This is a genomic window from Roseateles sp. DAIF2 (assembly GCF_015624425.1).
Lineage (GTDB): Bacteria > Pseudomonadota > Gammaproteobacteria > Burkholderiales > Burkholderiaceae_C > Kinneretia.
In genome coordinates this window covers 3,137,473-3,193,276 of sequence record NZ_CP049919.1, presented here as the reverse complement: position 1 = coordinate 3,193,276, position 55,804 = coordinate 3,137,473, and the positions used below count along the sequence as shown (strand labels likewise).

General features: G+C 66.5%; 53 protein-coding genes and 2 pseudogenes (2 of these 55 running past the window's edge). 24 read left to right on the top strand and 31 right to left on the bottom strand.

Annotated features, from left to right (window positions below):
* Positions 1-37, top strand: partial view of a hypothetical protein gene (locus G8A07_RS14640; protein ID WP_195792779.1) — the final stretch only. 410 nt of this gene lie to the left of the window's left edge; 37 of the gene's 447 nt are visible here — the last part of the coding sequence; the start codon falls outside the window, past its left edge; its stop codon occupies positions 35-37.
* 33 nt (positions 38-70) lie between these two features.
* Complete coding sequence (locus G8A07_RS14635) at positions 71-355, top strand: hypothetical protein (RefSeq protein WP_195792778.1); 285 nt, start codon at positions 71-73, stop codon at positions 353-355.
* A gap of 101 nt (positions 356-456) precedes the next feature.
* Here G8A07_RS14635 and G8A07_RS14630 read toward each other — a convergent pair whose 3' ends face one another.
* Positions 457-897, bottom strand: coding sequence for a hypothetical protein (locus G8A07_RS14630; protein WP_195792777.1), 441 nt, complete (start codon positions 895-897; stop codon positions 457-459).
* 433 nt (positions 898-1,330) lie between these two features.
* Here G8A07_RS14630 and G8A07_RS14625 point away from each other — a divergent pair, with 433 nt between their 5' ends.
* From G8A07_RS14625 to G8A07_RS14580, 10 genes are all read left to right on the top strand, one after another.
* Positions 1,331-3,223, top strand: a complete 1,893-nt coding sequence (locus G8A07_RS14625) for a type IV pili methyl-accepting chemotaxis transducer N-terminal domain-containing protein (protein ID WP_195792776.1) — start codon at positions 1,331-1,333, stop codon at positions 3,221-3,223.
* Positions 3,220-3,912 (top strand): response regulator, encoded by a 693-nt coding sequence (locus tag G8A07_RS14620; protein WP_195792775.1) that lies wholly within the window; start codon positions 3,220-3,222, stop codon positions 3,910-3,912. Before G8A07_RS14625 ends, G8A07_RS14620 begins: the two co-directional genes overlap by 4 nt.
* A gap of 175 nt (positions 3,913-4,087) precedes the next feature.
* Entirely contained in the window at positions 4,088-5,377 is a 1,290-nt protein-coding gene (locus G8A07_RS14615; RefSeq protein WP_249936998.1) for a nitrate/nitrite transporter, read from the top strand.
* A 21-nt stretch (positions 5,378-5,398) separates the two neighbouring features.
* Positions 5,399-7,054: an MFS transporter gene (locus tag G8A07_RS14610; RefSeq protein ID WP_195792773.1), complete on the top strand. Its 1,656-nt coding sequence runs from the start codon at positions 5,399-5,401 to the stop codon at positions 7,052-7,054.
* A gap of 23 nt (positions 7,055-7,077) precedes the next feature.
* Positions 7,078-10,860, top strand: coding sequence for a nitrate reductase subunit alpha (locus G8A07_RS14605; protein ID WP_195792772.1), 3,783 nt, complete (start codon positions 7,078-7,080; stop codon positions 10,858-10,860).
* Positions 10,857-12,383, top strand: a complete 1,527-nt coding sequence (narH, locus tag G8A07_RS14600) for a nitrate reductase subunit beta (RefSeq protein ID WP_195792771.1) — start codon at positions 10,857-10,859, stop codon at positions 12,381-12,383. The genes G8A07_RS14605 and narH overlap by 4 nt, the downstream gene beginning before the upstream one ends.
* Before the next feature lie 7 nt (positions 12,384-12,390).
* Positions 12,391-13,095 carry a nitrate reductase molybdenum cofactor assembly chaperone gene (gene narJ, locus G8A07_RS14595; protein WP_249936997.1) on the top strand — a complete coding sequence of 235 codons (705 nt, stop codon included), beginning with the start codon at positions 12,391-12,393 and terminating at the stop codon, positions 13,093-13,095.
* On the top strand, positions 13,092-13,811 hold the full coding sequence (narI, locus tag G8A07_RS14590) for a respiratory nitrate reductase subunit gamma (protein WP_195792770.1): 720 nt from the start codon (positions 13,092-13,094) through the stop codon (positions 13,809-13,811). Before narJ ends, narI begins: the two co-directional genes overlap by 4 nt.
* 17 nt (positions 13,812-13,828) lie before the next feature.
* Positions 13,829-14,659: a peptidylprolyl isomerase gene (locus G8A07_RS14585; RefSeq protein WP_195792769.1), complete on the top strand. Its 831-nt coding sequence runs from the start codon at positions 13,829-13,831 to the stop codon at positions 14,657-14,659.
* A 15-nt stretch (positions 14,660-14,674) separates the two neighbouring features.
* Positions 14,675-15,379: a carbonic anhydrase gene (locus G8A07_RS14580; RefSeq protein ID WP_195792768.1), complete on the top strand. Its 705-nt coding sequence runs from the start codon at positions 14,675-14,677 to the stop codon at positions 15,377-15,379.
* A gap of 30 nt (positions 15,380-15,409) precedes the next feature.
* Here G8A07_RS14580 and G8A07_RS14575 read toward each other — a convergent pair whose 3' ends face one another.
* The 6 genes from G8A07_RS14575 to G8A07_RS14550 form a co-directional block, all read right to left on the bottom strand.
* The gene (locus G8A07_RS14575; protein WP_195792767.1) at positions 15,410-15,694 is read right to left on the bottom strand and encodes a hypothetical protein; all 285 of its coding nucleotides are present in this window, start codon (positions 15,692-15,694) and stop codon (positions 15,410-15,412) included.
* A gap of 72 nt (positions 15,695-15,766) precedes the next feature.
* On the bottom strand, positions 15,767-16,435 hold the full coding sequence (locus G8A07_RS14570; RefSeq protein ID WP_195792766.1) for an anaerobic ribonucleoside-triphosphate reductase activating protein: 669 nt from the start codon (positions 16,433-16,435) through the stop codon (positions 15,767-15,769).
* An 11-nt stretch (positions 16,436-16,446) separates the two neighbouring features.
* Entirely contained in the window at positions 16,447-16,644 is a 198-nt protein-coding gene (nrdD, locus tag G8A07_RS28100; protein ID WP_195792765.1) for an anaerobic ribonucleoside-triphosphate reductase, read from the bottom strand.
* Entirely contained in the window at positions 16,641-18,683 is a 2,043-nt protein-coding gene (locus tag G8A07_RS14560; protein WP_195792764.1) for a ribonucleoside triphosphate reductase, read from the bottom strand. Before G8A07_RS14560 ends, nrdD begins: the two co-directional genes overlap by 4 nt.
* Before the next feature lie 48 nt (positions 18,684-18,731).
* Positions 18,732-19,655, bottom strand: a complete 924-nt coding sequence (locus G8A07_RS14555) for an acyltransferase (protein WP_195792763.1) — start codon at positions 19,653-19,655, stop codon at positions 18,732-18,734.
* 17 nt (positions 19,656-19,672) lie between these two features.
* Positions 19,673-20,080: a ribonucleotide reductase subunit alpha gene (locus tag G8A07_RS14550; protein ID WP_195792762.1), complete on the bottom strand. Its 408-nt coding sequence runs from the start codon at positions 20,078-20,080 to the stop codon at positions 19,673-19,675.
* Positions 20,081-20,190: 110 nt separating this feature from the next.
* Here G8A07_RS14550 and G8A07_RS14545 point away from each other — a divergent pair, with 110 nt between their 5' ends.
* Positions 20,191-20,595: a putative zinc-binding protein gene (locus G8A07_RS14545; RefSeq protein ID WP_195792761.1), complete on the top strand. Its 405-nt coding sequence runs from the start codon at positions 20,191-20,193 to the stop codon at positions 20,593-20,595.
* Here the strand turns inward: G8A07_RS14545 and G8A07_RS14540 are convergent.
* Positions 20,574-21,527, bottom strand: a complete 954-nt coding sequence (locus tag G8A07_RS14540) for a GlxA family transcriptional regulator (RefSeq protein WP_195792760.1) — start codon at positions 21,525-21,527, stop codon at positions 20,574-20,576. The genes G8A07_RS14545 and G8A07_RS14540 overlap by 22 nt on opposite strands.
* 131 nt (positions 21,528-21,658) lie before the next feature.
* Between G8A07_RS14540 and G8A07_RS14535 the strand changes: the two genes are divergently transcribed.
* Positions 21,659-22,657 (top strand): SLAC1 anion channel family protein, encoded by a 999-nt coding sequence (locus tag G8A07_RS14535; protein WP_195792759.1) that lies wholly within the window; start codon positions 21,659-21,661, stop codon positions 22,655-22,657.
* A gap of 19 nt (positions 22,658-22,676) precedes the next feature.
* Here the strand turns inward: G8A07_RS14535 and G8A07_RS14530 are convergent, their stop codons facing one another.
* The 13 genes from G8A07_RS14530 to G8A07_RS14470 form a co-directional block, all read right to left on the bottom strand.
* A complete protein-coding gene (locus G8A07_RS14530; protein WP_195792758.1) occupies positions 22,677-23,876 on the bottom strand; it encodes an NnrS family protein in 1,200 nt (399 codons plus the stop codon).
* A complete protein-coding gene (locus G8A07_RS14525; protein WP_249936996.1) occupies positions 23,876-24,958 on the bottom strand; it encodes a hypothetical protein in 1,083 nt (360 codons plus the stop codon). The genes G8A07_RS14530 and G8A07_RS14525 overlap by 1 nt, the downstream gene beginning before the upstream one ends.
* A 10-nt stretch (positions 24,959-24,968) precedes the next feature.
* The gene (locus tag G8A07_RS14520) at positions 24,969-25,310 is read right to left on the bottom strand and encodes a metal-sulfur cluster assembly factor (RefSeq protein WP_195792757.1); all 342 of its coding nucleotides are present in this window, start codon (positions 25,308-25,310) and stop codon (positions 24,969-24,971) included.
* Complete coding sequence (locus G8A07_RS14515; RefSeq protein WP_195792756.1) at positions 25,307-25,750, bottom strand: Rrf2 family transcriptional regulator; 444 nt, start codon at positions 25,748-25,750, stop codon at positions 25,307-25,309. The genes G8A07_RS14520 and G8A07_RS14515 overlap by 4 nt, the downstream gene beginning before the upstream one ends.
* Positions 25,751-25,762: 12 nt before the next feature.
* Positions 25,763-28,024, bottom strand: coding sequence for a nitric-oxide reductase large subunit (locus tag G8A07_RS14510; RefSeq protein WP_195792755.1), 2,262 nt, complete (start codon positions 28,022-28,024; stop codon positions 25,763-25,765).
* Positions 28,025-28,063: 39 nt separating this feature from the next.
* Positions 28,064-28,345, bottom strand: a complete 282-nt coding sequence (locus G8A07_RS14505) for a DUF2249 domain-containing protein (RefSeq protein ID WP_195792754.1) — start codon at positions 28,343-28,345, stop codon at positions 28,064-28,066.
* 103 nt (positions 28,346-28,448) lie between these two features.
* Positions 28,449-28,892, bottom strand: coding sequence for an SCP2 sterol-binding domain-containing protein (locus G8A07_RS14500; RefSeq protein WP_195792753.1), 444 nt, complete (start codon positions 28,890-28,892; stop codon positions 28,449-28,451).
* Positions 28,886-29,818 (bottom strand): U32 family peptidase, encoded by a 933-nt coding sequence (locus G8A07_RS14495; RefSeq protein ID WP_195792752.1) that lies wholly within the window; start codon positions 29,816-29,818, stop codon positions 28,886-28,888. The genes G8A07_RS14500 and G8A07_RS14495 overlap by 7 nt, the downstream gene beginning before the upstream one ends.
* A gap of 20 nt (positions 29,819-29,838) precedes the next feature.
* Positions 29,839-30,858 (bottom strand): peptidase U32 family protein, encoded by a 1,020-nt coding sequence (locus G8A07_RS14490; RefSeq protein ID WP_195792751.1) that lies wholly within the window; start codon positions 30,856-30,858, stop codon positions 29,839-29,841.
* Positions 30,855-32,108 (bottom strand): NnrS family protein, encoded by a 1,254-nt coding sequence (locus G8A07_RS14485; protein WP_195792750.1) that lies wholly within the window; start codon positions 32,106-32,108, stop codon positions 30,855-30,857. Before G8A07_RS14485 ends, G8A07_RS14490 begins: the two co-directional genes overlap by 4 nt.
* Positions 32,105-32,836: a Crp/Fnr family transcriptional regulator gene (locus G8A07_RS14480; RefSeq protein WP_195792749.1), complete on the bottom strand. Its 732-nt coding sequence runs from the start codon at positions 32,834-32,836 to the stop codon at positions 32,105-32,107. Before G8A07_RS14480 ends, G8A07_RS14485 begins: the two co-directional genes overlap by 4 nt.
* 44 nt (positions 32,837-32,880) lie before the next feature.
* Entirely contained in the window at positions 32,881-33,900 is a 1,020-nt protein-coding gene (locus tag G8A07_RS14475) for an FAD:protein FMN transferase (protein ID WP_195792748.1), read from the bottom strand.
* A gap of 9 nt (positions 33,901-33,909) precedes the next feature.
* A complete protein-coding gene (locus G8A07_RS14470; RefSeq protein WP_195792747.1) occupies positions 33,910-34,326 on the bottom strand; it encodes a cytochrome c5 family protein in 417 nt (138 codons plus the stop codon).
* 153 nt (positions 34,327-34,479) lie between these two features.
* Between G8A07_RS14470 and nosZ the strand changes: the two genes are divergently transcribed.
* The 6 genes from nosZ (at position 34,480) to G8A07_RS14440 (ending at position 42,853) form a co-directional block, all read left to right on the top strand.
* The gene (nosZ, locus tag G8A07_RS14465; RefSeq protein ID WP_195792746.1) at positions 34,480-36,414 is read left to right on the top strand and encodes a TAT-dependent nitrous-oxide reductase; all 1,935 of its coding nucleotides are present in this window, start codon (positions 34,480-34,482) and stop codon (positions 36,412-36,414) included.
* Positions 36,415-36,597: 183 nt separating this feature from the next.
* Complete coding sequence (locus G8A07_RS14460) at positions 36,598-39,237, top strand: 4Fe-4S binding protein (protein WP_195792745.1); 2,640 nt, start codon at positions 36,598-36,600, stop codon at positions 39,235-39,237.
* Positions 39,234-40,514 carry a nitrous oxide reductase family maturation protein NosD gene (locus G8A07_RS14455; RefSeq protein ID WP_195792744.1) on the top strand — a complete coding sequence of 427 codons (1,281 nt, stop codon included), beginning with the start codon at positions 39,234-39,236 and terminating at the stop codon, positions 40,512-40,514. Before G8A07_RS14460 ends, G8A07_RS14455 begins: the two co-directional genes overlap by 4 nt.
* Positions 40,507-41,454: an ABC transporter ATP-binding protein gene (locus G8A07_RS14450; protein ID WP_195792743.1), complete on the top strand. Its 948-nt coding sequence runs from the start codon at positions 40,507-40,509 to the stop codon at positions 41,452-41,454. The genes G8A07_RS14455 and G8A07_RS14450 overlap by 8 nt, the downstream gene beginning before the upstream one ends.
* Complete coding sequence (locus G8A07_RS14445) at positions 41,451-42,290, top strand: ABC transporter permease (protein WP_195792742.1); 840 nt, start codon at positions 41,451-41,453, stop codon at positions 42,288-42,290. Before G8A07_RS14450 ends, G8A07_RS14445 begins: the two co-directional genes overlap by 4 nt.
* 32 nt (positions 42,291-42,322) lie before the next feature.
* Positions 42,323-42,853, top strand: coding sequence for a nitrous oxide reductase accessory protein NosL (locus tag G8A07_RS14440; RefSeq protein ID WP_195797780.1), 531 nt, complete (start codon positions 42,323-42,325; stop codon positions 42,851-42,853).
* Between the two features lie 439 nt (positions 42,854-43,292).
* Here the strand turns inward: G8A07_RS14440 and G8A07_RS14435 are convergent, their stop codons facing one another.
* Both G8A07_RS14435 and G8A07_RS14430 read right to left on the bottom strand, forming a co-directional pair.
* Entirely contained in the window at positions 43,293-43,865 is a 573-nt protein-coding gene (locus G8A07_RS14435) for a flavodoxin family protein (protein ID WP_195797779.1), read from the bottom strand.
* Between the two features lie 14 nt (positions 43,866-43,879).
* Positions 43,880-44,764 (bottom strand): NmrA family NAD(P)-binding protein, encoded by an 885-nt coding sequence (locus tag G8A07_RS14430; protein ID WP_195792741.1) that lies wholly within the window; start codon positions 44,762-44,764, stop codon positions 43,880-43,882.
* Between the two features lie 159 nt (positions 44,765-44,923).
* Between G8A07_RS14430 and G8A07_RS14425 the strand changes: the two genes are divergently transcribed.
* The gene (locus G8A07_RS14425; RefSeq protein ID WP_195792740.1) at positions 44,924-45,835 is read left to right on the top strand and encodes a LysR family transcriptional regulator; all 912 of its coding nucleotides are present in this window, start codon (positions 44,924-44,926) and stop codon (positions 45,833-45,835) included.
* A 473-nt stretch (positions 45,836-46,308) separates the two neighbouring features.
* On the opposite strand, the pseudogene G8A07_RS14420 reads toward G8A07_RS14425, so the two are convergent.
* The 3 genes and pseudogenes from G8A07_RS14420 to G8A07_RS14410 form a co-directional block, all read right to left on the bottom strand.
* Positions 46,309-46,563, bottom strand: a pseudogene (locus G8A07_RS14420) (alpha/beta hydrolase); the annotation flags it as partial.
* A 223-nt stretch (positions 46,564-46,786) separates the two neighbouring features.
* Complete coding sequence (locus G8A07_RS14415; RefSeq protein ID WP_195792739.1) at positions 46,787-47,761, bottom strand: tyrosine-type recombinase/integrase; 975 nt, start codon at positions 47,759-47,761, stop codon at positions 46,787-46,789.
* 111 nt (positions 47,762-47,872) lie between these two features.
* Complete coding sequence (locus G8A07_RS14410) at positions 47,873-48,448, bottom strand: hypothetical protein (protein ID WP_195792738.1); 576 nt, start codon at positions 48,446-48,448, stop codon at positions 47,873-47,875.
* Here G8A07_RS14410 and G8A07_RS14405 point away from each other — a divergent pair.
* Entirely contained in the window at positions 48,423-48,794 is a 372-nt protein-coding gene (locus G8A07_RS14405; protein WP_195792737.1) for a hypothetical protein, read from the top strand. The two genes, G8A07_RS14410 and G8A07_RS14405, sit on opposite strands and share 26 nt — an antisense overlap.
* Here G8A07_RS14405 and G8A07_RS14400 read toward each other — a convergent pair.
* On the bottom strand, positions 48,784-49,107 hold the full coding sequence (locus G8A07_RS14400) for a hypothetical protein (RefSeq protein WP_195792736.1): 324 nt from the start codon (positions 49,105-49,107) through the stop codon (positions 48,784-48,786). The genes G8A07_RS14405 and G8A07_RS14400 overlap by 11 nt on opposite strands.
* Positions 49,100-50,443 (bottom strand): hypothetical protein, encoded by a 1,344-nt coding sequence (locus G8A07_RS14395; protein WP_195792735.1) that lies wholly within the window; start codon positions 50,441-50,443, stop codon positions 49,100-49,102. Before G8A07_RS14395 ends, G8A07_RS14400 begins: the two co-directional genes overlap by 8 nt.
* A gap of 371 nt (positions 50,444-50,814) precedes the next feature.
* On the opposite strand from G8A07_RS14395, the gene G8A07_RS14390 reads away from it, so the two are divergent.
* Positions 50,815-51,834 carry a DNA-binding protein gene (locus tag G8A07_RS14390; RefSeq protein WP_195792734.1) on the top strand — a complete coding sequence of 340 codons (1,020 nt, stop codon included), beginning with the start codon at positions 50,815-50,817 and terminating at the stop codon, positions 51,832-51,834.
* A gap of 535 nt (positions 51,835-52,369) precedes the next feature.
* On the top strand, positions 52,370-52,483 hold the full coding sequence (locus G8A07_RS28285) for an antitoxin Xre/MbcA/ParS toxin-binding domain-containing protein (RefSeq protein WP_195797778.1): 114 nt from the start codon (positions 52,370-52,372) through the stop codon (positions 52,481-52,483).
* Here the strand turns inward: G8A07_RS28285 and G8A07_RS14380 are convergent.
* The 3 genes and pseudogenes from G8A07_RS14380 to G8A07_RS14370 all read right to left on the bottom strand — a co-directional run.
* Positions 52,480-52,889: pseudogene (locus G8A07_RS14380) on the bottom strand (integrase core domain-containing protein); the annotation flags it as partial. The gene G8A07_RS28285 and the pseudogene G8A07_RS14380 overlap by 4 nt on opposite strands.
* Positions 52,890-53,226: 337 nt before the next feature.
* The gene (locus tag G8A07_RS14375; protein ID WP_195792733.1) at positions 53,227-54,237 is read right to left on the bottom strand and encodes an ABC transporter substrate-binding protein; all 1,011 of its coding nucleotides are present in this window, start codon (positions 54,235-54,237) and stop codon (positions 53,227-53,229) included.
* 26 nt (positions 54,238-54,263) lie between these two features.
* Positions 54,264-55,804: the 3' portion of a pentapeptide repeat-containing protein gene (locus tag G8A07_RS14370; RefSeq protein ID WP_195792732.1), read on the bottom strand. It continues 616 nt past the right edge of the window; 1,541 of the gene's 2,157 nt are visible here — the last part of the coding sequence; its start codon lies off the right edge, out of view — the gene reads right to left on this strand; its stop codon occupies positions 54,264-54,266.

Here is a 55,804-nt window from a genome sequence, read left to right as displayed (position 1 = left end):
CAGCCGATACTATGGAACTCTTTGTGAAGAGCTCTAATGTGCTTTGAATAAATGTGGAGCAAGAGCTTTCATGAAGCCGATTGAATCCTCCCTATTTCTAGTCAAGTTCGCATCTGTGCTCTTGTCCGTTATTCTGATCTTCGATCCGAGCTATCGAGTGATGCCGATTAAGGCTGCTTGGGCAATGCTGGCCGTTCTTTTTTGCATCCACGCTCTTCGTGAAATGTGGCGGCAGCGGCTTTTTAGGAAAACGCCGGGAGAGGTCTACAAGATGACCCTTAGGAGCGGCTATGCCTCAAACACATTTGACTTTCTTGTGGCGTTGCTGATCGCGATCGCAGTGATGACCATTTAGCTAGAGCCTAGCCAGAGTCGGCGACAAGGGCCGCTTGCACTACCGCAAGCGGCCCTTGTTTTTTTGCCATAGTTGGTACTGGGATTGGCTGATGAGGTTTCTCATGCGAAACGCTCGACGGCCGGATCGTTAGCGCTGCCGAAGTCGCCGATACTGACGACGCGTGCCAGCTCGCGTCGTAGTCGGCGGTTCTCGTGCTCAAGTGCCAGGACGCGGCCCGCATGCAACCGGGCCGCGTTGACGGCTTCAGCATCGACGCGCGACATGCCCCAGCGCGTCAGCCGGAACAGGGTAAGCATGACCGGGCGCGGTGCCCGGTCCTCGCGAAGCCATCGCCGCACGGTCGCAAGAGAAACACCAAGCGCCGAAGCCAGCGCGGCCGGCGCTGGGTTGCCGAGGTCGGCAAGGATGTAGCGGAGATCGGGGCATTCTGTCGGCGTCGGCAAGCGGTTCAACATGCTGAACTGATCGTCAGGCCAAGCAGAGCGCTTTAGGATCAGATGGCAGGAGTGCGGCGACAGGATTTCCTTTAACGACTCCAAGGCGCTTCCATAGAAGACGAAGGCGATGAACCAAGGGATTCTCGTCGTTGGAGTGCGACATAAAAGTAGTTACCAGCCTGAGGAGCGACACAAATGGCTTGATTTGCCGCAAGGCAGATTCAGATTCGCTGGGGCTACATATTCGCACGCCGTGAGCGGCTGAGTTGGGAGACTGGACAAGCGGCCCGGCACTCATTAAGAAAACTGGTCGGCGGGGGGCGAACCGGCGTCCGCAAAAAAGCTGTTGGACAAGGTCCACCAAGCCCTGTTTCACATCGACTGCCATGAATCGCAACTTGCCGAAACGGGCTGAAATTTGTGACGCAGAGCCACCTCGATGAACTGCCATGCGCTTGATGCATGTCAATTGCAGGATCGCGGCGGTCGTTAACCTCGACGCATGCCCCGCTTTCTACGCAGCCTCGCCGGCAAGTTGGCGCTGATCCAGACCACTTTCATGATCGTGGCGCTGGCGTCGATCGCCTTCACCCTGTGGGTGTCCTGGCAGCTGGAGGGGGGCGCGGGAGCGATCAACGAGGCGGGCCGCATGCGCATGGCGACCTACCGCATGGTGCTGGACCGAAGCACCAGCGCCGACCCGCAGCAACTGGCTGTGACGGTCGCACAATTTGATGCGATGGTGCAGCGGCTGCGCGAAGGCGACGTCGAGCGGCCGCTGTTTGTGCCTTCCAACGAGGCTTGCCAGACCCAACTGGCTGCAGTGGCGGCGCGCTGGCCGCGATTACGCGAGGCACTGCTCAACTCGGATGAACCACTCCCTTCGCTGCGCGCCGAAGCGGATGCAATGGTCGAGACGGTGGACCGCCTGGTCAGCGCGATCGAGCACACGATCGCGAGCCGGACCGCGATGTTGGGCGGCTTGTGCTTCGGCCTGGTCGTGCTGGTGGCAGCGGCCTCGGTGGCCTTTGTCTCGGGCACCTTCGTCTGGATCGTGCGGCCGCTGCAGCGCCTGCGAGACGGATTGGCCACGATGGCACGGCGCGACTTCTCTCAGCGCATCGACGAGCGGAACTCGGTCGAGGAGTTCGCAAGCCTGGCACGCGGCTTCAACCGCATGGCCGATACCTTGCAGCGTAGCTATCGTGGGCTGGAGGACCGGGTAGCGGAGAAGACCGCCGACCTGGCCCGCCAGAACGAACGCCTCGCCGCTCTTTACGAGGTGGCGCTGCTGGGCAGCAGCCAGACCCGGCTTGAGACGCTGGCGCAGACCTTCGCCCGCAAGATCCGCGAGGTCGCGGGTGCGGATGCGGCGGCGGTGCGCCTGGTTGACCAGGCAGGCAAACGGCTGCTGCTGCTGGCGCAGACCAGCCTGCCGGAGGCGCTGCTCGAAGCCGAACGTTGCGTGCAGGTCGGTTCATGCGCCTGTGGCGATCAGCCGCCAGGCGAGTTGCCGGGGACGCGCGTGATTCCGATCCGTTCGATCGGTCCGCAGTCCCTGCGCCACTGTGAGGCGGCCGGTTACCAGACCGTGGTCGTGATCCCGATGCGAACGGCCCAGCACGGCATCGGCGAGGTCGAGCTGTTCTTCTATGGTGAACGCACGATGTCGCCCAACGAGCGGCAGCTGCTGGACGCGATGGTGGGGCATGTCGCGACCCAGCTGGAGAACCTGCGCTTGGCCGCCCGTGATCGTGAGCTGGCGGTGAGCCAGGAGCGCAACCTGCTGGCTCAGGAACTGCATGACTCGATCGCGCAGTCGCTCGCCTTCCTGAAGATCCAGGTCGCCCTGTTGCGCGACGCGCTCCACAAGAACGAGCCGGCCAAGGTCGATCGCAGCTTGGCCGAGATCGACGCCGGCGTGCGCGAGAGCTATGCCGATGTGCGGGAGCTGCTGCTGCATTTCCGCACCCGTTCCGGTCATGAGGACATCGAGCATGCGCTGCGCAGCACGCTGGCCAAGTTCGAGCGTCAAAGCGGCATTGCGACCTCGATGACGATCAGCGGTGATGCGGTGCCGCTACCGCCCGATCAGCAGGTGCAGGTGCTTCATGTGGTGCAGGAGGCGCTGTCGAACGCCCGCAAGCACTCCGGCGCGGCCGAGGTGGCGCTGCATGTGCATCAGGCGCCGCATTGGTGCTTCGAGGTCAGGGATGATGGGCGAGGCTTCGACGTTGGCCATGGCCCGGGTGGAGAGGAGGGCAGCCATGTCGGTCTGCGCATCATGCGCGAGCGTGCCCAGCGCATAGGCGCCTTGCTGCGTATTGACAGCGCGCCGGGCCGCGGCACGCGCATCCGGCTGGAATTGCCGCCGGATGGCGGCGATGCGGTCGAAACCGATGAGAGCCAGCAGGAGCAAGCCGCATGAACCCAACCCAAGCACCGGTGAGCCTGATGGTGGTGGACGATCATCGCCTGTTCCGGCGCGGACTGGTGGCGCTGCTGTCGCTGGAGCCGGGTCTGGCGGTGGTGGCCGAGGCCGGCGACGGCGGCGAGGCATTGCGCAGCCTGCGCGAGCTGCAGCCCGACGTGGTACTGCTGGACAACCACATGCCCGGCGTCAACGGCGTGGACCTGTTGCCGGGCCTGCTGGAGCTGGCGCCGCGCACATTGTTCCTGATGCTGACCGTCAGCGAGGACGAGGAGGATCTGGCCGCCGCGCTGCGCGCCGGTGCTGCGGGCTATCTGCTGAAGACCATGGACGGTCCGGACCTGGCGACCGCGATCCGCCGGGCGGTGGCCGGTGAGTCGGTCGTCAGCCCGGAGATGACGCACAAGCTGGTGCGGGCCTTCCGCGCCAGCACCTCGGCCCGACCGGAGCCCGTATCGGCTCCGGTTGCTGCATCGATGCAGGGCGAGGATCTGGCGGGCTTGTCGCCGCGAGAGCAGCAGACCCTGCGCGAGCTGGCCCGTGGCGCCAGCAACAAGGAGATTGCGCGCGCCCTGGGCATCGCCGAAACCACGGTGAAGATCCATGTGCAGCACATCCTGCGCAAGCTGGAGCTGAGCTCGCGGGTGCAGGTGGCGGTCTGGGCCACGGAGCGCGGTCTGGCCTGAACCGGCCGCCCGGACGTTTGATCCACCGCAAACGCCTGCATCGCCTAGTTCTTCCGAACTAGTCCAGGACACGACTCCTAGTTCTTTCGCGGCGTGTCGCCTGTGCCGCTGGAGGATGGGCGGAGCGGGCACCGCTTGCGACAGTGTCGACATGGACCAGAAGAGGAGAACTTCCATGTCGGCCTCACAAGGCAATCCCCCCGGCCGCCCGCATGACCGCGTCGGCGCGCGTGCACTGTCGGTGCTGATCGTCAGCACCCTGGCCTTCACCGTCTGCTTCATGGTCTGGATGATGTTTGGCGTGATCGGCATCCCGATCAAGAAGCAGCTGGGGCTGAATGCCACCGAGTTCGGCCTGCTGACCGCCACTCCGGTGCTGACAGGCTCCCTGGTGCGCGTGCCGCTGGGCATCTGGACCGACCGCTACGGCGGCCGCCTGGTGTTCTTTGCGACCATGCTGGCCTGCGTCATTCCGATCTGGCTGCTGAGCTATGCGACCGCCTACTGGCAGTTCCTGCTGCTGGGTCTGTTTGTCGGCTTGGCCGGCGGTTCCTTCTCGGTGGGAACGCCCTATGTGGCGCGCTGGTTCCCGAAGGCGCGACAGGGCTTCGCAATGGGCGTCTTCGGCGCCGGCAACTCGGGGGCCGCGGTCAACAAGTTTGTCGCACCGGTCCTGCTGGTGAGTTTTGGCTGGGTGATGGTGCCTCAGGTCTACGCGGCAGTGCTGCTGGGCACGGCGATCCTGTTCTGGTTGTTCAGTCATCACGACGACGCGCACCTGGTGGCCAGCAGGGCCAGCTTCCGCGAGCAGCTGCAGGCCCTGAAGGATCCCAAGGTGCTGAAGTACTGCCAGTACTACAGCATCGTGTTCGGCGGCTATGTGGCGCTGTCGCTGTGGATGGTGCAGTACTACGTCGGCGAGTACGGGCTGGACATCCGCGTCGCCGCACTGCTGGCGGCCTGCTTTTCCCTGCCCGGCGGCGTGCTGCGCGCCATCGGCGGCTGGCTCAGCGACAAGTACGGGGCCCATAGCGTCACCTGGTGGGTGATGTGGGTCAGCTGGATCTGCCTGTTCCTGCTGTCCTACCCGCAGACCGAGCTGAGCATCCAGACCGTGGACGGCGTGCGCAGCTTCCACATCGGCCTGAATGTCTACACCTTCACCGCGCTGATGTTCGCATTGGGCATCGCCTGGGCCTTCGGCAAGGCCAGCGTCTTCAAGTACATCAGCGACGACTACGGCCAGAACATCGGCGCGATCAGCGGCATCGTCGGCCTGGCCGGTGGCCTGGGCGGCTTCGTATTGCCGATCCTGTTCGGTGTGCTGATGGACCTGACCGGCGTCCGTTCCAGCGCCTTCATGCTGATGTATGGCGTGGTCTGGGTCTCGCTGATCTGGATGTACTGGACCGAGGTCCGCAAGACCGAGGTGATGGGCGGCGCGGCCGTCGCGTCCGGCCGCTGAACCACCGAAGGAGCAACAAGCATGAGCACCACGCCTGCCTACACGGGCTCGCCCTCTCAAGGCGGAAACAGCGCCGACATCGCCGACTGGCGTCCCGAGGACGAGCAGTTCTGGCGCGAACGCGGCAGCCGCATCGCCTACCGCAATCTCTGGCTCTCGATCCCGGCGCTGCTGTGCGGCTTCGCGGTCTGGGGCATGTGGGGCATCATCACCGTGCAGATGCTCAACCTGGGCTTCCCCTTCAGCCAGGCCGAGCTCTTCACCCTGACCGCGATCGCCGGCATCTCCGGCGCGACGATGCGCATCCCGGCCAGCTTCCTGATCCGCCTGGCCGGCGGGCGCAACACCATCTTCCTGACTACCGCGATGCTGCTGGCGCCGGCCATCGGTACCGGCATCGCGCTGCAGCATCCCGAATGGCCGCTGTGGGTGTTCCAGCTGATGGCGCTGTGGTCCGGCGTGGGCGGCGGCAATTTCGCTTCCTCGATGTCCAACATCTCGACCTTCTTCCCGAAGCGCCTGCAGGGCACGGCGCTGGGGCTGAACGCGGGCCTGGGCAACTTCGGCGTCACGACGATGCAGATCGTGATCCCGCTGGTGATGACCTTGTCGATCTTCGGGAGCTTCGGCGGCGAGCCGATGACCCTTCTGAAGGACAGCGGCTGGATCTTCGGCAGGATCGCCGCGGGCACGCCCACCTGGATCCAGAACGCCGGCTTCGCCTGGGTGCTGTCGCTGCTGCCGCTGGCCTTGTTCTGCTGGTTCGGCATGAACAACCTGAAGACGGTGACCCCGGCCGCCGGTTCGCCGCCCGTCGCCTTCCTGAAGATCACCTATCTGTATTCGCTGGCCTTCGTTCCCTCGGTCGCGATGCTGTATCTCTACCTGCCGGCGCCGACCGGGCTGGGCCTCCTGAACATGTGGGTGGCGATCCCGCTGGACATCGTGCTCTCGCTGCTGGTGATGAAGCTGGCGGCCTTCGGCACGATGAAGGAGAACGTCGCCAAGCAGTTCGAGATCTTCCGCAACAAGCACACCTGGGCGATGACGGCGCTGTATGTCGTCACCTTCGGCAGCTTCATCGGCTTCTCGATGGCTCTGCCGCTGGCGATCACGGTGATCTTCGGCTTCATCCACGCGCCCGATGCGGCCGGCGTGATGCAGCACACGCTGAAGAACCCGAATGCGCCATCGGCCTTGACCTATGCCTGGATCGGGCCCTTTGTCGGCGCAGCGGTGCGGCCGATCGGTGGCTGGATCTCGGACAAGGTGGGCGGATCCATCGTGACCCAGATCATCTCGGCGGTGATGGTCGTGGCCTCGGCGGCGGTCGGCTACGTGATGCTGCAGGCCTACGGATCGGCAACGCCGGAGCAGCATTTCCCGCTGTTCATGGGCCTGTTCATCCTGCTGTTCGCAGCCAGCGGCATCGGCAACGGCTCGACCTTCCGCAGCGTCGGCTTCATCTTCGACCGCCAGCAGGCCGGCCCGGTATTGGGCTGGACCTCGGCGGTGGCCGCCTACGGCGCCTTCATCGCCCCGGTGTTGATCGGCCAGCAGATCAAGGCCGGCACACCGCAGTACGCCTTCTACGGTTTCGCCGTGTTCTACGCGGCCTGCCTGGTCCTGAACTGGTGGTTCTACCTGCGCGCCAAGGCGTACGTGAAGAACCCCTGAATCCCTAGGAAACGAGAACCATCATGAGTCATTTCCTCGACCGCCTGAGCTACTTCGCCCAGCCACGGACTTCCTTTGCCGGCCAGCATGGCCGCGTCACCGCGGAGGACCGCACCTGGGAGGACGCCTACCGGGCCCGCTGGCAGCACGACAAGATCGTGCGCTCCACCCATGGCACCAACTGCACCGGGTCCTGTTCCTGGAAGGTCTATGTCAAGGGCGGCATCGTCACCTGGGAGACCCAGCAGACCGACTACCCGCGCACCCGGCCCGACCTGCCCAACCATGAGCCGCGCGGCTGCGCCCGCGGCGCGAGCTACAGCTGGTACCTCTACAGCGCCAACCGGGTCAAGTACCCGATGGTGCGCGGCTCGCTGCTGAGGCACTGGCGCGCCGCGCGCGCGGTCAGCAAGAGCCCGGTCGATGCCTGGGCGCTGCTGGTCGAGAACGCCACCCAGCGCCGCGAATGGCAAAAGGACCGGGGCCTGGGGGGCTTCGTGAGATCCAGCTGGGACGAGGTCAACGAGCTGATCGCCAGCGCCAACATCTACACGGTCAAGAAGCACGGGCCGGACCGCGTCATCGGCTTCTCGCCGATCCCGGCCATGTCGATGATCTCCTACGCCGCGGGCAGCCGCTACCTGAGCCTCTTGGGCGGCGTCTGCATGAGCTTCTACGACTGGTACTGCGACCTGCCACCGGCGAGCCCCCAGATCTGGGGCGAACAGACCGACGTGCCGGAGAGCGCCGACTGGTACAACAGCAACTACATCATCGCCTGGGGCTCCAACGTGCCGCAGACGCGCACGCCGGACGCGCACTTCTTCACCGAGGTGCGCTACAAGGGCGCGAAGACGGTGGCGATCACGCCCGACTACGCCGAGATCTCCAAGCTGGCAGACATCTGGCTGCATCCCAAGCAGGGCACCGACGCCGCGGTCGCGATGGCGATGGGTCATGTGATCCTGAAGGAGTTCTATTTCGACAAGCGGTCGGCCTACTTCGACGACTACGCGCGTCGCTACACCGACCTGCCGATGCTGGTGCAGCTCAAGCGCCAGACCCTGCCGGACGGGCGCGAGCTGCTGGTACCGGATCGCTACCTGCGCGCCAGCGACTTCGGCGCCAAGCTGGGCCAGGCCAACAATCCCGAATGGAAGACCCTGGCGCTGGACGAGAACGGCAAGGTGGTGGTGCCGAACGGCTCGATCGGTTTCCGCTGGGGATCGTCCGAGCGCGATGACCTGGGCAAGTGGAACCTCGAGACTAAGGAGGCCCGCGGCAACGCCGAGGTGAAGCTGCGCCTGTCGACCCTGGAGGACGAGGCGCTGGATCATGAGCTGGTGGAGGTGGGTTTCCCGTACTTCGGTGGCGTGGAGTCGCCGCAGTTCACCGCCAACAAACAGCAGGACGTGCTGGCGCGCAGGGTGCCGGCGCTGCGCCTGAAGCTGGGCAAGCACGAGGCGGCCGCCGAGGTGCTGGTGGCCACGGTGTTCGACCTGCAGGTGGCGCAGTACGGCATCGACCGCGGCTTCGGCGACGACCTGCCGCGCGACTACCTGGACAACAAGCCCTACACCCCGGCCTGGGCCGAGCGCATCACCGGCGTGCCGGGCGCGCAGATTGCTCAGGTGGCGCGCGAGTTCGCCGACACGGCCGACAAGACCCGCGGCAAGGCCATGGTGATCATCGGCGCGGCGATGAACCATTGGTACCACTGCGACATGAACTATCGCGGCATCATCAACATGCTGATGATGTGCGGCTGCATCGGCCAGAGCGGCGGCGGCTGGGCGCACTACGTGGGCCAGGAGAAGCTGCGGCCGCAGACCGGCTGGACGGCCCTGGCCTTCGCGCTGGACTGGATCCGCCCGCCGCGCCAGATGAACGCCACCAGCTTCTTCTATGCCCATACCGACCAGTGGCGCTACGAGAAGCTGGATGTGTCCGAGGTGCTGTCGCCGCTGGCCGACAAGAGCGCCTTCGGCGGCAGCCTGATCGACTACAACGTGCGCGCCGAGCGCATGGGCTGGCTGCCCAGCGCGCCGCAGCTGCAGACCAACCCGATCGATCTGGTCAAGCAGGCCCAGGCCCTGGGCATGGACCCGCGCGACTACGCGGTGCGCGGTCTCAAGGACGGTTCGCTGCGCATGAGCTGCGAGGACCCGGACCACGAGGACAACTGGCCGCGCAATATGTTCGTCTGGCGCTCCAACATCCTGGGCAGCTCGGGCAAGGGCCATGAGTACTTCCTCAAGCACCTGCTGGGCACCACCAATGGCGTGCAGGGCAAGGACCTGGGCAAGGACGAGGCCAAGCCGCAGGAGGTGACCTGGCACGAGCAGGCGCCGGAGGGCAAGCTCGACCTCCTGGTGACCCTGGACTTCCGCATGAGCACGACCTGCCTCTACTCGGACATTGTGCTGCCGACCGCGACCTGGTACGAGAAGAACGACCTCAACACCTCGGACATGCATCCCTTCATCCACCCGCTGTCGACCGCGGTGGACCCGGCCTGGCAGGCCCGGAGCGACTGGGAGATCTACAAGGGCTTTGCGAAGAAGTTCAGCGAGCTCTGCGTCGGTCACCTGGGCGTCGAGAAGGAACTGGTGCTGAACCCGCTGATGCACGACAGCCCGGCCGAACTGGCCCAGCCTTTCGAGGTGAAGGAGTGGAAGAAGGGCGAGGTCGAACTGATCCCGGGCAAGACCGCGCCGCAGCTGGTGGTGGTCGAGCGCGACTACCCGAACCTCTACAAGCGCTTCACGGCGCTGGGCCCCTTGATGGAGAAGATCGGCAACGGCGGCAAGGGCATCGCCTGGAACACCGACGACGAGGTCGAGGCACTGGGAGAACTCAACGGGCGGGTGCGCGACGAGGGCGCGACCCTCGGCCGGCCGAAGATCGAGAGCGACATCGACGCGACCGAGGTCGTGCTGATGCTGGCGCCCGAGACCAACGGCCATGTGGCGGTGAAGGCCTGGGATGCGCTGGCGAAGCAGACCGGCCGTGAACACGCGCACCTGGCCCTGCACCGCGAGGACGAGAAGATCCGCTTCCGCGACATCCAGGCACAGCCGCGCAAGATCATCTCCAGCCCCACCTGGTCGGGCCTCGAGAGCGAGAAGGTCTCGTACAACGCCGGCTACACCAATGTGCATGAACTGATCCCATGGCGGACCCTGACCGGACGCCAGCAGTTCTACCAGGACCATCCCTGGATGCGCGCCTTCGGCGAGGGCTTCAGCAGCTATCGGCCGCCGGTGGACCTGAAGGCGCTGGCCGAGGTGCATGGCCTGAAGAGCAACGGCCACAAGGAGATCGCGCTCAACTTCATCACGCCGCACCAGAAGTGGGGCATCCACAGCACCTACAGCGACAACCTGATGATGCTGACCCTGAACCGGGGCGGCTCGGTGGTCTGGATCAGCGAGGACGACGCTCGGAGCGCGGGCATCGCCGACAACGACTGGGTCGAGCTGTTCAACGCCAACGGTGCGATCGCGGCCCGGGCCGTGGTCAGCCAGCGCGTCAAGAACGGCATGGTGATGATGTACCACTCCCAGGAGAAGATCATCAACACGCCGGGCTCCGAGATCTCCGGCACACGCGGCGGCATCCACAACTCGGTGACCCGCATCGTGCTCAAGCCCACGCACATGATCGGCGGCTACGCGCAGCTGAGCTACGGCTTCAACTACTACGGGACCATCGGCACCAACCGCGACGAGTTCGTGCTGGTGCGCAAGATGGCCCGGATCGATTGGCTGGACGAGGAGTCCGCAGAACAAGGAGCAAGGGCATGAAGATCCGCGCGCAGATCGGCATGGTGCTGAACCTGGACAAGTGCATCGGTTGCCACACCTGTTCGGTCACCTGCAAGAACGTCTGGACCAATCGGCCCGGCATGGAATACGCCTGGTTCAACAACGTCGAGTCCAAGCCCGGCATCGGTTACCCCAAGGAATGGGAAAACCAGCAGCGCTGGCATGGGGGCTGGCAACGCCTGCCCAACGGATCGATCGAACCGCGTCAGGGCGGAAAGTGGAAGCTCCTGATGCGCATCTTCGCGAACCCGAAGCTGCCGCAGATCGACGACTATTACGAACCCTTCACCTTCGACTACGACCACCTGCAGTCCGCGCCCAAGTCCAAGGCCGCGCCCACCGCGCGCCCGCGCAGCCTGATTACCGGCCAGCGCATGGAGAAGATCGAATGGGGGCCGAACTGGGAGGAGATCCTGGGCGGCGAGTTCGCCAAGCGCAGCAAGGACCCGAACTTCGAGGATGTGCAGAAGGACATCTACGGCCAGTTCGAGAACACCTTCATGATGTACCTGCCCAGGCTGTGCGAGCACTGCCTGAACCCCGCCTGCGTCGCGAGCTGCCCCTCCGGCTCGATCTACAAGCGCGAGGAGGACGGCATCGTGCTGATCGACCAGGACAAGTGCCGGGGCTGGCGCATGTGCGTGTCCGGCTGCCCCTACAAGAAGATTTACTACAACTGGCAAAGCGGCAAGGCCGAGAAGTGCATCTTCTGCTATCCGCGCATCGAGGCCGGCCAGCCGACCGTGTGCTCCGAGACCTGCGTCGGCCGCATCCGTTACCTGGGCGTGCTGCTCTACGACGCCGACCGCATCGAGGCGGCCGCCAGCGTCGAGCATGACAAGGACCTCTATCAGGCCCAGCTGGACCTGTTCCTCGATCCCCACGATCCGCAGGTGATCGAGCAGGCCCGCCGCGACGGCATTCCCGAGGCCTGGCTGGAGGCGGCGAAGAGGAGCCCGGTCTACAAGATGGCGGTCGACTGGAAGGTCGCGCTGCCGCTGCACCCGGAGTACCGCACCTTGCCGATGGTCTGGTACGTGCCGCCGCTGTCGCCGATCAGCGCCGCGGCGCATGCCGGCCATATCGCGGCCAAGGGTGCGATCCCCGATGTCAGCGAGCTGCGCATCCCGGTCCAGTACCTCGCCAACCTGTTGACCGCCGGCGATGTCGCGCCGGTCGAGCGGGCGCTGGAACGCATGCTCGCGATGCGCGCCTACCAGCGCGGCAAGCATGTGGACGGCGTCGAGGACTGGGCGGTGCTGGACCAGGTGGGCCTGCTCAAGCGCGAGGTCGAGGACATGTACCAGGTGATGGCGATTGCCAACTACGAGGACCGCTTCGTGATCCCGAGCTCGCACCGCGAGTACGCCGAGAACGCCTACGACCTGCGCGGCGGCTGCGGCTTCAGCTTTGGCAACGGCTGCTCGGAGGGGCAGAGCCACGAGACCAGCCTGTTCGGCGGCGGCGGGCGCCGCACCATCCCGATCAAGGCCACGCTGTGAGGAGCGCATGATGATCAAGATCTCCAAGAAGAAGGACCCGCAGCAGCCGATTGCCGACAGCTGTCGCGTGCTGGCACATCTGCTGAACTATCCCGGCCCGGAGCTGCGATCCGCGCTGCCCGCGCTCGCGGCAGCGCTGCGCGAAGAGGGCGCGCTGTCCGAGGCGCGCCAGGCCGAGCTGGCCATGCTGATGGCGACGCTGCAGCGCGGCGATGCCTACGAGGTCGAGGCGCGCTATGTCGAGAGCTTCGACCGCGGCCGCGCCACCAGCTTGCATATGTTCGAGCATGTGCACGGCGACTCGCGCACCCGCGGGCCTGCCCTGGTCGACCTGGTGCAGACCTACGAGGCTGGCGGCATGTTCTTTGACGCCAGCGAACTGCCGGACTTCCTGCCGGTGGTGCTGGAGTTCGCTTCAACCCAGGAACCGGCCACCGCGCGCGCCTTCCTGGCCGAACTGGCCCATATCCTGAGCTCGATCCATGCCGCGCTGATCAAGCGCGACAGCCTCTATGCGGCAGCGATCGGCGCGGTGCTGGAGCTGGCCGGAGAGAAACCGCGCACGTTGCAGATCACGCCGGACGAGCCGCTGGACGAGAGCTGGCAGGAGCCGGCCGCCTTCGACGGCTGCAGCTCGCGCGGCCAGCAGGGGCCGCAGCCCGTCCACATCGTTCGCAAGAGTCCCGTGTCACAGCAAGGAGGGCGCGCATGAGATCCCTGGATTTCGCCCTGTTCGGCATCTATCCCTACATCTGCCTGGCGGTGTTCCTGGTCGGCAGCCTGCTGCGTTTCGACCGCGACCAGTACAGCTGGAAGAGCGACTCCTCCCAGCTGCTGCGCGCCGGCAGCCTGCGCTGGGGCAGCAACCTGTTCCACGTTGGCGTGCTGTTCCTGTTCTTTGGCCATAGCGTGGGCATGCTGACGCCGCATTTCCTCTATGAGCCCTTCATCAGCGCCGGCCACAAGCAGCTGATGGCCATGGTCAGCGGCGGCATCGCCGGTCTGCTCGCCTTCATCGGCGTCAGCCTGCTGCTGCATCGCCGGCTGTCGGACATTCGCATCCGTCGCAACTCCAAGGCCAGCGACATCCTGCTGCTGGCGCTGCTGTGGCTGCAGCTGGTGCTGGGCCTGGCGACCATCCCGCTGTCGGCCCAGCATCTGGACGGCGGCATGATGATGAACCTGGCCGAGTGGGCGCAGCGCATCGTCACCCTGCGTGGCGGCGCGGTCGAGCTGCTGGCCGAGGCCTCCTGGGTGTTCAAGCTGCACATGTTCCTGGGCATGAGCCTGTTCCTGGTGTTCCCCTTCACCCGGTTGGTCCATGTCTGGAGCGGCTTCGGAACCCTGGCCTATCTGGTGCGGCCCTACCAGCTGGTGCGTAGCCGCCGCCTGTCTCTGCCGCCGGGCCATGACCGTCTGACGCGCTGAACGAGGAGTTTCCAGACATGAACGAGAACATCACATCCTGCGGTGGCGGCAACTGCGGTTGCGGCTCGCGCGACGAGACGGCGACCGTGGCGCGTGTCAATGGTGTCGCTCTGCATGGGCCCGGCGAGCGGCTGGACGAGGCCGAGCTGCGCCAGCGCGCCTACAGCGAGCTGCTGCGCCAGCAGGCGCAGCGCGAGGGCCGCCTGGCCCTCGCGGACCAGCCGGCTGTCGACGGCGTGCTCAGCGCCGCCGCCTCGGCCGCGATCGAAGCCCTGCTGGAGTCGACGCTGCAGCCGGCCGAGCCGGACGAGGCCGCCTGCCGGCGCCACCATGCCGCGCATGCGGCGCGCTATGCGGTGGGCGAGCGGGTGCTGGCCGCGCACATCCTGTTTGCGCTGACCCCGGCCACGCCGGTCGAGGCGCTGCGCCGCCGCGCCGAGGCCCTGCTGGTGGAGCTGCGCTGCGCCGACGCGATGGCTTTTGCGCGCGCCGCGGCCGACAACTCCAACTGCCCCAGCGGTGCGCAGGGGGGCTCGCTGGGCTGGCTCAGCCGCGCCGATTGCATGCCCGAGTTCGCCGCGACGCTGTTTGGCCAGGACGAGGCGCAGGCCCATGTCGGCGTGCTGCCGCGCCTGCTGCGCTCCCGCCATGGCTTCCACATCGTCAAGGTGGACGCGCGCGAAGCGGGCCAGCGCCTGCCTTTCCAGGCGGTGCACCGAACGATCGCGCAGACGCTGGAGCAGCAGGCGCGGATGACGGCCTTGTGCCAGTACCTGAACGGCCTGGCGGCGGAGGCCGTGCTGGACGGCGTGGTCCTGGAGGGGGCCAGCACGCCGCTGCTGCAGTAGGCGGGTGAACAGTCTATGCCCGACGAGCTGATTGCGCGCCTGCGCCGTTTCAACACCGACTACTTTCCCCGCTACCGGGCGCGCTTCCAGGACCTGGTGGCCCAGGGGCAGCACCCCAGCACCCTGTTCATCGGCTGTTCGGACTCGCGTCTCGTCCCCTATCTGCTGACCGGTGCCGGCCCCGGCGAGCTGTTCCTGGTGCGCAATGTCGCTGCCTTCGTGCCGCCCTATGACGGCAGCCGGGGCCACCACGGAACCGCTGCGGCGATCGAGTACGCGGTGCTGGCGCTGGACGTGCGCCATATCGTGGTCTGCGGCCACAGCCATTGCGGCGGCATCCGCGCGCTCTACGGCGACCCGCCGCCCGGTGCCAGCAACCTGGCCGCCTGGCTGGAGCTGGGGCGCGATGCGGTGCTGCCGGTGCAGCTGTCCGACGAGGCGCTGCGCCGCACCGAGGAGCGTTCGGTGGTGCTGCAACTGGAGCGGCTGATGGACTATCCGATGGTGCGCGAACAGGTGGAGCGCGGACGCCTGGCCCTGCATGGCTGGCACTATGTGATCGAGCGCGGCGAGGTCAATGTGTTCGACGTGAATCTGGGCTGCTTCGTGCCTGCCTCGCGTTCGGAGCACAGCGGCACCGGCCCCTATCCGGCCAGCGGCGATACCGGGCCCCTGTTCAACGAGATCGACGAGGCCTGGGGGCCGCGGGGCGGACCTTAGGAGGCATCAGGCATGGGCCCCGTGCAGGTATCAGGCCTGCTTGTCACGGCCGACCAGTCGCGCCCAGCGCAGTAGCTCGGCATCATCCGCCAGCCGCGCACGCGTTGCAGCCGCGCCGGGATGCCTGCGAATCCTCTGCAGCAAGGTTTCCTCGTTCAGGCTTGAGATATAGACGGCTACCTGCTGTTCAGAGGGAATGAAACCCTTGTTGGCCAGGCTATAGCCATGGATCATGATGGCCTCGATGACGCCGGCCATCTGCTTGTCGATGAATCGCTGATCGGGGGGCGGGGCGGGATACTGACTACTGCTCATGAGCGCTATTGTGGCCCGGGCCGGCAGCCACGCAGCCTGGGCTCCCGGAGGCGGTCCAGAGGCCAGACCGGATCAGCGCAGGTGGAAGCGCCGGAAGCCGGCGGCCAGCCGCTGCAGCATCGCCGCATCAAGCTCGGGCGGATGCACGCCATCGCGGCGCTGCAGCGCCCAGTCGCGCACCCCCAGCCCGGACAGCTCGGAAGCCAGGGCCTCCAACTCTTCCGCCGGGAACAGCTCCGGGTGCCAGGTCGTGCGGCATTCGTGTGCGACCCGGCTGCGCAGCAGGTGTCCCAGCGAGGCGCGCAGCTTGGCGGCGCTGCCGGGGGCACCGCTCAGCGCATCCAGGCGTGGCCAGGGCGCCTTGATGTCCAGCCCCACCCAGTCCAGCAGCGGCAAGAGACCGACGAGGCGCAGCGGGTACATGCCGGCCGTGTGCAGGCCGACCTGGAAGCCCAGCGCGCGCACCTGGGCCGCGGCGGCCGGCAGGTCCTGCTGCAGGGTCGGCTCGCCGCCGGAGAACACCACGCCGTCCAGCAGGCCGCGGCGCTGCTCGAGAAAGCGCAGCACCGCGGCCCAGTCCGGCGCTGGCGTGGCACCCGGTGGCGTCTCGGCGGGCTGCAGGCCGGGGTTATGGCAGTAGCCGCAACGCCAGGGGCAGCCCTGCAGAAACACCACCGCGGCCAGGCGCCCCGGCATGTCGATGGTGCTGAGCGGCTGCAGGCCGCCGATGCGCAAGGGCATGGCGGCTTGCGTCAGGCGGCGCGGCGCATGCCGGCCGGCTCGGCGAAGAAGCGGCGCTCGCGATGCTCGCCCTGCTTGCCGGTGTTGAAGCTGGCGACCGGGCGGTGGTAGCCCATCACCCGGGTCCAGACCTCGCAGGGCTGGCGCTCTTCGTCGCGCAGCAGGATCGCGGTGCCCTGTACTTCGGTTATCGGATGGTTCGTCGTCATGGGATCAGCTCCTTGTCGCTGGTGATGGAACAGGGGGGCTTGCGCGCCAGCAGCTCGGCGTCGCACTTGGGACAGAAGGCATGCTCGCCGGCCAGATAGCCATGCTTCGGGCAGATGGAGAAGGTCGGCGTCACGGTGATGTAGGGCAGGCGGAAGCGGCTCAGCGCGCGGCGCACCAGTTCGCGGCAGGCGGCGGCGTCGCTGACGCGCTCGCCCATGTAGAGGTGCAGCACGGTGCCGCCGGTGTATTTGGACTGCAGCGCCTCCTGGCGGTACAGGGCCTCGAAGGGGTCGTTGGTGAAGCCGACCGGCAGCTGCGATGAATTGGTGTAGTAGGGCTGCTCGGCGCTGCCGGCCTGCAGGATGGCGGGCCAGCGCTTCCTGTCCTCGCGCGCGAAGCGGTAGGTCGTGCCCTCGGCCGGCGTGGCCTCCAGGTTGTAGAGATGGCCGGTCTCCTCCTGGAAGGCGGTGATGCGTGCGCGAACATGGTCCAGCAGGCGCAGTGCCAGCGCATGACCGGCCTCGGTCGTGATGTCCTCAGCATCGCCGCTGAAATTGCGCACCATCTCGTTCAGGCCGTTGACGCCCAGGGTCGAGAAATGGTTGCGCAGGGTGCCGAGGTAGCGCTTGGTGTAGGGGAACAGGCCCTGGTCCATCAGGCGCTGGATCAGCTTGCGCTTGATCTCCAGGCTCTGCTTTCCCAGCTCCAGCAGCCGATCCAGCGCGGCCAGCAGGCCGGCCTCGTCGCCGCGATGCAGGTGGCCCAGGCGGGCGCAGTTGATGGTGACGACGCCGACGCTGCCGGTCTGCTCGGCACTGCCGAACAGACCGTTGCCGCGCTTGAGCAGCTCGCGCAGGTCCAGCTGCAGCCGGCAGCACATCGAGCGCACCATGTGCGGCTGCAGCTCCGAGTTCACGAAGTTCTGGAAGTAGGGCAGGCCGTAGCGGGCCGTCATCTCGAACAGCGCGGTCGCGTTCTCCGATTCCCAGGGGAAATCCGGCGTGATGTTGTAGGTCGGGATCGGGAAGGTGAAGACCCGGCCCTTGGCGTCCCCTGCGGTCATCACCTCGATATAGGCGCGGTTGATCAGGTCCATCTCGGCCTGCAGCTCGCCGTAGGCGAAGGGCATCTCCTCACCGGCGATCACCGGCACCTGCTCGCGCAGATCCTCGGGGCAGGTCCAGTCGAAGGTCAGGTTGGTGAAGGGCGTCTGCGTGCCCCAGCGCGAGGGCACGTTGAGGTTGTAGACCAGCTCCTGGATGCACTGCCGCACCTGGGCGTAGCTCATCGCGTCCTTGCGCACGAAGGGCGCCATATAGGTGTCGAAGGACGAGAAGGCCTGGGCACCGGCCCATTCGTTCTGCAGGGTGCCAAGGAAGTTGACGATCTGGCCCACCGCCGAGCTCATGTGCCGGGGCGGCCCGGCCTCGACCTTGCCCGGCACGCCGTTCAGACCCTCGTGCAGCAGGGTGCGCAGCGACCAACCGGCGCAGTAGCCGCTGAGCATGTCGAGGTCGTGGATGTGGAGGTCGCCCTCGCGATGCGCGCGGCCGATCTCCGGCGCGTAGACATGCGAGAGCCAGTAGTTGGCCGTCACCTTGCCGGCGACGTTCAGGATCAGGCCGCCCAGCGAATAGCCCTGGTTGGCATTGGCATTGACGCGCCAGTCGGCGCGTTCCAGGTATTCGTTGATCGAGCTTTCGACATCGACCAGGGTCTTGCGGTCCTGGCGCAGCCGCGCATGCTGCTCGCGGTAGACGATGTAGGCGCGCGCGGTCTTCAGGTGGTTGGCGGCGATCAGGGTCTGCTCGACCACATCCTGGATCTGCTCGACGCCGGGCGTCTCGCCGGTGAAGCGGTGCGCAAGCACCTTCAGCACGCCGGCGAGCAGCAGGCTCATCTCGTCGCTGCCGTATTCGCCGCTGGCGATGCCGGCGCGCTGCAGCGCCAGCGCGATCTTGCCGGGATCGAAGGGAGCGCGGCGGCCGTCGCGCTTGAGCACGGTGCCGGGCAGGGCGGCGGGAGAGGTGTTCGGCATGGGCAGGTCTTCAGCACTAGATGTGGGGTGAAGACTAGCTGCTGGACACTAGATGTGGTTTTGCGTCAGCGCAAACTCCCGGGCTTGCTGCAGCAGGCTCTCGATCTGCCGGTCCTTCTCGCGCCACAGCTGTTCCAGCCAGCGGTGGAACTCGGCGCGGAAGGCGCTGTCGCCGCCGTAATCGCCCTCGCACAGGGCCGGCGGGATCGGCAGCTCGCGCAGTCGCAGGATCACCCGGCCGCAGCGCCCCGACAGCAGGTGCCAGAAGCTGGGCGTGCCGTCCGGGTAGACCAGGGTGACATCCAGCAGGGACTGGAACTGCCGGCCCATCGCATGCAGGCTCAGCGCCAGCGCGCCGGCGCGGGGCTTCAGCAGATGGCGGTAGGGCGGCGCCTGGCGGCGATGCTTGGCCGGCGTGAAGCGCGTGCCCTCGGCGAAGTTCATCACGCTGGTCGGCAGCAGCGCGAACTTTGCGCAGGCGCGCCGCGTGGTCACGCGGTCCTGATCGCGCAGCTCGGGGCGGCGGCGCAGCGCGGCCTTGGAATGGCGGCGCATGAAGGGAAAGTCCAGCGCCCACCAGGCCAGGCCGATCACCGGGACATAGATCAGCTGCTGCTTCAGGAAGAACTTCAGCATCGGGATGCGCCGGTTCAGCGCACGCTGCAGCACGAAGATGTCGACCCAGGAACGGTGGTTGCAGTTGACCAGGTACCAGCCGTCGGGGCGCAGGCCCTCGAGGCCTTGCATATCCCAGGGCGCATGCTGGATAAGCGCGAGCCAGCGGCTGTTGGCGCCGATCCAGGCGGTGGCAATCAGGTTGAGCAGCGGGTCGATGCGCCGGCGCACCGCTGGCAGCGGCAGCATCAGCTTGAGCAGGGCCAGCGCCAGCAGCGGCAGGCAGCAGAGCAGGGTGTTGACCGCCAGCAGCAGCAGGGAAAGCGCGCCGAGCGCGCCGGAAAGCAGGCGCCTCATCGGGATAGAGGTTTGCTTCAGTCGAAGCTCAGCGAGTTGCCGTCGCGATCCAGCGCCAGCAGCCCTTCGATGCGGCCCTGCCGGACCCGTTCGATCAGCTGCCGCAGGCCGGCGTCGATCTGCGTTGCGTCGGGGGGCGCGCCGCGGCGCCCGGACAAACCGGCCGCGAAAAGCACCTGCCAGGGCGGACCGGCCTGAGCGGCTTCGGCGCGCAATGCGGCGAAGCCATGCAACTCCTCCGGCGCCTTGTCCACGCACATCAGGGGCGCCAGCGCACCGCCGCGGCCGGCGGCAAAGGCCGCGCGCTGGGCCGCATCGGCATCCTCGGGCAGCTCGCTGCCCGCGAACACGAACAGCAGGCGCTGGGGCTGCAGCTGGGCCTCGGCGGCGCGGCGCAGCTGTTCGAACGGAGTGGTATCGATCATGGACCGAAGGTTCACCGTTTTCTGACTGCAAGGCCTTGCGTTGAATCAAGGACATGGGGACGGCGCGGTGCGCCAATGGCCGGCAATTGGGTCGATCCGAGGTATCTGGCATGCACCACAGTCCATCCCCAAGCAGCGCGGCGGCGACGCCCTTGCCCTTGGTCTATTCCTGCTCCGGTTGCTCCAGCGCGGCTCAGATGGCCAACCACCTGGCGCTGCGCCTGGATCGCGAAGGTCTGGCCGAGATGTCCTGCATCGCCGGTGTCGGCGGCAATGTGCGCAGCCTGGTGCGGCGAGCCCATGAGGCCGCTAAGAGTGGCCGGGGCATCATCGCGATCGACGGTTGTGTTCTGGCCTGTGTCAAGGGCTGTCTGGCAGAACGCGGCATCATGCCGACCCGCCATGTGCTGCTGGCCGAATCAGGTGTGGCCAAGCGCTACCGAACCGACTTCGATGCCGCGCAGGCCGACCATGTCTATGCCGATCTGGCAACTCAGGTGAAGCGCCTGCGGTAATCGCTGGGGCCGACGCCGACACGGCGCAGGAAGGCTCGGCGCAGGCCGTCGGCATTCGCATAGCCGACCGCGTCGGCCAGGCGCTTGAGTGGCAGGTCCTGCTCTTCCAGCAGGCGGCGCGCGGCGTCGATGCGCGCCATCTCGACGAACTCGGCCGGGGTCGAGCCGGCTTCCGCACGGAACACCCTCGCGAAATTCCGCTCGCTCATGCCGGCTCGGCGCGCCAGTGCCGGCACCGACAGGTCATCGCGCAGGTGGGCGAGGATATGGGCCTGCAGCAGGCTGACGGCCGAGCGCTCGGTGCTGCTTTGTGCCGCCAGGTGGGCGCTGAACTGCGACTGCCCGCCCGGTCGCTTCAGAAACATCACCAGCTCGCGCGCGACGCGCAGTGCCAGCTCGCGGCCATGGTCCTCCTCGACCAGGGCCAGCGCCAGGTCCATGCAGGCGGTGACGCCGGCCGAGGTGTAGGTCTTGCCATCCTTCACATAGATGCTGTCGGGCTCGACCCGGGCCTGGGGGTATTGGCGGGCCAGGCGCTCGGCCTCGTTCCAATGCGTGGTGACGCGCTTGCCGTCCAGCAGTCCGGCCGCGCCCAGGACGAAGGCGCCGCTGCAGACGGCGGCGAGGCGCCGCACCGAGCCAGCCTGGCGTGCCAGCCAGGCTCGTAGCACGGGGTCGACGTCGAAGTCGTGGATCTGCGGGCTGCCGGCGATCAGCAGGGTATCGAGCTTGCCGCGCTGCGTCGCCACCGTGCTGTCCACCGCCAGACGCAGCCCGCTGCTGCCTTTGAGCAGGCCCGGCGAGGTGCCGATGATCTGGATCCGGTAGGCGCGCGGGTTGCCGAGCTGGCGCGCGGCCTCGGCGAACACGTCGGCCGGGCCGACCACGTCCAGCAACTGGGCGCGGGGAAGGGCGAGGATGGCGATCTGCATGACTGGCACTCGTTGCTGGAGGATTGGCAGGAAGTGACGCATCGCGGGGGCTGGTATCGGTCGAGTTTGGCTGAATATTACGTAAACGGCAAATAAAGCCATTCATCAACCCATCTGCAGGAGCTTCCGCCATGCTTGCCACCACGATTCCCAACGAAAGTCCCCAGGTCGCCACGCCGCCGCGGGCCAGCGTGCGGCACCTGCCCGTTAATCTGTTCGGCGCCGTAATGAGCCTGGCGGGTCTGGCCATGGCCTGGCGCCTGGCCGGCCGCAGCCTGGGCGCGCCGGCCGTGATCGGCGAGGCGATCATCGTGCTGGCGCTGGGCGTCTTCCTGCTGCTGGGCGGCGCCTACCTGAGCAAGCTGCTGCGCCACCGCGACGCGGTGAAGGCCGAGTTCGCACATCCCATCCTCGGCAACTTCTTCGGCACGATCGCGATCTCGCTGCTGTTGCTCTCGTCCCTGGTGCAGCCCTATGGCGCGACTGCGGCGCAGGCCATGTGGGGCCTGGGCAGTGCCGCAACCCTGCTGCTGGCCTATGTTGCGGCGGTGCGGCTGCTGCGCGGCGGCAGGGCGCCCCAGGATGCGGTGCCGGCGCTGCTGATCCCGGGCGTGGCCGCGCTGGACATTCCCGTCACCGGCGCCCAGATGACTATGGCCTGGGCGGCCGAACTGAACCTGGCGGCGCTGGCGATCGGCGGCGTGCAGGCCCTGCTGCTGCTGAGCCTGGTCTTCGCCCGCCTGGTGCAGCAGCCGGCGTTGGCCGCCGGCCTGAAGCCCTCACTGATGATCCTGGTCGCCCCCTTCGCGGTGGGTTTCCTGGCTTACACCAATGTAGTTGGCGAAGTCGATCGGCTGGCCGCGCTGCTGTTCTATTTCGGCGTCTTCACCTTCCTGCTGGTGGCGCCCCAGGTGTTCCGCCGCGACGTGCCTTTCGTGCCGGGCTGGTGGGCGATCGGTTTTCCGATGGCCGCGCTCGCCAATGCGGCGCTGAAATACGCCGAGGCCCATGCCGCGCTGCCCCTGACGCTGCTGGCCGGCCTGCTGTTGGCGGTGCTGAGCCTGGCGATCGCGGTCCTGGTGCTGCGCACGCTGCGTTCGCTGTTCGACGGCAGCCTGCTGAAGGCCTGAGCGGGCGGACCGGAGGGGCTCAGCCCGGTCGTCCATCCAGCCGCGCCCGGCTCAGCACCGGCCAGTAGCCGACCGCATAGAGCCCGAAGCCGGCAGACCAGAGCAGGGCAGAGCCCAGCACCGCCGGCATCAGCAGGGCTGGAGCGGCGAGCGGCAGCAGCACGCGCAGCGACGCGGCGGCCAGCACCAGCAGGTAGCAGGTGACGTCCAGCCGGCTGGCACGCAACGGCCGGCCGGTGTGGCCGCGGGCGGTGCGCGTCATCATGCCGATGATCAGGCCGCCGACCGCGCCGAGGGTCAGGGCATGGGTCGCCAGCGAGGCGGGCACCAGATCCAGCGCGGCCAGGCCGCGCAGGGCCAGGTGCAGCGGCAGCCAGGCATAGGCGATGTGCAGCACCCACAGCAGCGGCACGCGCCAGGTCCGCTGCGGCTGCCAGAGCAGCCAGCGCAGCAGGTGCAGGGTCGCGGCCAGTGCGCACAGCAGGGCCAGCGGCAGGCCGGCGAGGCCACCCAGGTCGGCCGCCAGCAAGGTCAGCAGCGCACCCAGCGACAGCTGTTCGAGTCGCGGCCGGCGCGTCGCGTTGGCGCCCGGTGCGCCATTGTTGGTGAACATCGGGATCACGCGGCCGCCCATCACCGCCAGGATAAAGAGCACCAGGTCCAGCGCCGGCTGCACACCGAACCAGGGCGGCAGCGCCAGCAGGCCCAGCCAGCCCAGATGCAGCAAGGCCTGCGCCGACGCCAGCCCCAGCAGCAGCGCGACGAAGAAGTAGTTGCGCCGGTTGCGCGCCTTGTAGAAGGGGATGGCCAGGCCCAGCGCGGCGGCCAGCGGGAAGGCCACGTTGACGAGGGCGGCCGCGAGGCCCCAGGGCGTCAGCACCAGCAGCCGCCCGGCCAGCCAGAGCGCGGCCAGCATCATCAGCGGCACGCCGGTGGGCGTGGGTTGGTTGGTCCAGTTGCGGCCCGCGGTGAACAGGAAGCCGACCACCACGGCCAAGGTGAAGCCGAACAGCATCTCGTGCGCATGCCACAGCGGCCCGGCTAGATAGGGGCGATGGCCCAGCAGGCCGGCGAACTGCAGCGCCCACAGCGCGACCGACAGCGCCGCGAAGCCGCTGGCCAGCAGGTAGAAGGGTCGGAATCCCAGCTGCCACAACGCAAAGCGCGGCGGGCCGGCCGGGCGCCGCAGGGGCTCCTCGAGACGGATGAAGGCGGACATCAACGATTCTCCTTGCGGGCGCGCCACAGCAGGGCGGCCGCGATCAGGGTCAGTGCGAACAGGGCCAGCGCGGCGGCGTTCAAGGCGGCGCCCAGCGCGCGCAGTTCAGGCTCGGCCGGGCCGGCGCCCAGGCGCAGCAGCAGCGAGGCGTGCAGCAGGGCCAGCGGTGCGTAGAACCAGGGGCCGTAGAGCAGCTTGATGCCGGCGACGGCCGGCAGGATCACCGGCGCATGGCCCATCACCATGCTGAACACGAAGCCCAGGCCCAGCCCGTGCAGCGCGGCGTCACGTGCCGGCCATCCCAGCGTGGTGGCCACCCAGGCCAGGCCGGCCACCGCCAGCCAGCCGTAGCCGCCGAGCAGGCAGACCGCCATGTAGCGGCTCAGGCCTTCGGCATGCACGGTGCGGCGCGCGATGTCGTGGCGCAGCAGCCAGGCGGCCAGCAGCGTGAGTGCCGCGCCGTACAGCACCGGGGACAGGGCGGCGCCGCCCAGCAGCAGGGCCAGCACCGCATACAGCGACCACTCGGCCGCGGGGCGGCGGCGCATCAGCCGGGTCATCTCCAGCCGTTCGGCGGCGATCGTCAGCACCAGCAGCGCGAACCACCAGGGCAGGGGGTCGAAGCCGGCCAGGCGCAGTGCGAAGGCGAGGTTGCCCAGCAGCCAGCACAGCGCGCCGGCCATCAGCAGCAGGGTGTGCGGCAGCAGCTGCCGGCGCAGCACCAGGGCGTTGACGCCGACGAACAGCCCGGCCGCTGCCACCCCCAGCCAGGCGCCGAGCGCGGCCCGACCGGCCAGCAGCGCCAGCCCGCCGGCGCCCGCCAGCAAAGGCGCGGCGAAGGTCCAGCCCTGCTTCAGCGCCACCGCCCGCTCCAGCGCGATCACGCTGCCCAGGAACGCGCTGATCATCAGCGCGCCATGCTGCGCGGCCGCGCTGCCGACCCAGGGGCTCCCGGCATCGGCGACCTGCAGGCCCAGCCGTGCCAACCCGCCGATGCTGCCGGCCAGCAGGGCCAGCAGGATCAGGGGCGGCAGCAGCGGGAAGAACCGCGGGCGGCGTGGCCGGTGCATGGCGCTGCGCATTGTTTGCTTCCTACCAGCCCATGAAGCGGCGCGCCCGCTCGCTCATGCGCTCGGGGCTCCAGGGCGGCTCCCAGACCAGCTGCGTGTCGAGCGCGATGCCTTGCGGCAGCACGCGGTCCAGTTCGGCCTCGACCTCGTCCAGGATCACGTCGGCCACCGGGCAGGCCGGCGAGGTCATCGTCAGGCGAATGCGGGCCTGCTGGTCGGCGATCGTGACGCCGTAGACCAGGCCGACGTCGACGATGCTCATTGCGACCTCGGGATCGACCACGCGCCGCAGCGCCGCGAGCACGGGTTCGCGCAGCGCCTCGGGGCCGTCGTAGGGGAAGGGGGGCTCAGGATGGGTGCTCATGCACGCCTCTCGAAGAACAGCAGCTTGGCTACCGCCTGGCGGTTTCGCACCAGGTCGGCCAGGGTGTAGCGGTCCAGCACCGCGTAGAAGGCCGCCACCGCTTCGGCCAGCACGCCGCGCAGCTGGCAGGCCGGCGTGATCGCGCATTGCCCGCCTTCCTCGCCGAAGCATTCGGCCGGCCGGGCCTCGCCCTCGGTCTCGCGCACCACGGCGCCGACGCCGATCTGCTCGGGCTCGAGTGCCAGCTCCATGCCGCCGCCCTTGCCACGTACATTGCTGAGCCAGCCGCTCTTGCCGAGGAAATGCACGACCTTGGTCAGGTGGTGCTCCGAGATCTCGAAGGCCGCCGCGATCTCGCCGATGGTGGCGCGGCTGCCGGGGCGCGCCGCCAGGTAGATCAGCACGCGCAGGCTGTAGTCGGTGAAGCTGGTGAGTTTCATGGTTCGAGCCTATCAGCCCCCTTGCGCCGCGCCGCGGCCCAGCACCGGCTTGGCGGGCCGCCCGGGCAGCAGCTTCAGCGCATAGACGGCCAGCAGTACCGCGCCGGCGGCGAACAGCAGGTCGCCCGGCACACGTAGCCAGACCAGGGCCTCCATCACGCCTGAATGCACGATCTCGGGCGAACGGGCATACCAGAGGCCGCGGCTGACGCTGGCCCAGGCCTGGTAGATGCCGGCCGGCAGCAGGGACAGGAAGACCATCATCGCCAGCCCGAGGTTCATGCCCCAGAAGGCCGGAGCCAGCAGGCGGTCGGCATGGCGCTCGTACAGGCCGCGCAGGCAGAACAGCATCAGGCCGATGCCCAGCATGCCGTAGACGCCGAACAGCGCCGCATGGCCATGGGCCGGCGTCATGTTGAGGCCCTGCACGTAGTACAGCGAGGCGGGCGGGTTGATCGCGAAGCCCAGCAGGCCGGCGCCGACGGTGTTCCAGAAGCCCACCGCGACGAAGCAGAGGATGGGCCAGCGGTAGGCCGCCAGCCAGGGCCGGCTGTGCGAGCGGCGCCAGGTCTGGATCGCCTCCAGCCCGATCAGGGTCAGGGGCACGACCTCCAGCGCCGAGAACACCGCGCCGACCGCGATCACCGAGGTGGGCGTGCCGGTGAAGTAGAGGTGGTGCAGGGTGCCCAGGATGCCGCCGAACAGGAACACGATGGTCTCGGCCACGATCGCCCGATTGGCGCTGCTGGCGCGCACCAGGCCCAGGCGGGTGAAGATCAAGGCGACCACCGCGGTGGCGAAGACCTCGAAGAAGCCCTCCACCCACAGGTGCACCAGCCACCAGCGCCAGTACTCGATCATCGAGTAGTGGGTGTGCTGGCCCCAGGTCAGCGAGCTGGCGTAGAAGCCGCCGATGCAGCTGGCCGAGAGGAACACCATCGCGATCAGGCCGCGCGTCTCCGAGGGCTTCTTCAGCGCGGGCCACAGCGCGCGGCCCAGCAGCAGCACCCAGAACAGCAGGCCGGCGAACAGCAGCAGCTGCCAGACACGGCCCATGCTGGTGAACTCCAGGCCCTGGTTGCCGAGCCAGAAGCTGAAGTCCATGCCGCGGCGCTGCAGGGTGCCGAGCCATCCGGTCACGGTGGAGCCGAGCACGACGAAGACCAGGGCCCAGAACAGCAGGTCCACGCCCAGCTTCTGCCACTTCGGCTCGCGGCCCGACAGCAGCGGCGCGATGTATAGGCCGGTAGCCAGCCAGGCGGTGGCGATCCAGAAGATGCCGACCTGGGTGTGCACGGTGCGGCTCACCACATAGGGCAGCAGCTCCGCCAGCGGCAGGCCGAAGAAGGCCTGTCCCTCGACCGCGTAATGCGCGGTGATCACGCCCATCGCGATCTGCAGCAGCATCAGCGCGATCACGACGAAGAAGTACTTGCGCGTGGCCTTCATCGAGGGCGTCGCGACGACACCCTTGAGCGGATCCTCGTTCGGCGGCAGCGCTTCGGGCTCGTGCCGGGCGCTGCCGTGCAGCCACAGCATCGCGGCGATGCCGGCCAGCAGCAGCACGATGCTGACCATGCTCCAGATCGCGGCGGAGCCGGTCAGGGTGTTGCCGACCAGCGGCTCATGCGGCCAGTTGCTGGTGTAGGACAGATCGGTTTCGCCGGGGCGGTCGGTCGTTGCGGCCCAGGCGCTCCAGAAGAAGAACGCGGCCAGGGCGCGGCGGTCCTCGGCGCTCGGCAGGGCATCGTCATGCATCGCGTACTGCTCGCGCAGCGCGGCGAGCTCGCCCGCGTTGCCGAACAGCGCCTCGTAATGGGCGGCCACCGCGCGGATCGCCTCGGCGCGCTCGACCGAGACGGTGACGCGGCCGTCCATCTCGTCATGGGTGTTGCGCCGCATCTCCTGGCGTAGCGCGGCCAGCACGGCGCCGCGATCGGCCTCGTCCAGCGGCGCTCCGCCCTGGTACTGGCGCGAGCGGATGCCCCGCAGCGCCTCGGCCTCGCGGTGCAGCCAGTCGGCCGACCAGTCGGGCGCCACATAGCTGCCGTGGCCCCAGACGCTGCCGAGCTGCTGGCCGCCGCTGGCCAGCCAGGCGCGCTGGCCCTGCTGGATCTGCTCGCCGCTGAACAGGACCCGGCCGTCGCTGGCGACGACCTGGGTCGGGATCGGCGGGGCGGCCAGGTGGATCTGCCAGCCCAGATAGCCGAGGGCACCGAATGACAACACGAAGACCAGCGCCAGCCAGCGCCAGAGTCTGCCTTGGGTGTTCATGATGGATTCCTGCACAAAGGGGTCGGGTGAGGGCGGTGTTCAGTGCTGGCCGCCGCCGCAGGAACCGCAGCAGCCGCCGGCGGCGCGCTTGGTGATCGCGACCGCCCAGATCTCGGGGCCGTTCTCCAGGTACTGCCAGTCGAAGCCGCCGGGCTGCTCGGCCTGCAGTTGGTAGTACAGCGGGCGCGGGTCATGGTCGTTGACCAGCTGCAGCGCCTGGCCCGGCAGCAGGCCGGCAAAGGTGGCGAAGATCAGCGCGTGGCGCTCGCGCGGCGCGATCATGCGGACATCGATGACGGTGCCGTTCTGGGTCTGGGACATGGCTGAGGACTCCGGGCTTGTTTTAAGGTGCATTTATTGTGCAGCTTAAAGAAAAGCGGCGAACCGGCCGACCTTGATCCAGCGCAAGGGCGCGGAGAAAAGATCAGGCGGCGCCTCGGCTCGGCATCACCCACAAGGGCCCGATCGCATCCAGCGTGTTCTTCAGCACCAGGCCCAGCTCGGTATCGCCCTCCATCACCAGCGCGCGCTCGAAGAACAGACGGTCGGCGTCGTCGCGACCGCTGAGCAGCCGCCAGTAGTCGGGCGAGGCGGCGGCGATGCGCAGCGCGTCGGGCATGCCGCCAGGCGCTGGTCGGAAACCATGGTCCCCGAGCAGCAGCCGCAGCGACAGGCCGAGGTCTTCGACATCGACCCGCACCGCGCGCCGCGCCAGCTGCGCGCGTGCATCCGCCGGCAGACGCGGCAGCAGCAGGCGGTTCAGCAGCAGGGCCAGGGCCAGCGCGGGCGGCTGCATCGGCAGGCGTCGCACCAGCGGGCGCAGGCGCTGCGCCAGTTCGGCGGGATGGCGGGGCAGGTGGCTCAGCATGAGGGACGGCTCCATGCCAGGCCGGCCTGGGCCCGCGCGAAGCCGTCGACCAGACCCCCTGGCAGCGCCGACTCCCGCAGCTTACCCAATGCGGCGGCGGGGTCGCCGGCCGTGTTGAAGACTGCCTCGAAATGCGCGATCACCTCCTCAAAGCCGGTGGACGACGGCGACAGGCGCAGCCGCGTCACGCCGGCGCCGCGCAACGCTTCCTCCTCGCCCAGCAGGCACTGCTGTGCGGCCGACTGGGTCTGGATGCCGTTCAGCACCAGGAAGGGCGTGCCATCGCTGGTGTTCAGCAGCAGGCCGTCGCGGTCGTCGCGGCAGCGGAACTCGCACTGATCCTTGGCCAGGCGGTGGTGGCGCGCGGTGAAGCAGCGCGCCGAGAACGCCAGCGGCAGCCGGCCGTAGGCAAACACCTCGGTTGGCAGCAGCGGCTCGGATGCACCGTCGGCGAGCCCGTTGACATGGCGTATGGCCGGCAGCGGCAGCTCGACCGGCGGCACCCAGCGCCGGGCGCCCAGGCGCAGGTACTCGCGCAGTGCATCGCGGCTGTAGACATTGATGTGCGGCCCGAGCACGAAGGGCCGGCCGGCCTTGCTCAGCAGCTGTAGCGCGGAGGCATCGCCGGCCTCGATCAGGAACTCGGCCTGCTCGGCCGCGCGGCGCAGCAGCCGCAGGTCGGACTCCGAGGCGATCAGCGCCTGCGTGGCCAGCACCACCTCCTTGCCGGTGGCGGCCAAGTCGCGTGCCAGCGCCAGCCAATCGGCGAATTTCAGCTCATGGCGGCGCTCGCAAACCACCTCGCCCAGCACGACGCTGTCGGCCGCGGAGTCGGCCAGCATCGCGTAGAAGTTCAGCAGGGTGTCGCGTGGCCAGTAGTACAGCACCGGGCCGATGCTCAGTGCGATGCGGTCCTTGTTCTGCATCGGTATCTCCTTCCAGGGTTTCAGCGCCAGGGACGGTCGTAGGCGCCCAGCGTATGCTGCTGGCCTTCCGCCAGATGGGCCAGGGTGGCGGTCCAGGCCGGTTCGACGCGGTAGCGCTCCGGAGCGGCAGCAGCAGCGTCGATGGCCTGGCGCCAGACGCGCGTGACCTGCTCGACATAGGCGGGGCTGCGCTGGCGGCCCTCGATCTTGATCGCCCGCACCCCCAGTCGTGTCAGCTCGGGCAGGATGGCCAGGGTGTTCAGGCTGGTCGGCTCCTCGATCGCATAGTCGCGCCGGCCGCCCACCTCGAAGCGGCCCTTGCAAAGGGTCGGATAGCCGCGCGGCTCGTCGGGGGCATAACGGTCGATCAGGATGCCGGACAGGCGTGCGTCGACCTCGCCGGCGGCTCCCTCCTGCCAGCGCACCGCCGAGGGCGGGGAGCAGACGCCGGCGTTGTTGGGCGACTGGCCGGTGACATAGGATGACAGTGCGCAGCGGCCCTCGACCATCACGCACAGGCTGCCGAAGCCGAACACCTCGATCTCGACCTCGCTGTGGCGCAGCACATGGCCCACCTGCGACAGGGTCAGCACGCGCGGCAGCACCGCGCGCTGGATGCCGTAGTGGCGGCGGTAGAAGGCGATCGCCTCGTAACTGCTGGCCGAGGCCTGCACCGACAGATGCAGGCGCAGCTGCGGATGGGTGCGCGCCGCATAGGCCAGCACCGCGATGTCGCCGACGATCAGCGCATCGGCGCCCAGCTCCACCGCGGCGTCGACCGCGCGGTACCAGGGCTCGCAGTCGTCGGCGCGAGCAAAGGTGTTCAGCGCCATCAGTACCTGGCGGCCGCGCCGGTGCGCGTAGGCGACGCCCTCACGCAGCTGGGCCGTATCGAAATTCAGGCCGGCGAAGTTGCGCGCATTGGTGGCATTGCGCAGGCCCAGGTAGACCGCATCGGCGCCGGCGTCGATCGCCAGGGTCAGGGCGCGCAGCGAGCCGGCCGGGCAGACCAGCTCGGGTTTGATCGGGATTGTGTTCATGTCGGAGTCGGGAGCGAGCAGGAGGTCAGGGGCGGCCGGCCGCTGCCGGCGCGGGGCAGGCCCCACCAGCGGCCATGGCGCAGCAGGAAGGCCAGGGCGATGCCGGCCCAGCCGATTGCGGCCGACAGCAACAGAGTCGGTGCCAGTGCCGCGCCGATCCGCGCCAGCGCGACCAGCTGCAGGACCCAGAACAGGCCCCAGGTCGCATCGTCGGCCGCCACGCTGCGCCCGGCCTGGGTGCTGCTGACGCGGCTGGCCATCGCCAGCAGGCTGGTGCCGAGGAAGCCCAGGGCATAGGCATGCAGCGGTGCGCGGCCCAGCGGCAACCAGGCCGAGGCCGCGGACAGCAGCAGGGCCAGGCCGAGCCAGCACCAGCCGGTCCACAGCATCGCGATCAGGCGCAGGCCCAGGGTCTGGACCCGAGCCCAGCGCCAGGCCAGCAGCAGCACGCCGGTACCCGCCGCGGCCTCCAGCAGGGCCAGCGCCAGCGCCAGCGGCGGCCAGGTCCACAGCGCGGTGCTCGCTTCGACGGCGCACAGGCCCAGCCAGGCCCACAGGCCCCACAGCGGCTGCCGCTCGCTCCAGCCGGGGCAGGCGGCGGCGAACACCGGCAGCATGCGGTGCAGGGCGGCCGCGAAGCTGGCGCCGATGAAGCCCCACAGCGCGACCAGGTTCAGCGCGCGCAGCAGCGCGAACTCGCCGACCAGCAGGGCCGCGCTGCTCGCCCACAGGCATAGCGCGCCGACGCTGCCGGCGCCCAGCAGCGCGCGGGCATGGGTGCGGTCCGCGGCCTCGCTGGCGCGCAGCAGCGCGGCGAAGCGCCACAGCATCCCGCTCCAGCCCCAGGCCACCGCGGCCAGTCCGATCGCACCCAGCGCCCGGCCCAGGCTCGGCGAGCCGCCATGCGCCGCGAGCAGCAAGGCGGCCCAGCCGCAGAGCTGGGCCAGCAGCGGCTCCAGCAGCGAGCGGGCCGGCGGCGTGGGAAGGTCCAGCCAGCGCGGTACGGCGGTGAACATGAAGCCGGCGAAGAACAACGGCATTGGCCCCAGAGTCATCAGCAGGCCGTGCACCATGGCCGGCGGCAGCTGCCAGTGCAGTGGCCAGCCCTGCTGTGCGGCCAGCAGGGCCAGGCACCACCACAGGCCGGACCCCGCCAGCAGCAGGGCCGCGGCGGCGAAGCACAGGCGCTGCGGCGTCTCCAGCAGGCGTGCCCAGCGCCAGGGCTGCGGCCGGGTGGTCCGCCCGCTCATGACATCAGCTGCCCGGCGTTCAGGCGCCGCAGCGCCTGGGCGTCACGGACATTGATCAAGTTGCGGTTCATCTCGATCACATGCATCTCGCGCAGCTGGCGCAGGGTGCGGGAAAAGGTCTCGGGCGAGGTGCCGAGCTGGGCCGCGATCGCGCGCTTCTGCTGGCGCAGCACGATGGCCGAGGTGGGCGCCTGCGAGCGCAGCTCCTCGATCAGCCAGCCGGCGCAGCGCGCCAGCACGCTCTTGGCGAGCAGGTCATGCGCGTCGCCGGCGACGCGGCGCGCGCGCTGGGTGACGCTGGCCAGCAGCGCGCGAGCGAGCTGCGGATGCACATGCAGCACCGCCTCGACGCCGGCGAGCGGGAATTCGTAGGCGCAGATCTCGGTCTCGGCCAGCGCGGTCTGCAGGTAGCGGCCGCCGATCCAGGCGCTTTCGTTGTCGATCCAGTCACCCGCATGCACGCTGCGGGACGGGCGCCACAGGCCCTGCGCGTCGTGGTGGCCGATGCTGACCACGCCGCGGCTCAAGAGCCACAGCGCCGATGCGCCATCCCCGTCGTTCAGCAGCAGGGCGCGCGCCGGCCGCAGCCGGACGACGCCCAGGCTGGCCAGCAGCCGCAGCGCTTCGGCGCCCGGCTGGGCCGGTGCGAAGGCCTGCTCCAGCAGCAGCGGCAGCTCCTCGGCCTCGCGCATCGAGGCCTCGATCAAGGCTTGGGAAACGGTGGACATGATGGCGGTCTCCTGTGGTCGTGTAGGGCCTGTGGTGGGGGCACTCAGGTGAGCAGGCGCCGGGCCATGCCCGGCGTCATCCATGGCGGCGAACCGTCGGTGGCGACCAGCAGGGCGTCGAGCTGCGGTGCGAGCAGCGCCTGGCCGCGCTCCCGGCCCAGCACCATCAGCGCGGTGCCCAGGCCGTTGACCGCCTCAAGCTCACGCGCCACCAGGACCAGGCCGTGCAGGCCGCTGCTGGGCCGGCCGCTGCGGGGATCCAGGATGTGGTGGTAATGCCGGCCGGCGCGCCAGAATCCGCGCTCGTAGTCGCCGGAGGCGGCCACCCAGGCGTCGCCTTCGATTTCAAGGCGGCCGAGCAGGCGTTGCGGCGCGCCCGGGTCGCGCAGGCCGACCCGCCACGGCCGGCCGAGCAGGCGGCCACTGCTGCGCACATCGCCGCCGCCGTTGAGCATGGCGTTTTCGATGCCATGGGCGCGCAGCACCGCGAGGCCGGCTTCCAAGATCGGCAGCTTGGCGATGCCGCCCAGGTCCAGCCTCATGCCGGGCCGTCGCAGCCGGGCGAGGCCGGTGGCCGGGTCCAGCAGCAGGTCGCGGTAGTTCACCAGGCGACGCGCTGCTTTCAGGTCTGCGTCCGCGGGCACACATGGCCGCGCCGGATCGAAACTCCAGCCTTCGTAGGCGCCGACCGTGATGTCGAAGGCGCCACGGCTGCGCTGCGACAGGCGTTGCGCCATGCCCAGCACGGACAGCAGCTCCGCAGGCAGTGCGACCGCATCCCGGCCCGCCGCGCGTTGCAGCGCATCGAGCGGATTGGCGCGGCGGTAGCGGCTCATCATCTGTTCCAGCCGCGCCATCTCTTCAAAGGCAGCTTCGGCCGCCGCCGCGGCACCGTCGCCTTGCGCGACCAGATCCACCCGCGTGCCCATCAAGGGGCGTGCGGCGCGCAGCACGGCTGGCGAGCTCCAGGCGGTGCGCGGCAGCAGGGCAACGGCCAGCGCTGGCAGCGCGGCCTTCAGCAGGCGGCGGCGGGGCAGGGCGGGGAGGCTGGATCCGAAGCTCATGGCAGCGGCTCAGCGCGACTGCGCCACCATGAAGTCGACGGCGGCCTTGACCTCGTCGTCCGACAGACCGCTGCCGCCACCGCGCGCCGGCATCATGCCCTTGTCACCGGTGAAACCCTCCAGCGCGTGCTTGTGCAGGGTCTCGATGCCCTGCGCGATGCGCGGGCCCCAGTCGCCCTTGTCGCCGGGCTTGGGCGCGCCGGCCACGCCGGCCGCATGGCACATCGCGCAGGTCTTGCCGTAGACCGTCTTGCCGAGTGCGTTCTCCGGCGCGGGCACGGCGGCAGCGGCCGGCACAGGCTCGGCTGCGTGCGTCGGTGGATTGGCGGCCTGGTCCTCGGCACGGCCGCAGGCGGCAAGCAGGGCGGCGGCGGCCAGGGGCAGCAAGGCGGTCTTGAGGAGGAAGGAAGCAGAGGGTCGGGTCATCGCAATAGCTCCATCGGGGAACGCTGTTTTCTTGAAGGTGCATTTGAAATGAAGATTCGCCAGCACCTCTGATCCAGGTCAACGGCAGGCTTGAGACGCGCCGCGAGGATTGATCCCGTCGACAGCGATCCCTTCCCCTTCCCAAGGACCGACATGAACAAGAAGACTTCCCACCCGGCCGACGAGGCTGCCCCGCCCGCGGCGCCGGCGCGCCGGCGCTTCATCAACACCGCGGCGCTGGCCAGCCTGGCCGGCGTCGTTGCCTGCACGGACAAGGGCGGCGCGACCGCTGCGGCCGGCAGCACCGGCGCGGCCAGTGCCGCCGCCGGCCATGGTGCGGCGGCCGGCGTGCACCTGAAGCCGGGCGAGCTGGATACCTACTACGGCCTGTGGAGCGGCGGCCATACCGGCGACATGCGCGTGCTGGGCCTGCCCTCGGGCCGCGAGATCCATCGCATTCCCTGCTTCGTGCCCGACGCCTTGGTGGGCTGGGGCGTGACCAACGAGTCCAAGCAGGTGATGGGCACCAAGCCCGATGGCACGCTGAAGTACACGGTGGCCGACACCCATCACACCCATGCCTCCTACAAGGACGGCAACTACGACGGCCGCTACGCCTGGATCAACGACAAGATCAACGCCCGCGTCGCGCGCATCCGGCTGGACTACTTCGTCTGCGACAAGATCACCGAGCTGCCCAATGTGCAGGGCTTCCACGGCATCTTCCCGGACAAGCGCGATCCGGTGGATGCCAGCATCAACTACACGACCCGCGTGTTCTGCGGCGGCGAGTTCTCGATCCCGCTGCCCAACACCGGCAGTGAGGACGCGAGCAAGTACCGCACCCTGTTCTCCTGCGTCGATGCCGAGAGCATGGAGCTGCGCTGGCAGGTGCTGATCGACGGCAACTGCGACCTGGTCGCGACCTCCTACGACGGCAAGCTGGCCGCGACCAACCAGTACAACGTCGAGATGGGCGCGCGCTACGAGGACATGATGTCCTCCGAGCGGGACGCCTGCCTGTTCTTCAATGTCGCGCGCATCGAGGCCGCGGTGAAGGCCGGCAAGTTCAAGACCATCGGCGACTCCAAGGTGCCGGTGGTGGACGGCACGCATGCCGCCAACAAGGATCCGAAGACCGCACTGACCGCCTATGTTTCGGTGCCGAAGAACCCGCATGGCGTCAATGCGAGCCCGGACCAGAAGTACTTCATCTGCGCCGGCAAGCTCTCGCCGACCGGCACCGTGATCGAGCTGGCCAAGGTGCTGGACTGGTTCGACGGCAAGCTGGAGAAGCTCGACGACGCGATCGTCGCCGAGGTCGAGCTGGGCCTGGGGCCGCTGCACACCGCCTTCGACGGCCGCGGCAATGCCTACACCACCCTGTTCCTGGACAGCCAGGTGGTGAAGTGGAACGTCGACAAGGCGATCGCCTTCTACAAGGGCGACAAGACCGCCAAGTACGTGGTCGACCGCATGGACCTGCAGTACCAGCCGGGCCACCTGAACGCCTCCCAGTCCGAGACCGTCGCGGCCGATGGCAAGTACCTGGCGGTGGGCTGCAAGTTCTCGAAGGACCGCTTCCTGCCGGTCGGGCCGTTGCACCCGGAGAACGAGCAGTTCATCGACATCTCGGGCGACAAGATGGTGCTGCTGGCGGACCACCCGGTGCGTGGAGAGCCGCACGACTTCATCATCTTCAAGCGCGAGCTGCTGCGCCCCAAGCAGGTCTACTCGCTGGACGACTTCCCGCATGCGGTGAAGGATGCGAAGGAGTCGGGCCTGGTGCGCAACGGCAGGAAGGTCACGATCAAGATGACCTCGCAGGCACCCGCCTTCAGCCTGCGCGAGTTCAAGCTGAAGAAGGGCGACGAGGTCACGCTGATCCTGACCAACCTGGACAAGATCGAGGACCTGACCCACGGCTTCGCGATCCCCAAGTACAACGTCAACTTCATCGTCAACCCGCTGGAGACGGCCTCGGTCACCTTCGTGGCCGACAAGCCGGGGGTGTTCTGGTGCTACTGCACCCACTTCTGCCATGCCCTGCATCTGGAGATGCGTACCCGCATGATCGTCGAGGCCTGACGTAGAGCACCCCCTACCGGCTTCGCCGGCCCCCTCAAGGGGGCAGCGCCGGCCGCCCGGCAGAGCCGGATCGGCGCCGCTCACTCGGGCATGCGGGCCGGGCGAGGCGCGGTGGCACAACTGAGATGGGCTGCTGCCCGCGCGCCTCGAGCGCGTGCGGGCGGTGCGCCCGACAAGAAGAAGATGCTGATCCTCAGAAATTTGCGCGCGGCCCTGCTGGCCGCGTTTTTTCTCCTGCAGATGCCGCTCATTGCGCAGGCCGCTCCGGTCGGTGGCGCGGGGGCCTATGAGGCGGAGCTGCCGGCCGAGCTCGGCAGTACGGCCGACATGTGCACGCTGCTGCCTTGCACCGAGGTGTTCCCCGGGGCCGCGGGTTTCTCGTCGCGCAAGGGCTCGCCGCCCTATGTCGAGGTCTACGGTCCGCCGGGCTCCGACGGGAAACCCACGCTGCTGGGCTATGTGATGCTGTCCACCGACATCACCGACACGCCCGCCTACTCGGGCAAGCCGGTCGTGACCCTGATCGGCATGGACCGCCAGGGACGCTATGTCGGCATCAAGGTGCTGAAGCATTCCGAACCGATCCTGCTGCTGGGCATTCCGGAGTCGGCGCTGCTGAAGTTCAATGCGCAGTACCTTGGCAAGTCGGTGGCCGACAAGATCGAGGTCGGCAGCTCGCGCTCCGATGAGGGCGTGCTGGGCGTGGACGCGATCTCCGGCGCCACCGTCACCGTGATCGCGCAGAACCAGGTGCTGAGCGCCTCCACCGCGGCGGTGGCGCGCCAGGTCGGCATCCTCGCGCCGACGCTGCGCGAGCCGGCGCGCTTCGCGCCGGCGAATCCGCGCGCCACGTGGGACGAGCTGGCCGGGCAGGGCAGCGTCAGGCGCCTGCGCGTGATGCCCGAGCAGCTGGGCCTACCGCGCGGCAGCGAGCCCTTCATCGAGCTATGGTTTGGCGACCTGAACCATCCCGACCTGGGGCGCAGCCTGCTCGGCGACGCTGGCTGGAACAATCTGCGCGCGCGCTTGGGGGCGCAGGACAAGGCCTTCTTCGTGATCCGCAGCGCCGGCGCCGAGTCCTTCAAGGGATCGGGCTTCGTGCGCGGCGGCATCTACGACCGGGTGCAGGTCAAGCAGGGTAACGACTCCTTCACCTTCCGCGACCTGGACTCGCTGAACCTCTATGGTTTGGCCGCGCCCGGGGCGCCGGCCTACGACGAGTCGGCGATCTTCGTGATCCGCTCGCCGGCGTTCTCGGCCGCCTACCCTTGGAAGCTCTCGCTGCTGGGCAACCGGGTGGACCGCGCCACCGGCGCGCGCAGCTTCACCAGCTTCGATTCCGCCTACTGGCTGAACGCCGCGCTGCTGGATGGGGGGCGGCCGAAGATCGAGGAGGCCGACGCGCCCTGGCTGCGCGTCTGGAAGACCCGTGCCACCGAGATCGCGCTGTTCGCTGCGCTGCTCATGGCCGTCACCGTGGTCTATGCCTTGCGCGAGAGCCTGACACGCCGCGCCACCCACAAGAACAAGTGGCCGGTCAACGCCTTCAAGTACAGCGCCTGGGCCTTGTCGATCGGGTTTGTGGGCTTCGGCGCCATGGCCCAGCCCTCGATGACCCAGGTCCTGACCTGGTTCCATGCGCTGCTGTTCCAGTGGACCTGGTCGCTGTTCCTGTCCGACCCCTTCATCTTCCTGTTCTGGATCTTCATCATCCTCACGGTGTTCCTGTTCGGGCGCGGGTTGTTCTGCGGCTGGCTGTGTCCCTTCGGCTCGCTGTCGGAGGCGCTGTACAAGGTCGGCGGGTGGCTGGGCCTCAAGCGCTGGCAGTTCCAGCTGCCGCAGCGCTGGCACGACCGCCTGAAATGGCTGAAGTACGCGATCTTCTTCGGCCTGCTGGCCACTTCGATGTTCTCGATGGTGCTGGCCGAGCAGCTGGCCGAGGTGGAACCCTTCAAGACCACCTTCCTGGTCGGCGTGCTGAACCGGCCCTGGCCCTATGGACTGTTCGTGGTGCTGCTGCTGGGCCTGTCGCTTTTCGTCGAGCGTCCCTACTGCAAGTACATCTGCCCCCTCGGAGCCAGCCTGGCCATGCCCAGCACCTTCCGCTGGTTCGGACTCCGGCGCAAGCAGGACTGCAACTCTTGCCGTGCCTGCGCAGTCGGCTGCGGCGCCCAGGCCATCGATGCGGATGGCCGCATCGACCATCGCGAATGCCTGCATTGCCTGGACTGCATGGTGCTCTACACCGATACCAAGGGCTGTCCACCGCTGGCCCGCGAGCGCAAGCGGCGCGAGCGCGACGGTCTGGAGCTGACGCCGATCGGCAAGGACGGCTATTTCATTCCCATCCATCCTGCGACCGTGGCGGACCAGATCGCCGCGAAGGCGGCGCAGGGGCCGGACCCGCGCATGCCGACCGAGCCCGCACGCCCGCCGCACAAGACCGATGCCCGCGGCTGGACCTGGCTGATGCTGGAGCTGCGCGACCATCTCTGGCCCTTGAGCGTGGACGGGTGGAAATCGCAGCGAGCGCTGCAGATCGCCGGCCTGTCGCTGGCCCTGGCGGCCACACTGGCCTGGCTGCTGGCCGGCCTGGGCCAACTGTCGGCGATCGCGCTGATCGCCTGGTGGTTCGGCTGGAGCGTCTACGAGGTGTTGATCCGCCTGTCGGGCCGGCGCTATGTGAAGGACGGCCCTTGGTGGCAGGCGCGCTACCGGCGCGCGGGTGTGATGGACATGCTGAGCTATGTCGGCTTCAAGAATCTGCTGATCGGCGCGACGCTGTTCCTCGGTCTGAAGGCCCTGGGCCTGCTCCAGCCATGAGCCGCGGCCTGAGTCTCCTGGTCGGCGCGCTGCTGCTTCTTGGCAATGCGGCGCTGGCCGCGACCTGGCGCGTGAAGCCCGGCGAATCGCTGGCGCATGCGGTCGCCGCGGCGAGCGCCGGCGACGTGCTGGAGATCGAGCGCGGCTTCTATGTCGGCAACCTGGTCGTCGACAAGCCGCTGACCCTGCGCGGCATCGACCGGCCCACGCTCGCGGGCGGCCTGCGCGGCGACACCCTGCGCATCACCGCAACCGACGTCACGGTGGAGGGGCTGATCGTGCGCGATTCGGGCGATAGCCTGAAGGAGCAGAACGCCGGCATCTACATCCAGCCCGGCGCGCACCGCGCCGTGGTGCTGCGCTGCGAGCTGAGCTACAACCTGTTCGGCCTGTGGATCGAGAAGGCCAACGATGTTCGCATCGAGGGCAACACGATCACCGGCAAGCGCGACTACCAGTCATCGCAGCGCGGCAACGGCGTGCAGCTCTACAACACCCGCGGCGCGCGGATCCTGTCGAACAACATCAGCTTCGTGCGCGACGCGCTCTATGTCGACGTGTCGCACCACGCGGTGTTCCGCGGCAACCGTCTGCACCACAGCCGCTACGGCACCCACTACATGAACTCCTACTACAACCTGTGGGAGGACAACGACAGCTACTACAACCGCGGCGGCCTGGCGCTGATGGAGGTGCGCGACCAGGTGGTGCGCAACAACCGCACCTGGGCCAACTCCGACCACGGCATCATGCTGCGCACCCTGCAGGACTCGACGGTCGAGGGCAATGTCGTCGCCGGCAACCGGCGCGGCTTCTTCATCTACGACGTCGAGTACGCGACCCTGCGCGGCAATCTGGTGGTCGACAACGAGGTCGGCGTGCACCTGTCGGCCGGCTCGACCCGCAATGTGGTGCAGGGCAACGACTTCATCGCGAACCGCGAGCAGGTTCGCTATGTCGGCGCCCGGGATGAGCCCTGGGGCGAACGCGCAGGGCAGGGCGGTGGCAACCACTGGAGCAACTATCTGGGCTGGGACCGGGACGGCGACGGCATCGGCGACCTGGCCTACGAGGCCAACGACATGGTGGACCGCCTGAGCTGGCGCCACCCGGGCCTGCGCCTGCTGATGGCCAGCCCCGCGGTGCAGGCCCTGCGCCTGGTCGGCCGCCAGTTCCCGGTGCTGCGCGTGCCCAGCGTGGTCGACGCAAGGCCGCGCATGCATCCCCACCATCCCCAATGGAGTGCCTGGCTCGGCCGGCAGTATCCGCATGAATAGCACAAGACCGAAGGAAGAAGAGCCGGCGATCGCATTGCGCGCCGTCAGCAAGAGCTACGGCCCGCTGCAGGTCGTGGATCGGGTGGACCTGGACGTGGCCCGCGGCGAGCTGTTCGCCCTGATCGGCCACAACGGCGCCGGCAAGAGCACCCTGTTCAAGATGATGCTGGGCCTGGTGCCGGCCAGCCACGGCGAGATCCGGGTGGCTGGCTGTTCGGTGCGCGCGCGCGCCTTCCGCGCGGCACGCCGCCGCGTCGGTTACCTGCCCGAGAACCTGGTGCTCTACGACAACCTCAGCGGGCTGGAGACCCTGCGCTTCTTCGCGCGGCTGAAGGGGGCGCCGGAGCGCTGCTGCCAGCCCCTGCTGGAACGGGTGGGACTGGCACGCTCGCTCGGGCGACCTGTGCGGGAGTATTCCAAGGGCATGCGTCAGCGCCTGGGTTTTGCGCAGGCCCTGCTGGGCGATCCCGAGGTGTTGTTCCTGGATGAGCCCAGCAACGGTCTGGATCCGGCCGCGATCCGCGACTTCTACGCGATCCTGCAGGAACTGCGCCAGCGCGGGGCGACCGTGCTGATCACCTCGCACATCCTGGCCGAGCTGCAGCAGCGTGTGGATCGGCTCGCGATCCTGAACAGTGGCCGGGTGCAGGCCCAGGGCAGCGTCGACGAGCTGCGCCAGCGGCTGGACCTGCCGCTGACCCTGCGTCTGCGCCTGGCCGGAGACGAGGTGCGCGGCCAACTGGCGGCCATCGTCGCGACCTTGCCGGGGCTGAGCCAGGGCGACGCCGATGCATCCGGCGAGGCGTTGCTGCGCTGCCCGCGGCCGCTCAAGATGGCTGCGCTGACCGCCTTGCAGGGGCTGGGCGCCCGGCTGCTGGACCTTCAGATCATCGAGCCCTCGCTGGAGGATCTGTTCTTCGATCTGGGGAGGGCCGCATGAGCGTACTGTGGAGTGCGTGGCCGCTCGAACCGCGGCAGGTCCTGACTCTGGCAGCAAAGGAGTTTCGCGATCGCATGCGCAATCGCTGGGTGCTGGCCGTAGCCCTGGTCTTCACCGCCTTCTCGCTGGCGATCGCGTATTTCGGTGGCGCACAGCAGGGGCAGCTGGGACCGCGCTCGATCGAGTTCGTGATCGCGAGCCTGGTCAGTCTGGTGATCTATCTGGTGCCGCTGATCGCGCTGCTGCTGGGTTTCGACGCGGTGGTGGGCGAACGCGAGCGCGGCTCGCTGGAGCTGCTGCTGGCGCTGCCGCTGACGCGCCTGGAGCTGCTGCTGGGCAAGTACCTGGGCCTGGCCGCGGCCCTGACCCTGTCGACCCTGGCCGGTTTCGCGCTGCTGGGCCTGCTGCTGTGGCGCCAGTTCGGCGCCGCGGTGTTGGGGCCTTACCTGGGTTTCGTGGCCAGCTCGGCGCTGCTGGGGCTCGCCTTCCTGAGCCTGGCGCTGCTGCTGTCGGTGCTGTGCCGCGAGCGTACGCGCGCCTCGGGCCTGGCGATCGCGTTGTGGTTCCTGTTCGTGCTGGTGTTCGACCTGCTGCTGCTCGGCCTGCTGGTGGCCAGCGGCGGCGAGTGGGGCGGCCAGTTGCTGGCCTATGCGCTGCTGCTGAACCCGACCGACCTGTTCCGGATCATGAACCTGGTGTCGCTGGACCAGCTGAGCAGCCTTTACGGGCTGGCCAGCATCGTGCCGCCCGCGCTGGCCCGCGGCGGACTGCTGCTCGGCGCGATGTTGGCCTGGATTGCCGCGCCGCTGGGCCTGGCCTATTGGAGATTCCGTTGATGATGAGGATGGTAACAATGCCCCAAGACAATATGTCGGCTACCCGCCGGCGGCTGCTGGCCCTGCTCGCCACCTTGCCGCTGGGAGGCCTGGCTGCCTGCAGTGACGGACCGAAGCAGGGCGAGGCGATTCGCCCCGCCGAGATCGATCCGGCCAGCACCTGCGACCTGGATGGCATGCTGCTGGCCGACTATCCCGGCCCGAAGGCGCAGATCCATTTCGAGGGCGAGCCGCGGCCGCATTGGTACTGCGATACGGTGGAGATGTTCAGTACCCTGCTGCGGCCGGAGCAGGTGCGCCCCGTGCGCGCGGTGTTCACGCAGGACATGGGCCTGGCCGACTGGGATCAGCCGCGCGGCCATTGGTTCGATGCGCGCGAGGGCTTCTACGTGCTGGGCAGCAAGCGCCATGGCTCGATGGGCCCGACCCTGGCCAGCTTCCGCAACCAGGCCGATGCTCAGGGCTTCGCTCAGCAGCATGGCGGCCGCGTGCTGCGCTATGCCGAAGTGACACCGCAGATGGTTGACCTCAGCGGTGGGGCTTTGCACGATGGCCGGATGTGATGCTGCGATCGAGCCACCGTCGCCGCGACGCGTTGGTGCTGCTGCTTGCCGCTGGCGGCGGTGGGCTGCTGGGCGCCTGGACACAGCATCCCCCCGTTGACAGCGGCGGGTCGGCGGGGCCGCGCGCGGGTCACGACGATCTCTGCTTCGCCGCGCCGGCGCTTCCCCTATGACCCTCCGTCCGGCCTGCTGCTATTTGCCGCGCGGGTGGTGCCAGCCCATGCGCGCTGCCCCGTCTGCGGCATGTTCCCGGCGCGTCGGCAGGAGTGGGCGGCGCAGGTGCTGTTCGACAATGGCCACGCGCAGTTCCCTGAATCGCCAGCCAGTCTTGCCTCTTTCCCGCAACGCGTTGCTCGCTATGCGCCGGGACGGCTGTGCCGAGACATCATTGCCAGTCGTGATGAGTTGAGCCCGTGCCCCGAACACCCGGAGTTCCCTGCTACGCAATGGAAGGCGACGCATGCGAGTAGCGCTTCGCAACAACCCGAAGCCTTTCACCAAAGCGCTTGGCCGTCTCGATATCGCCTTCCAACACTTCGTCAACCCCCGCATCGACCGGGGTTGTAGCCATCGCGCCGGAGGAAGAACCCACATAGTTCAGGTCGTTGCGCAGGGCGGCCTTGGTATTGGAGGGCATCATGCCGGTGCCAACCCATAGGCCGCTGTGTTGCATGGCAAATGTCATGAAGAACTGCAAAGTGGACAGCTTGTCGCCGCTCATGCTTCCGCTGTTGGTGAAGCCCGCGAAGAGCTTGTCTTTCCATTTCTGGGCCATCCAGGCCGCGGAAGAGTCATCGGCAAATCTCTTGAACTGCCAACTCGCGCTGCCCATGTAAGTGGGTGAGCCAAGCACAATCAAATCCGCGGCAGCCAGTCCCATCCAGGCGGACTCAGGCAGAGTGCCTTGCGCATCAATCTCCAGCAATTCGGCCTCAGCGCCTTGGGCGACGGCCTGCGCCAATCGACGGGTATGGCCGTAACCGGAATGGTAGACAACCACAATGGACGGCATGGTGTGTTTCGCCTTCATTGGGCAGCCTTCCAGCGCCCAGCCGTTTCCAGCGCGTAGTCGCGGTAGCTCCGCAACGAGGTGCCTAGTTCTTGCTGCATGCGCTCGACTGCGCCAGCGGAGCCCAGCTCGCCATCCGTCTGCATGCGCGCCATCATGAGCCGCATGTCATACGCCATCCAGGCGGGTGCAAAGCTCCGGAACCGCGCTTCAAAAGGCCCGATGTCGTCACCTGCGTACTGGACGGTCTTGCCCAGCACATCACTCCACACAGCGGCGGCTGTGTCACCCGACAGCGCTGTTGGCCCCACGACATCCAAAACCTCCGTTGGCAAGGGTTCGCTTGCGGCATGTCTGCGCTGCAGATGTCGTGCGGCAACCTGCGCCACGTCGCGCGCGTCCACCATGGAAATGCCTGCACTGCCGATAGGCATGGGATACACGCCCTGCTCCAGAACATCGGACTGAATCAAGGCATCGTCGTTCTGCATGAAGTAAGCGGGACGCAGAATGGTCGCGTGCATTCCAAGCTGTTCGATCATGCGTTCAACCGTGTGCTTTCCAGTGAAATGCGGAACCTCGGTGAAACGGTCGCTGTGCATGACAGACAGGTAGACGATGCGCTCGATACCTGCTTCGCGCGCCAGGTTGAGTGCAATCAGAGCGTGGGTGACTTCGTCTGCGGCCACCGTGTTGAGCAAGAAAAGCGTTCTTGCACAACCCATGGCAGCGCGCATCGAATCAACATCCTGAAAGTCCCCCTTGACCGCCGTGACGCCCGGTGGAAACCGTCGCCTTTCTGGTGCTCTGGTGAGGGCGTGAACGTCTGCGCCTTGCGCGGCCAGAAGCGCCACAACTTGTGAGCCGATGAGCCCCGTGCTGCCGGTAACGAGTATGGTCATTTGAGTTGCTTGAAAGTATGCGATGGCTTGTTGAAGCAGGTCTGCGGCCAGGCAAGAAAGCGATCCATGTGTCCTCGCTCGACCCGGCAACAAGCTGAACTATTTATGGTTTAGCCTTGCTTAACTAGACTCGTTCTGTAGACGTCGGCGTACACAAATATGAACAATGAAAACTACTCGATCGACGATCTCCAGTGGTTCATCAAGATCGCGGAGGCAGGTAGCCTCTCACGGGCTTCTCGCCAACTGGATGTTCCAAAATCAACCTTGTCGCGCCGCCTGGCGCGCATGGAGACGGCAGCAGGGGTCAGCCTCGTCAAGCGCAATACCCGAGCCTTCGCATTGACCGACGCTGGCCAACGCCTGCTGGACGGAACAAGTCCACTGATCCATCAACTGAACGCCGTCACCCAGGACCTTTTTTCTCAGGATCAAACGCCAAGTGGTCGCGTTCGTCTGGCTGCGTCAGCGACATTTGGCAAAGTCGTGCTGCTTCCGCTGGTGACTGAGTACCTTTTCAAACACGAACATCTGGAACTGGATGTCAGGCTCAGTAACCGCCACGTCAACATCGTCGAGGAAGGCATTGATCTGGCGGTGCGCATTGGCGAACTTGCCGATTCCAGCCTGAAGGCTCGTGCCATCGGCACCGTACGCCCAGCCCTATTTGCAAGCCCTGCCTATGCAAGCCAGTACGGGTTGCCGCAGCATCCAGGTGAACTCAGCGCGTACGCTGGCCTTCTGCAGTCGAGGGAAGCCGCAGAAATCACACTGCATTCGCGAAACAGAACCGCAAAAGGACTTTTGCGTTCACGTCTAGTCATCGGCCCTTCCGACGCCTTGATTGCTCCCGCCTTGGACGGATTGGGAATCGCCGTACTGCCCGAGTTCCAGGCTGCGCCGCTGGTCGCATCAGGTCAATTGGTCAGGGTGCTGGAAGGCTGGCAAATGTCCCCGCTGAAAGTCCATCTGATCTACCCCATGCAGCGCCATCAATCCCCCACAGTTCGGGCACTGATGGCATTTCTTGTGGAGCAGATCCCCAAAAGGTTGAAGACACTGTCGATCTGAATTGCCTCCGGCTTGATCGAGGCGAGCGGCGGCCAGACCGCTTCGATGGCTGTTTCATCCCTGACAACGGTCGTCGCTGCCGGCACGACGACAGGCAAGCCGATGACGGCGTCGTGTCCCGGATCGTGAACCTGGCAACCTGCCTCGGAAGACGGCAACCGCTGCCGTGCTGTCCGCCGTCGTTGGTCGCGAGCTTCCGCTTCGGGCACCTTGCTGCCGCACGGATGCTGACTGCGACCGTCAGCAACCGCTGCAAAGATGCCGCTCGTGCGAGGCCGCCGCTGGTGCTCGGGAGCACTGGATCGCGTGCTCACCGTGCTGAACTGGATGCTCACGTCCACTGGAATACGCAAGCGTATCCGCCCTAGACGCGTGCGCGCCTGATCAAGGTGCTAGAGCGCGCTTCTCCGGCCTGAACTACCAGGGGCAGTTCACGCACTACGGCGACCTGGCCTACGAGATTCCCGTCGCTGAAGCGCGGCGCCTGCTGGAGAAATGATGTTGGCGTCGTAAGGACCGGTGTTGGGCATGACCGAGCGGAAGAACTGTTCCAGCGTCTGCGGCTTGCGGTCGAACTGGACGTTGTCTAAGTAGCGCGGCCACTTGCCGATGCGGAACTGGTCGAAGAACAGTTGGTCGTTGGGCGCCGGCGCGAGCGAGGCGGCCACCGTGCTGTTGCCCGCGCGTCCGCGGCGCGGCTGATCGACCAGGTAGACCGGCCAGGCGCGGGTGTGCTGATGCTGCACGCGCAGCGCGTCCACGCGTACCAGCATCCCTCAGTCACGGTGGACCGATCCAAGGTTTGACGGTGACGGCAATGCGTTAGGCGTTTCGCCTGGCTCGCGTGACCATGACGTTGGCCCACTGCCCGATTCGCTACCTAGCTCCGATGCGGAATCGCTCCGCAGGAATCTGGCGGCAGCTCCGGACGCACGGCTCCAAGCGCCTCCGTCACTCTTCCGGCGTGTTTGCAGGGCTCGAAGGTGCTGCAGCCAGGGCGCGCTCGATCTTGGACCGTGCGGTGTCCTGAGGAACATCGATGTAGCGCAGCGCCGAACTCGCATCGCGCCATCCGACGTGCTCCATCAGCTCCTTCAATTCCCAACCGTTGGCGCTGGCCCAGCCGGCAAATCCGCGGCGCAGCGAGTGGCTCGAATACGTGGAGGCCTCCGCGATCCCCGCATCCTTCAAGATACGGCGCAGGAGTGGGAGCACAGCTTGGCTAGTCATGTGTTGACCGGAGATGTTCCCCCAGCGGTCGATGCCGGGGAAGACAGGTCCCGAAATCCTCCCGCCCAGTTCCATCCAGTCCAAGAAGGCATCGACTGGACACAGACGTGACAGCGCTGGGCAATGAAATGCCCGGTCGTCGTCCTCGTCCGTCGTCTTAGTTCGGCCTGGCCTGCAAGTTAGGCCCTTGCCTCTGACGGCCTGGATTTCCTCGATGCGCATGTTGGCGAGTTCATCGGCCCGAAAGGCCCTCCAGAAACCCAGCAGCAAGAGAGACCGGTCGCGGGCATGACGCAGCTCATCGACCCGACGTCCTTGCTCTTGCGCAGAGCGGCGAGCCGCTAGCAGCCAATCGCAGGAACGCTCTAGGACGTCGAGTTGGAGCGGTCGAGCTCGACGCTGTGGGATCGCGTGCTTTGCCCGAATTCCTCGAAGCACCTTGTGCACGAGATTCGATCGCGTGGGATCGGCGAAACCATGATCGGTATGCCACCGCGCGAGGGCGGCCAAGTGCAGCCGCAGTGTGCTGATCTTGTAGAGCGTGGCATGCTCCACCAAGTACCTTGACACAGTGTCAACGGTAGCTGGAAGCAAACCTTTCCAGCCCTGCTCGAAATGACGGATCGCCGCGGCGTAGCTGCGCACGGTGTTGTCGCGATCTGCCGCGAGAACGTACTGCTCGACGTCGGTACTCATGGTGTTCGTGGACGATTGTCGCTTGCGTTTGAGCGCGAGCTAAGGAGGCCTTCCCGCTCAGTTGCTTGGCCTATCCCTTCGTATCGAACGCGCTGCCGTTGATTCAGGCAGCTACTTGCGCCAGGGCATTCTGGCCCACACGCCCTTCATCCAGGAAACAAGGCTGGGCGTCTGCATATGCCGGTTCACGTGGGCGTACTCGATGTCCTTGAGTGCTTTCGTCAGGACTTGCCATGCGTCATCGCGGGCTTGCGCAGGGTTGGCTATGAGGATGGTCGCCGCCACATTCGCACCTGGTGCCAAGGTGACGGACGCCTGAGCCAATGCATTCATGTACTCCAGCAGCACGTCCTCGAAGGCCTCCAGATGTCCGCGCACCGTTGCCGGCAAGGCGGTATCGACGAGTTGCAACATGGCTAGGCGCGAGCTCATAGCGGCCGTCATTTTGGTCACGTTCTGCGAATAGGCGGCCTGAGCGTCCTGCGGAGCAGTCCGGTCGGGAAGCTCCTCGATCAGGGTCGCGGCCTTCGCGCACATCGACTCGACGACCGTGGGCGCGATCACCTTGCGCATCCAGTAGTCGTCCTCGATCGATGCGCGACGCGCCAGCGCATCTTTGGCCCGGGTGTACCACAGGTTGAAGATGGACAAGCCTGCGCCGATGAGCGCAATGATCAGTGTCCCCACGTCCTTCCCGCTCCAACTACTGGACGATTGTTCCGGTGCCGAAGACGTCGTCGCTGGTGCTGGTGCTGGAGTTGTGGCACTGGCGTTAACCGTGCCGGACCGAGTTCCGATCGCACTGACCGCTGCAGCTGGCAATGAGGTGTTCGATGCGGCTGCGCTGGCCACTGGCGTTGGCTGTGATGCTGATTGGGGTGATGCCGTATTAGAAGACGGTTGCGCACTGGGCGCCGAGCTGGAGGTAGGGATCGAAGCCGCAGACCAAGACGCGCCATGGGCAATCACGCAGGACGTGCCCACAACGACCGCAACCAGCGGTCTCGCCATCGCTGCGCGCATCAGTGGCTGAGCAGGGTTCGACCTTGCAGCGCCTTGGCGGCGTGGTCGTCGATGATCGACGACATAAACTCGGGCGCACGGAAATGGAAGCGTTGCTTGAACAGCTCGACCGACCCAGCCTTGACCACGCTGGGGCCAAATAGGCCTAGGAAGAAGGACGAACTAACGGTGTAGGTGTTCTCAGGGATGATGACATCGACCTGGGCACTCTTGTCGTCCATCAGGTCCAGTTGGTACTGGGCACGCAGAGCTTCGCCTCGGGCGCGCCCCGTGTACACCGGTCCTTGGATCTTGTTGAAGTCGACGATCACGTGTTCATCCATTTTTTGCCTCGCCAGTCGTATTGCCCGCCGAGAGTGGAAATTGTATGGCGATCAACGTTCCCGGAAGCCGAGTTCCCTGCAAAGACGTCACGTACTTGGCGTCCGGCGGACTGTACAGATCGTTCTGTGCGTTGAAAGCGATGATCCGCGTGCGGTTCTCGTTCGGCTTGATACGGTAAGTACCATCAAACACGATCCGAGTTCCACCGCTGATGATAGACATCCGAGCCTTCTCGCTGCCCGCGTGGCCGTTGCACTCATCATGCACCTTCTGGAAGAACTCGATCAGGTCAGCGGTGCCTTGCCCACGTGTATCAACCTTTGACCGATTCTTGCTCGAAACCATGCCCTGAAGTGCGATCAGCGTCAACAAGGCTTCTCGGTTCCAAGTTCGGTTGAAGAACCCGCCCTTTGCATGTCTGTCTAAATATCCAGTAATCTGCTCCGTCGTGTATGAATCTGACGGTAGCTCTTCCAGCGTCTCGGCGAACGATTTACCGAAATTCAGGATCACGATCTCGCACATGGGGGTGGCCAGACTGGTGTCAAGGTATCCCTGGATCGTCCAGTCGTTCATCCCGGCATGCTGGATGGCGTTGTCGATGATCTCCCCAACGTAATCGCAGAGCTTGGCCCGCGCCAACGGCGTTAGCCGTCGCTTGGCGTTCTTCAGGCAGCTGTCCATGTGCTCGGCGAAGCGCTGCACCGCGATGCTGCGATCGTCGGCGGAGGTCGGCCGTATCGCAACGACGTAGTGCCGACAATGGCGCTGGAAGATCTTGAGCTTGGCCTGCTCGCTGGGGCCAGGGTATTCGTGTTCGACCCCGAGTTGCTTGACGATGCCCATGGCCCGAACGAAGCGAGCCATGGGCGGATTTTCGGGATAGTTGCCGCTCCAGCGAATCTCGCGCAGACTCGCCTTGGCCTCCTGGTCGATTTCGTCAACCAGCTTGTCCAGCAGAACGTGGGCGCCAAGGTCCTGCTCAATGACCTTGCTCATGTCCACCTTGATCGCTCGCGGGAGCATTCCTCGGATCGACTTGGCGAAGGCTGCCACCATGCTGATGGCCAAGGCAGGCTCCGTCAACATGGAGAAGGTCTTGGGGACTGTCAGCTCAATCAGGCTGCCTTGAGACGGCGGCGCCTTGGTGTGGACCTTGGCCAGCAGATCGATCAGGACCGAATGCTTGCCGAACGAAGTGAGCCGGATCAGGCGGTGCTCCTCGGCACGCGCGCGTGCGCGCTTTCGAAGCATCGCGGTGCGTAGACGGGAGCAGCGCTTTCTCCAGCGTTTCTGCTGCAGGAAAAGAGAGACGTTGAACTTGGCCGGATGCATGGAGTGCGGCCCATGGTGGACCGATTCTTGATATGGCGTGGCCGGCGCCGCTGGCGCACAGCCTCCCTAGGACCGCGCTGTGCGCGAGCGCACATTATCTGATTTTGCGACCCGCGCTCGACCACCGACCCCGGGCCCCCAATGCCGATGAAGCGACCCAGGAGACAGCAATCTGCAGATCGCTGGGCCGATATGGCGTGGCACCCAAAATCTCTGGCAAGAGCGACTTTTAGTTGATCAGATTTGATAACAGCATATTAATTAATCCCAAAAAATTGGAAATTTGACGCCCTTGACTTTCGTTTGATGATACATACCATCCGCATTACGTATCACGTACAAAATCGGTGGCAGACATGGCACGACCAGGGGTGAGCAAGAGCGAGGTGCAGCGCGCTCGACTGACGCTGATCAAGGCAGGGAAGCATCCGTCGATCGACGCGATTCGCATTGAACTCGGCAATACCGGCTCGAAGGCCACCATCTATCGGCACATCAAGGAAATCGAAGCCGATGAAGGGAGCAGCGGTGCCCCAGCAGCCTCGATCAGCGAGGAGTTGCAAGCCCTGGTCGCCAACCTGGCTGGCCGGCTCGAGTACGAATCCCAAGAGCGACTCAACGTGCTGCAGGCTGGCCACGCGACTCAGATTCAGCGCGCGGCGGAGGCGTTGCAGCGAGCGCAGGACGATGCGCGCAACCGCCGCGCCGAGCTCGCTCGATGCCAGTCTGATTTGGCGGGCGAACGCAGCGCCCGCCAACATGCGGACGCTGAACTTGCCGCCTTGCGGCTCGAATCCAGTCAACAAGCGGCGCAGCTCGGTGCGCAAGTACAGGGGCTGCAGGATCAGCTTTCGGCCGCCCAGGCGCATGCAGTCTCGCTGGAAGAGAAGCACACGCATGCGCGCGAGGCCTTGGAACACTTCCGCACCAGTTCCCGCGAGCAACGCGATCGCGAAGCTCGCCAACACGAGCAGCAGATCCAGTACCTTCAGAAGGAGGTCAGCACCGGATCCGCTTCGTTGACGGCCAAGCACACCGAACTCCGAAGTGCCTTGCAGGAGAAGGCCGATGCACTGGCTCAGTTGACCGGCGCCCGGGCCGAAAAGCGTCAGCTCGACGATTTGCTCCGCGAGCTGAAGCCCGCGGCGGAGCGACTAGCTGTGCAGACGGAGGTCGTCGAGCAACTGCGTGGCCAGGTTGCGCAGGCGAGTCAGCAGAATCAGGCACTGCTGGCTCGCGCGTCCGAACTCGGCCAGCGCAACTTGGAGCTGGAGAGACTACTTGCAGCAGCCGAGGCAGCAGCCCAGGCCCAGGCCCGGGTGATGCAGGACGTTCTGACTCGCATCAGCGAAGGCGCCGAAAGGTCAGCGGGAAAGATGCAGCCGACCTAGATCAGTGCAGCGACGACCCGGAGCTTGTTTAGGTCGATCCGCCTGTTTGGCTGTGCCGATAAACAAGCGGCTTGACCAGAACCAGCCAGTGCGGGGCAACCTTGGTGATCGGCCTGGCGCGGGGCTGGCAACATCAATGCTGCTGCGGGCCGTCAAAGATGAATGACTGCGGATACAGCCCCACCAGCCGAGCTGTTCAAGTTCACCCAGTCGATGCAGGTTGGTAGCTGGTTCTGCCGCGTCCTAGAGCAAGCTACCGCTGGCGCAATACCCGCACGCGCTGCATTGCATCCTGACGGCTAGACTCGCGAGCTTCAGATGTACCGATGATCCGCTTAGCCTAGGCGCAACTTCTGCCTCACGTAGGCACTATGATTCGGTCATGTCCGAGGCCCTCAAGAGTTTCGTCTCCACGCAGCGTTCATTGCTCGCGCGGCTAGAGGAGTTCTCGCGAACGCCGGGCTATGAGCAGCTATTGGCAATCTTGAGGGAGCGCAGTTTCGAGGATCCGGAAACCTAGCTTGCAGGGCGGCTCATTTCGCCGGCCCCTGGGCTTGGCCGTCGCCCAATTGACCTCACTTCAGACCTTGATGGGATCGATCGCGTGGCGAACTACTTGACCCGGATCGCTAACGGGACTGGGGCTTAACTGTCGGGTGCCGGATGATTGCGCACTTGCCGAAGGAACAAATCGGGGCGTGACAGCGGCCATCGCTTGAGCGCCTGCAGCGGCGCCACGCGCTCCAACGCCTTCTGCAGTAGCTGAGCGTTGTAGAGCCACACATAGCGGTGCGGCGTCGTCGCCAGGTCCTCGGCGCTGCTGAAGCGATGTGTGCGCAATACCTGCTCCAGCCGGCCATTGAACTGCTCGACCATGCCGTTGGTCTGCGGCGTCTTGGGCTTGGTCAGGCGGTGCTCGATGCCCAGTGCCTAGCACACAGTGTATCGAATTCGTGTTCGCCGCTGGGCTGCCGCGCTCGTGAGCCGAAGAGTCGGTCGGTGAACTCGGCGCCGTTGTCCGTGAGGAGGGTCCGGACCTTAAACGGTGCCGCTTTGGCCACTCGGACCCGCACCGGCCCTCGCTGCAGTTCCAGCTCGATGGACTGTTGTGGCGTATATGCCGGCGCGTCTGCAACGACCGACACGGGTACGAATGCATGAGGAGGGCTTAGGGCCATCGCCACTGTGAGAGGTCTGGCGTCGCCACTTGGGCCACGGACGCGCTCGGCGCCGCACAGGTAGCGATGACTTGATGCTTCATCTCTGCATCGTGACGTTGGCGACTGGCCGGCTCGGCGGCTGACATCGTGTCCACCTAACTTGTTTGCTGGGAACCATCCTGGCTCCCAACGAGAAGCCGTTCAAGCTGGGTTGGCCGGACGCATACGAGAGTCACTTGCTTTTGCACTCGCAACTGCAGTCTGTCTCTTGCTCGGTCGTCTTGCACTTGTCCGGCGGATCCTTGCACTCGATTTCATGTGTGACTTGCCCGTCCTTGGACGCGCAAGTGCACTTTGAACTAGATGTGCTCGCGCTAGCCAGCAGCTTCCTGCCGATCGTGTCTACCGACCAGCTCATGGCAAGCGAGCTGCTGGCCGCATCGAAGTATGGCGAGCGACTTAGGGCCGCTCTGAGCCCTTTTTCGGTGAGATCTTTGTTCTTGATCCAATCCGCTACGACCGCTGCTGCAGCGCTTGCCGCTAGCTTGGGATCAGGTGGTGACATGAACACAAGCCTTGAATCGCTGGACCGTGGTTGTTTGAGCGCCCTCGCGGCCACCGACCCAGCTCCGATGTAAACGAGCGTTGCCTTGGTGTTTCGTGCAGCCTTGGCTACGTCTCCGATGTTCTCCTCGGTCACATCAGGACCTCGCGTCGAACGCGAGCCGAGGACGTTGCTCAATGCGCTCAACTTTTCAGCGTAGATTTCCTGGCCAGTGAGCAACAGCTTTTCGCTGGTGGACAAGGCCTTGCCGAGCTGTGCGATCTGCGAGGGCGATTGAGTGAACATGAAAACCGACTTCTGCTGTGCTTGCTTGAGCATATCCACGGTGGGCGCCTGTGCCAAAGCCAACACAGGGCGCTTGAGGTCGGCATTTGAGATTGCCGTGGCACCGAGGCTGGTCAGCGGCCCGATCACGAGAGCTACGTTTTTCTCGTTGACTAGTTTCCTGTAGTTCGACTGAGCGACGTCCGGATGGTCGGCGTCGTCTAATGACACCACGTCGACCACCAGACCAGCAAGCTTCTTGTTGATCTCGCGCAGGGCGTCTTGTCCGGCGCCAGCGCGAGGCCCTGACAGCGGGAGAGTGACGCCAATGACGGGCCGGTCTGCAGCGGCGAAGCTGGCACCGGACGCGACAAGCATGGCCGCCAGGACGGCCCTGTACGTGAAAGTCGTCATCGAGGTCTCCTTTGTGATCACGTGGCTCAGAAACCCGGCAACCCGCCGAGGGTCTTTTGCAGGAATGGCATCGTGCGTCCAACGCTGATGCCCAGAACGATGACTAGCAGATATCCGACGGCTCGTTGGACGTACACAACCCAACGCATACGATCGTCATGGCCAAGGCAGATGTATGCGGCACGTGTCCGGATGGTGGTGGTGGCTGCGATGCTGACCCATGCAGCCAGCAGCCAGCGTGGGACGGTAGTCGATCCGAACCACGTTTTATCCTTGATAGGCAGCGCGATGAGCTTCCAGTCCAGCGGCGTGTCGCTGGGCGGGTCGCATCCTAGCGTCCTGCCGGAGCGCCCATAGACAAGACTGCCGACCATGACTAATAGAGCGATCTCGCCAAGGATCCGAAGCGGCTTGACGCCGTACCCGCCCAGGTAACCGAAGCCATAGAGTCTGACTGCGGCGAGCGCGCGCTCTGACCACGTCAATCTTGCGTCCCCCATTTCCTGTCGAGCCTCTGCCGTCTCCCGCAGATACGCCACAGCGTTGGCGTCATCAAGAAGATCCAGGGAGCTGAAGTTGCGTTCCAAGGACCGCAACGTCTCCGCGTTGGCTCCCCATTTTTCCTCGTCCGTTTGGGCTCTTGTCTCTATAACGTAGCACCCGGGCGTTTTTTCGAGTTCGCGCAGTTTGGCGCCTGTGCCGGCGGTAAGCGCCTTTGCGATCTGAACCCAGCGCCACCGAAGATTGCCTGCTTCACCCCCGAGGTTGCGCATGCTCAGCCGACCCATGAATCTTGCTTCTGCGAAGTCAGCAGTGGTGGCAAACGAGGCGCCCTCCAGACTGAGTGCGATGCCTTGGCGCTCGGAATCTTCCGGACATGTCCCGCTCCATCCAAAGTTGGTGGATACGAACGACGCTTTCCCCGCAAAGTCAGTGTTGTCGAACAGCGCTTTTCCAATCCATGCGTGGTCGAAGAGCGCCTCGCTGACTAGCTTCACGCGGGCCGAACCGCCGCCGAGTTTTAAGGCATGCACGCGGGAAAGGCGGAAGTCCAAACTGCTGCGGACTTCAGCATCCTCAAACGAGACGAGCCCAGCGATCTCCGACTGCACGAAGCTGACCGGGCCAGCCAATCGCGCCTTTGTGAAGTCCATGCTCCTTCGAGAATTCGTCCGATCGAACGATGCCGGACGCTCGCCCACAAACTCAGCGTTGAAGAAGATTGCGCCGCTTGGGAAGATTGCTCCATCGAAGTCCACTCCACCGCGGAAACTTACGCCCGTGAAGTTGCCCCTTTCGCCGTCGAACCTTGCCTCGCTGAACTTGGCCGATGCGTTCAGGCTCGCATTGTTGAAGTTTGCGCCACGGAAAACCACCTTCTCAAAGTTTGCAGCACTTCCATCGACAACTGCATCAGCGAACGAAAGCGCCTTGAGCACCGTGCCACCTTGCTCTTCAGCATGAAAGTCAAGGCCCGCTGCGAACTTAGCTCTCGAAAAGGAGAGTGAGCCTGCGTTTCCCACTAAGAACTCGCTGAACAAGGCTGAGCGCTCAAACCTGGCATCGC

Bases quoted from the DNA above. Each gene is read 5' to 3' on its own strand.
- G8A07_RS14635 (WP_195792778.1), top strand. From the start codon at position 71: ATGAAGCCGATTGAATCCTCCCTATTTCTAGTCAAGTTCGCATCTGTG.
- G8A07_RS14620 (WP_195792775.1), top strand. From the start codon at position 3,220: ATGAACCCAACCCAAGCACCGGTGAGCCTGATGGTGGTGGACGATCAT.
- G8A07_RS14615 (WP_249936998.1), top strand. From the start codon at position 4,088: ATGTCGGCCTCACAAGGCAATCCCCCCGGCCGCCCGCATGACCGCGTC.
- G8A07_RS14610 (WP_195792773.1), top strand. From the start codon at position 5,399: ATGAGCACCACGCCTGCCTACACGGGCTCGCCCTCTCAAGGCGGAAAC.
- G8A07_RS14605 (WP_195792772.1), top strand. From the start codon at position 7,078: ATGAGTCATTTCCTCGACCGCCTGAGCTACTTCGCCCAGCCACGGACT.
- narH (WP_195792771.1), top strand. From the start codon at position 10,857: ATGAAGATCCGCGCGCAGATCGGCATGGTGCTGAACCTGGACAAGTGC.
- narJ (WP_249936997.1), top strand. From the start codon at position 12,391: ATGATGATCAAGATCTCCAAGAAGAAGGACCCGCAGCAGCCGATTGCC.
- narI (WP_195792770.1), top strand. From the start codon at position 13,092: ATGAGATCCCTGGATTTCGCCCTGTTCGGCATCTATCCCTACATCTGC.
- G8A07_RS14585 (WP_195792769.1), top strand. From the start codon at position 13,829: ATGAACGAGAACATCACATCCTGCGGTGGCGGCAACTGCGGTTGCGGC.
- G8A07_RS14580 (WP_195792768.1), top strand. From the start codon at position 14,675: ATGCCCGACGAGCTGATTGCGCGCCTGCGCCGTTTCAACACCGACTAC.
- G8A07_RS14575 (WP_195792767.1), bottom strand. From the start codon at position 15,694: ATGAGCAGTAGTCAGTATCCCGCCCCGCCCCCCGATCAGCGATTCATC.
- G8A07_RS14570 (WP_195792766.1), bottom strand. From the start codon at position 16,435: ATGCCCTTGCGCATCGGCGGCCTGCAGCCGCTCAGCACCATCGACATG.
- nrdD (WP_195792765.1), bottom strand. From the start codon at position 16,644: ATGACGACGAACCATCCGATAACCGAAGTACAGGGCACCGCGATCCTG.
- G8A07_RS14560 (WP_195792764.1), bottom strand. From the start codon at position 18,683: ATGCCGAACACCTCTCCCGCCGCCCTGCCCGGCACCGTGCTCAAGCGC.
- G8A07_RS14555 (WP_195792763.1), bottom strand. From the start codon at position 19,655: ATGAGGCGCCTGCTTTCCGGCGCGCTCGGCGCGCTTTCCCTGCTGCTG.
- G8A07_RS14550 (WP_195792762.1), bottom strand. From the start codon at position 20,080: ATGATCGATACCACTCCGTTCGAACAGCTGCGCCGCGCCGCCGAGGCC.
- G8A07_RS14545 (WP_195792761.1), top strand. From the start codon at position 20,191: ATGCACCACAGTCCATCCCCAAGCAGCGCGGCGGCGACGCCCTTGCCC.
- G8A07_RS14540 (WP_195792760.1), bottom strand. From the start codon at position 21,527: ATGCAGATCGCCATCCTCGCCCTTCCCCGCGCCCAGTTGCTGGACGTG.
- G8A07_RS14535 (WP_195792759.1), top strand. From the start codon at position 21,659: ATGCTTGCCACCACGATTCCCAACGAAAGTCCCCAGGTCGCCACGCCG.
- G8A07_RS14530 (WP_195792758.1), bottom strand. From the start codon at position 23,876: ATGTCCGCCTTCATCCGTCTCGAGGAGCCCCTGCGGCGCCCGGCCGGC.
- G8A07_RS14525 (WP_249936996.1), bottom strand. From the start codon at position 24,958: ATGCGCAGCGCCATGCACCGGCCACGCCGCCCGCGGTTCTTCCCGCTG.
- G8A07_RS14520 (WP_195792757.1), bottom strand. From the start codon at position 25,310: ATGAGCACCCATCCTGAGCCCCCCTTCCCCTACGACGGCCCCGAGGCG.
- G8A07_RS14515 (WP_195792756.1), bottom strand. From the start codon at position 25,750: ATGAAACTCACCAGCTTCACCGACTACAGCCTGCGCGTGCTGATCTAC.
- G8A07_RS14510 (WP_195792755.1), bottom strand. From the start codon at position 28,024: ATGAACACCCAAGGCAGACTCTGGCGCTGGCTGGCGCTGGTCTTCGTG.
- G8A07_RS14505 (WP_195792754.1), bottom strand. From the start codon at position 28,345: ATGTCCCAGACCCAGAACGGCACCGTCATCGATGTCCGCATGATCGCG.
- G8A07_RS14500 (WP_195792753.1), bottom strand. From the start codon at position 28,892: ATGCTGAGCCACCTGCCCCGCCATCCCGCCGAACTGGCGCAGCGCCTG.
- G8A07_RS14495 (WP_195792752.1), bottom strand. From the start codon at position 29,818: ATGCAGAACAAGGACCGCATCGCACTGAGCATCGGCCCGGTGCTGTAC.
- G8A07_RS14490 (WP_195792751.1), bottom strand. From the start codon at position 30,858: ATGAACACAATCCCGATCAAACCCGAGCTGGTCTGCCCGGCCGGCTCG.
- G8A07_RS14485 (WP_195792750.1), bottom strand. From the start codon at position 32,108: ATGAGCGGGCGGACCACCCGGCCGCAGCCCTGGCGCTGGGCACGCCTG.
- G8A07_RS14480 (WP_195792749.1), bottom strand. From the start codon at position 32,836: ATGTCCACCGTTTCCCAAGCCTTGATCGAGGCCTCGATGCGCGAGGCC.
- G8A07_RS14475 (WP_195792748.1), bottom strand. From the start codon at position 33,900: ATGAGCTTCGGATCCAGCCTCCCCGCCCTGCCCCGCCGCCGCCTGCTG.
- G8A07_RS14470 (WP_195792747.1), bottom strand. From the start codon at position 34,326: ATGACCCGACCCTCTGCTTCCTTCCTCCTCAAGACCGCCTTGCTGCCC.
- nosZ (WP_195792746.1), top strand. From the start codon at position 34,480: ATGAACAAGAAGACTTCCCACCCGGCCGACGAGGCTGCCCCGCCCGCG.
- G8A07_RS14460 (WP_195792745.1), top strand. From the start codon at position 36,598: ATGCTGATCCTCAGAAATTTGCGCGCGGCCCTGCTGGCCGCGTTTTTT.
- G8A07_RS14455 (WP_195792744.1), top strand. From the start codon at position 39,234: ATGAGCCGCGGCCTGAGTCTCCTGGTCGGCGCGCTGCTGCTTCTTGGC.
- G8A07_RS14450 (WP_195792743.1), top strand. From the start codon at position 40,507: ATGAATAGCACAAGACCGAAGGAAGAAGAGCCGGCGATCGCATTGCGC.
- G8A07_RS14445 (WP_195792742.1), top strand. From the start codon at position 41,451: ATGAGCGTACTGTGGAGTGCGTGGCCGCTCGAACCGCGGCAGGTCCTG.
- G8A07_RS14440 (WP_195797780.1), top strand. From the start codon at position 42,323: ATGTCGGCTACCCGCCGGCGGCTGCTGGCCCTGCTCGCCACCTTGCCG.
- G8A07_RS14435 (WP_195797779.1), bottom strand. From the start codon at position 43,865: ATGCCGTCCATTGTGGTTGTCTACCATTCCGGTTACGGCCATACCCGT.
- G8A07_RS14430 (WP_195792741.1), bottom strand. From the start codon at position 44,764: ATGACCATACTCGTTACCGGCAGCACGGGGCTCATCGGCTCACAAGTT.
- G8A07_RS14425 (WP_195792740.1), top strand. From the start codon at position 44,924: ATGAACAATGAAAACTACTCGATCGACGATCTCCAGTGGTTCATCAAG.
- G8A07_RS14415 (WP_195792739.1), bottom strand. From the start codon at position 47,761: ATGAGTACCGACGTCGAGCAGTACGTTCTCGCGGCAGATCGCGACAAC.
- G8A07_RS14405 (WP_195792737.1), top strand. From the start codon at position 48,423: ATGAGCGCAATGATCAGTGTCCCCACGTCCTTCCCGCTCCAACTACTG.
- G8A07_RS14400 (WP_195792736.1), bottom strand. From the start codon at position 49,107: ATGGATGAACACGTGATCGTCGACTTCAACAAGATCCAAGGACCGGTG.
- G8A07_RS14395 (WP_195792735.1), bottom strand. From the start codon at position 50,443: ATGCATCCGGCCAAGTTCAACGTCTCTCTTTTCCTGCAGCAGAAACGC.
- G8A07_RS14375 (WP_195792733.1), bottom strand. From the start codon at position 54,237: ATGACGACTTTCACGTACAGGGCCGTCCTGGCGGCCATGCTTGTCGCG.